Annotated in this window: 46 protein-coding genes and 2 pseudogenes (1 of these 48 running past the window's edge); 27 read left to right on the forward strand and 21 right to left on the reverse strand. The window is 73.1% G+C overall.

The window, feature by feature from the left end:
• Positions 1-132 precede the first annotated feature (132 nt).
• From trxA to ACZ58X_RS25030, 7 genes are all read right to left on the reverse strand, one after another.
• Entirely contained in the window at positions 133-459 is a 327-nt protein-coding gene (trxA, locus tag ACZ58X_RS25000) for a thioredoxin (protein ID WP_470335836.1), read from the reverse strand.
• A 134-nt stretch (positions 460-593) separates the two neighbouring features.
• Positions 594-1556, reverse strand: coding sequence for a thioredoxin-disulfide reductase (trxB, locus tag ACZ58X_RS25005; protein ID WP_470335837.1), 963 nt, complete (start codon positions 1554-1556; stop codon positions 594-596).
• Between the two features lie 194 nt (positions 1557-1750).
• The gene (locus ACZ58X_RS25010) at positions 1751-2734 is read right to left on the reverse strand and encodes a cupin domain-containing protein (RefSeq protein ID WP_470335838.1); all 984 of its coding nucleotides are present in this window, start codon (positions 2732-2734) and stop codon (positions 1751-1753) included.
• Positions 2731-3504 carry an RNA polymerase sigma factor SigM gene (gene sigM, locus ACZ58X_RS25015; protein WP_470335839.1) on the reverse strand — a complete coding sequence of 258 codons (774 nt, stop codon included), beginning with the start codon at positions 3502-3504 and terminating at the stop codon, positions 2731-2733. Before sigM ends, ACZ58X_RS25010 begins: the two co-directional genes overlap by 4 nt.
• A gap of 43 nt (positions 3505-3547) precedes the next feature.
• Positions 3548-5578 carry a protein kinase family protein gene (locus ACZ58X_RS25020; RefSeq protein ID WP_470335840.1) on the reverse strand — a complete coding sequence of 677 codons (2031 nt, stop codon included), beginning with the start codon at positions 5576-5578 and terminating at the stop codon, positions 3548-3550.
• Positions 5579-5884: 306 nt separating this feature from the next.
• On the reverse strand, positions 5885-8344 hold the full coding sequence (murJ, locus tag ACZ58X_RS25025; protein WP_470335841.1) for a murein biosynthesis integral membrane protein MurJ: 2460 nt from the start codon (positions 8342-8344) through the stop codon (positions 5885-5887).
• Positions 8345-8402: 58 nt separating this feature from the next.
• Entirely contained in the window at positions 8403-10931 is a 2529-nt protein-coding gene (locus tag ACZ58X_RS25030; RefSeq protein ID WP_470335842.1) for a DUF6049 family protein, read from the reverse strand.
• A gap of 394 nt (positions 10932-11325) precedes the next feature.
• On the opposite strand from ACZ58X_RS25030, the gene ACZ58X_RS25035 reads away from it, so the two are divergent.
• A complete protein-coding gene (locus ACZ58X_RS25035; protein WP_470335961.1) occupies positions 11326-12735 on the forward strand; it encodes a CCA tRNA nucleotidyltransferase in 1410 nt (469 codons plus the stop codon).
• Between the two features lie 216 nt (positions 12736-12951).
• On the opposite strand, the gene ACZ58X_RS25040 is transcribed toward ACZ58X_RS25035, so the two are convergent.
• The 5 genes from ACZ58X_RS25040 to ACZ58X_RS25060 form a co-directional block, all read right to left on the reverse strand.
• Entirely contained in the window at positions 12952-13965 is a 1014-nt protein-coding gene (locus tag ACZ58X_RS25040) for an LppU/SCO3897 family protein (RefSeq protein ID WP_470335843.1), read from the reverse strand.
• A 33-nt stretch (positions 13966-13998) separates the two neighbouring features.
• On the reverse strand, positions 13999-14634 hold the full coding sequence (locus ACZ58X_RS25045) for an LppU/SCO3897 family protein (RefSeq protein ID WP_470335844.1): 636 nt from the start codon (positions 14632-14634) through the stop codon (positions 13999-14001).
• 135 nt (positions 14635-14769) lie between these two features.
• A complete protein-coding gene (locus ACZ58X_RS25050; protein WP_470335845.1) occupies positions 14770-16104 on the reverse strand; it encodes an MFS transporter in 1335 nt (444 codons plus the stop codon).
• 155 nt (positions 16105-16259) lie between these two features.
• Positions 16260-17342 carry an inositol-3-phosphate synthase gene (locus ACZ58X_RS25055; RefSeq protein ID WP_470335846.1) on the reverse strand — a complete coding sequence of 361 codons (1083 nt, stop codon included), beginning with the start codon at positions 17340-17342 and terminating at the stop codon, positions 16260-16262.
• A 127-nt stretch (positions 17343-17469) separates the two neighbouring features.
• On the reverse strand, positions 17470-18186 hold the full coding sequence (locus ACZ58X_RS25060) for a PadR family transcriptional regulator (protein ID WP_470335847.1): 717 nt from the start codon (positions 18184-18186) through the stop codon (positions 17470-17472).
• Between the two features lie 516 nt (positions 18187-18702).
• Here ACZ58X_RS25060 and ACZ58X_RS25065 point away from each other — a divergent pair.
• Complete coding sequence (locus ACZ58X_RS25065; RefSeq protein WP_470335848.1) at positions 18703-21216, forward strand: transglycosylase domain-containing protein; 2514 nt, start codon at positions 18703-18705, stop codon at positions 21214-21216.
• A gap of 171 nt (positions 21217-21387) precedes the next feature.
• Entirely contained in the window at positions 21388-22974 is a 1587-nt protein-coding gene (locus ACZ58X_RS25070) for a glycosyltransferase family 87 protein (RefSeq protein ID WP_470335849.1), read from the forward strand.
• A gap of 22 nt (positions 22975-22996) precedes the next feature.
• On the opposite strand, the gene ACZ58X_RS25075 is transcribed toward ACZ58X_RS25070, so the two are convergent.
• From ACZ58X_RS25075 to ACZ58X_RS25085, 3 genes are all read right to left on the reverse strand, one after another.
• Positions 22997-24031, reverse strand: coding sequence for an alanine racemase (locus ACZ58X_RS25075; protein WP_470335850.1), 1035 nt, complete (start codon positions 24029-24031; stop codon positions 22997-22999).
• 13 nt (positions 24032-24044) lie between these two features.
• Positions 24045-25163, reverse strand: coding sequence for a lipid II:glycine glycyltransferase FemX (locus ACZ58X_RS25080; protein ID WP_470335851.1), 1119 nt, complete (start codon positions 25161-25163; stop codon positions 24045-24047).
• Between the two features lie 169 nt (positions 25164-25332).
• Positions 25333-25632 (reverse strand): hypothetical protein, encoded by a 300-nt coding sequence (locus tag ACZ58X_RS25085; protein WP_375882880.1) that lies wholly within the window; start codon positions 25630-25632, stop codon positions 25333-25335.
• Positions 25633-25950: 318 nt separating this feature from the next.
• Between ACZ58X_RS25085 and rpsF the strand changes: the two genes are divergently transcribed.
• The 4 genes from rpsF (at position 25951) to rplI (ending at position 27726) form a co-directional block, all read left to right on the forward strand.
• Entirely contained in the window at positions 25951-26241 is a 291-nt protein-coding gene (rpsF, locus tag ACZ58X_RS25090; protein WP_375882877.1) for a 30S ribosomal protein S6, read from the forward strand.
• Positions 26242-26337: 96 nt separating this feature from the next.
• Positions 26338-26946 carry a single-stranded DNA-binding protein gene (locus ACZ58X_RS25095; RefSeq protein ID WP_470335852.1) on the forward strand — a complete coding sequence of 203 codons (609 nt, stop codon included), beginning with the start codon at positions 26338-26340 and terminating at the stop codon, positions 26944-26946.
• Between the two features lie 79 nt (positions 26947-27025).
• Positions 27026-27262, forward strand: a complete 237-nt coding sequence (gene rpsR / locus ACZ58X_RS25100) for a 30S ribosomal protein S18 (protein ID WP_030059640.1) — start codon at positions 27026-27028, stop codon at positions 27260-27262.
• Positions 27263-27279: 17 nt separating this feature from the next.
• Positions 27280-27726: a 50S ribosomal protein L9 gene (gene rplI / locus ACZ58X_RS25105; RefSeq protein ID WP_360227569.1), complete on the forward strand. Its 447-nt coding sequence runs from the start codon at positions 27280-27282 to the stop codon at positions 27724-27726.
• 85 nt (positions 27727-27811) lie between these two features.
• Here the strand turns inward: rplI and ACZ58X_RS25110 are convergent, their stop codons facing one another.
• Positions 27812-29161, reverse strand: coding sequence for an MATE family efflux transporter (locus ACZ58X_RS25110; RefSeq protein WP_470335853.1), 1350 nt, complete (start codon positions 29159-29161; stop codon positions 27812-27814).
• 579 nt (positions 29162-29740) lie between these two features.
• Between ACZ58X_RS25110 and dnaB the strand changes: the two genes are divergently transcribed.
• Positions 29741-31237: a replicative DNA helicase gene (gene dnaB, locus ACZ58X_RS25115; protein ID WP_375882933.1), complete on the forward strand. Its 1497-nt coding sequence runs from the start codon at positions 29741-29743 to the stop codon at positions 31235-31237.
• A 65-nt stretch (positions 31238-31302) separates the two neighbouring features.
• Here the strand turns inward: dnaB and ACZ58X_RS25120 are convergent, their stop codons facing one another.
• Entirely contained in the window at positions 31303-32511 is a 1209-nt protein-coding gene (locus tag ACZ58X_RS25120) for a GNAT family N-acetyltransferase (protein ID WP_470335854.1), read from the reverse strand.
• 160 nt (positions 32512-32671) lie between these two features.
• Between ACZ58X_RS25120 and ACZ58X_RS25125 the strand changes: the two genes are divergently transcribed.
• Entirely contained in the window at positions 32672-34093 is a 1422-nt protein-coding gene (locus ACZ58X_RS25125; RefSeq protein WP_470335855.1) for an acyltransferase family protein, read from the forward strand.
• An 88-nt stretch (positions 34094-34181) separates the two neighbouring features.
• Here ACZ58X_RS25125 and manA read toward each other — a convergent pair whose 3' ends face one another.
• Positions 34182-35390, reverse strand: a complete 1209-nt coding sequence (manA, locus tag ACZ58X_RS25130; protein WP_470335856.1) for a mannose-6-phosphate isomerase, class I — start codon at positions 35388-35390, stop codon at positions 34182-34184.
• 340 nt (positions 35391-35730) lie between these two features.
• On the opposite strand from manA, the gene ACZ58X_RS25135 reads away from it, so the two are divergent.
• On the forward strand, positions 35731-36498 hold the full coding sequence (locus tag ACZ58X_RS25135) for a polyprenol monophosphomannose synthase (protein ID WP_470335857.1): 768 nt from the start codon (positions 35731-35733) through the stop codon (positions 36496-36498).
• A 126-nt stretch (positions 36499-36624) separates the two neighbouring features.
• Here ACZ58X_RS25135 and ACZ58X_RS25140 read toward each other — a convergent pair whose 3' ends face one another.
• A complete protein-coding gene (locus tag ACZ58X_RS25140; protein WP_470335858.1) occupies positions 36625-37035 on the reverse strand; it encodes a winged helix-turn-helix transcriptional regulator in 411 nt (136 codons plus the stop codon).
• 107 nt (positions 37036-37142) lie between these two features.
• Between ACZ58X_RS25140 and ACZ58X_RS25145 the strand changes: the two genes are divergently transcribed.
• The 11 genes and pseudogenes from ACZ58X_RS25145 (at position 37143) to ACZ58X_RS25195 (ending at position 48618) form a co-directional block, all read left to right on the forward strand.
• A complete protein-coding gene (locus ACZ58X_RS25145; RefSeq protein ID WP_470335859.1) occupies positions 37143-37790 on the forward strand; it encodes an FMN-dependent NADH-azoreductase in 648 nt (215 codons plus the stop codon).
• Positions 37791-37900: 110 nt separating this feature from the next.
• Entirely contained in the window at positions 37901-38965 is a 1065-nt protein-coding gene (locus ACZ58X_RS25150; RefSeq protein ID WP_470335860.1) for an MBL fold metallo-hydrolase, read from the forward strand.
• 17 nt (positions 38966-38982) lie between these two features.
• A pseudogene (gene mobA / locus ACZ58X_RS25155) lies at positions 38983-39555 on the forward strand (molybdenum cofactor guanylyltransferase); the annotation flags it as partial.
• Between the two features lie 113 nt (positions 39556-39668).
• Positions 39669-39950: pseudogene (locus tag ACZ58X_RS25160) on the forward strand (DUF6457 domain-containing protein); the annotation flags it as partial.
• Positions 39947-41155, forward strand: a complete 1209-nt coding sequence (locus ACZ58X_RS25165; protein WP_470335861.1) for a molybdopterin molybdotransferase MoeA — start codon at positions 39947-39949, stop codon at positions 41153-41155. The pseudogene ACZ58X_RS25160 and the gene ACZ58X_RS25165, both read left to right, overlap by 4 nt.
• Entirely contained in the window at positions 41152-42210 is a 1059-nt protein-coding gene (locus ACZ58X_RS25170) for a potassium channel family protein (protein WP_470335862.1), read from the forward strand. Before ACZ58X_RS25165 ends, ACZ58X_RS25170 begins: the two co-directional genes overlap by 4 nt.
• Positions 42211-42246: 36 nt before the next feature.
• Positions 42247-43224 (forward strand): NAD(P)H-quinone oxidoreductase, encoded by a 978-nt coding sequence (locus ACZ58X_RS25175; RefSeq protein ID WP_470335863.1) that lies wholly within the window; start codon positions 42247-42249, stop codon positions 43222-43224.
• Between the two features lie 150 nt (positions 43225-43374).
• Positions 43375-44208 carry a hypothetical protein gene (locus tag ACZ58X_RS25180; protein WP_470335864.1) on the forward strand — a complete coding sequence of 278 codons (834 nt, stop codon included), beginning with the start codon at positions 43375-43377 and terminating at the stop codon, positions 44206-44208.
• A 304-nt stretch (positions 44209-44512) separates the two neighbouring features.
• A complete protein-coding gene (locus ACZ58X_RS25185) occupies positions 44513-45127 on the forward strand; it encodes a bacterial proteasome activator family protein (RefSeq protein ID WP_470335865.1) in 615 nt (204 codons plus the stop codon).
• 255 nt (positions 45128-45382) lie between these two features.
• Positions 45383-46789, forward strand: a complete 1407-nt coding sequence (locus ACZ58X_RS25190) for a protein kinase domain-containing protein (RefSeq protein ID WP_470335866.1) — start codon at positions 45383-45385, stop codon at positions 46787-46789.
• A 266-nt stretch (positions 46790-47055) separates the two neighbouring features.
• Positions 47056-48618: a protein kinase domain-containing protein gene (locus tag ACZ58X_RS25195; protein WP_470335962.1), complete on the forward strand. Its 1563-nt coding sequence runs from the start codon at positions 47056-47058 to the stop codon at positions 48616-48618.
• A gap of 4 nt (positions 48619-48622) precedes the next feature.
• Here the strand turns inward: ACZ58X_RS25195 and ACZ58X_RS25200 are convergent, their stop codons facing one another.
• On the reverse strand, positions 48623-49726 hold the full coding sequence (locus tag ACZ58X_RS25200) for a phosphotransferase enzyme family protein (protein WP_470335867.1): 1104 nt from the start codon (positions 49724-49726) through the stop codon (positions 48623-48625).
• A gap of 64 nt (positions 49727-49790) precedes the next feature.
• Positions 49791-50450 carry a response regulator transcription factor gene (locus ACZ58X_RS25205; RefSeq protein ID WP_350506572.1) on the reverse strand — a complete coding sequence of 220 codons (660 nt, stop codon included), beginning with the start codon at positions 50448-50450 and terminating at the stop codon, positions 49791-49793.
• A gap of 427 nt (positions 50451-50877) precedes the next feature.
• On the opposite strand from ACZ58X_RS25205, the gene pdhA reads away from it, so the two are divergent.
• The 6 genes from pdhA to ACZ58X_RS25235 form a co-directional block, all read left to right on the forward strand.
• The gene (gene pdhA / locus ACZ58X_RS25210) at positions 50878-52032 is read left to right on the forward strand and encodes a pyruvate dehydrogenase (acetyl-transferring) E1 component subunit alpha (RefSeq protein ID WP_470335868.1); all 1155 of its coding nucleotides are present in this window, start codon (positions 50878-50880) and stop codon (positions 52030-52032) included.
• Complete coding sequence (locus tag ACZ58X_RS25215) at positions 52032-53003, forward strand: alpha-ketoacid dehydrogenase subunit beta (protein ID WP_470335869.1); 972 nt, start codon at positions 52032-52034, stop codon at positions 53001-53003. The genes pdhA and ACZ58X_RS25215 overlap by 1 nt, the downstream gene beginning before the upstream one ends.
• 14 nt (positions 53004-53017) lie before the next feature.
• A complete protein-coding gene (locus ACZ58X_RS25220; RefSeq protein ID WP_470335870.1) occupies positions 53018-54457 on the forward strand; it encodes a dihydrolipoamide acetyltransferase family protein in 1440 nt (479 codons plus the stop codon).
• A gap of 345 nt (positions 54458-54802) precedes the next feature.
• Entirely contained in the window at positions 54803-56032 is a 1230-nt protein-coding gene (locus tag ACZ58X_RS25225; RefSeq protein WP_470335871.1) for a benzoate/H(+) symporter BenE family transporter, read from the forward strand.
• Positions 56033-56280: 248 nt separating this feature from the next.
• The gene (locus ACZ58X_RS25230) at positions 56281-57513 is read left to right on the forward strand and encodes a M64 family metallopeptidase (RefSeq protein WP_470335872.1); all 1233 of its coding nucleotides are present in this window, start codon (positions 56281-56283) and stop codon (positions 57511-57513) included.
• A 130-nt stretch (positions 57514-57643) separates the two neighbouring features.
• Positions 57644-57671, forward strand: the 5' end (the start) of a protein-coding gene (locus ACZ58X_RS25235) for an MFS transporter (RefSeq protein WP_470335873.1). The gene runs 1322 nt beyond the window's last position; 28 of the gene's 1350 nt are visible here — the first part of the coding sequence; its start codon is at positions 57644-57646; its stop codon lies beyond the right edge, outside the window.

Genomic DNA, 57671 nt, shown 5'->3' on the forward strand with positions numbered 1-57671 from the left:
CCCCCCCCCCCCCCCCCCCCCCCCCCCCCCCCCCCCCCCCCCCCCCCCCCCCCCCCCCCCCCCCCCCCCCCCCCCCCCCCCCCCCCCCCCCCCCCGCCGTTCGGTCGGTGACCGGGAGACTGACCGGGAGGCCTAGAACAGGCCGTCCAGCTCGCGCAGCAGCGCGGCCTTCGGACGGGCACCGGTGATCTGCTTCACCGGCTGGCCGCCCTTGAAGAGGATCAGGGTCGGGATCGAGATCACGTTGTACTCGGCGGCGGTCACCTGGTTGGCGTCCACGTCGAGCTTGGCGATGGTCAGCTTGTCGCCGTGCTCGGCCGCGATGTCCTCCAGGACCGGGGCGACCTGGCGGCACGGGCCGCACCAGGTGGCCCAGAAGTCGACCAGTACGGGCTTGTCGCTCTCCAGGACGTCGGACTTGAAGGTCGTGTCGGTGACGGTGGTGGTGGCGCCGGCCACGGGGACTCCTCGGGTTAGGACGGAGGGGGCTGCTGCCAGGTGAACAACGGGCGGGCCCGTTCTGTTTCGGCCTGGCCGGGGCGGGGGTGTTTCACGTGGAACACCCCCGCGGGGTTCGGTCGGTGGCGGGGAGGTCAGACCGCGACGGCGGTCTTGTTCTCCGCGTCGTCCAGGGCGGCCAGGTAGCGCTCGGCGTCCAGCGCGGCGGAGCAGCCGGTGCCGGAGGCGGTGATGGCCTGGCGGTAGGTGTGGTCCACGACGTCGCCGGCGCCGAACACGCCCTCGACGTTGGTCCGGGTCGAGGGGGCGTCGACCTTGAGGTAGCCCTCGCCGTCGAGGTCCAGCTGGCCCTTGAACAGGTCGGTGCGCGGGTCGTGGCCGATCGCGATGAACAGGCCGGTGACGGCCAGCTCGCGGGTCTCGCCGGTGGTGGTGTCGCGCAGGGTGACCCCGGTCAGCTTCGGGTCGCCGTGGATGGCCTCGACCGCGCTGTTCCACTCGAAGCGGATCTTCGGGTCGGCGAAGGCGCGCTCCTGCATCGCCTTGGAGGCGCGCAGGCTGTCACGGCGGTGGATGATCGTGACGCTCTTGGCGAAGCGGGAGAGGAAGGTCGCCTCCTCCAGGGCCGTGTCGCCGCCGCCGACCACCGCGATGTCCTGGTCGCGGAAGAAGAAGCCGTCACAGGTCGCGCACCAGGAGACGCCGCGGCCGGAGAGCTTGTCCTCGTTGGGCAGGCCGAGCTTGCGGTGCTGGGAGCCGGTGGTGACGATCACGGCGCGGGCCTTGTGCACGTTGCCCTCGGAGTCGGTGACGGTCTTGATCTCACCGGTGAGGTCCACCGCGACGATGTCATCGGGGATCAGCTCGGCGCCGAAGCGCTCCGCCTGCGCCCGCATGTTGTCCATCAGCTCGGGGCCCATGATGCCGTCCCGGAAGCCGGGGAAGTTCTCGACCTCGGTGGTGTTCATGAGCGCACCACCGGCGGTGACGGCTCCCTCGAAGACCAGCGGCTTGAGGGAGGCACGGGCCGTGTAGAGCGCAGCCGTGTACCCGGCCGGGCCGGAACCGATGATGATCACGTTACGGACGTCGCTCACTGCTTCTCCTGGTTCGCATCGCGACCCGCGTTTGCTGCGGGGAGGGCGGTCCTGCTCCGCCGCCCGGGACAACGACTGACCAGTCTCTCGCATTCCCAGGCGGATCAGTACCAGGCGCCCGAACTCCGGAAGCGGCGTGCCGCCCTGGTCGTCGATCGCATGGGAACGGCCGTCCGGTGGCTGGGATGGGCCGGTCAGTGGCCGGGGACGGTCCGGTGCAGGACGACCGGGCCGCAGTCGGGGGAGCGCAGGAAGACGTCCACGAAGCCGGGCCGACCGGCGGCGGGGTAGACCAGGACGTCCACCGGGGAGCCCTGGTAGCTGCCCCGGTCGGTGGCCAGCGGGGTGCCCGGGGCGGGGGCGCGGCAGGCGGCGGGGGAGACCGGTGCGGTGGGCGAGGCGGGGCCGGAGAGCTCCGGTCCGGAGCCGTCGGCGGGCGCGGCGCCGGACTTGCCGGGCCCGGTGGCGCGCAGCCCGGGCTGGGAGCCGGAGCGGTCCAGCAGTTGCTGCACCTGGTCGGCGAGCCGGTCCTCCTGGTACACGGTGCCGGGGTCCGCCAGGTGCGGGGTGCGGGCGCTCTGCTCGCCGGGGGAGCCCACCGTGCCCGCCGAGGCGGCGGAGGCGGCGGTGCGGGCGGGGGAGTCGTCCTGGTGCAGCAGCAGGGCCCCGCCGAGCCCGACGGCGGCCAGCGCGGCGGCCGCCCCGAGCAGCAGGGCGAACCGGCGGCGGCGCGGGCGGGGGCGGCCGGGACCGGAGGTCGAGGCCGGGCGTGCTGGGGGCGCGGAGGGCGCGGAGGGCGCCGCGGTGGCCCGTACGGGCGCGGCGGGGAGCTCCGTCCGGCGGGCGGTCGCGGGGGCCCGCTCGGGGCGTCCGGTGGCACCGCCGGGCCCGGTGGGCTCCGCCGGGGAGGGGCGGTCGGCGCGGGCCGCCTCGGCGAGGGCGGCGTCCAGCCGGGCGGTGACGTCGGCGGGCATCGGTTCGGGCTCGACGGTGCCGAGCAGCGCCTGCACCTCGGCCAGCGCCTCGACGGTCCCGCGGCACTCGGCGCAGCCGTCCAGGTGCCGGTGCAGGGCCTCGGCGGCCCCGGCGGGCTCGACCAGGCCCTCGGCGAGGTCGGCCAGCTCGTCGACCGAGGGGTGGGCGTCGGCGGGCCCGGGGGAGGAGAGGGGGGCGTTCATCGCGTGCTCGCGTCTCCTTCCAGCATCGTGCGGCCGGTGCTCGGGCCTGTCCCTGTGACGGTGCGGGGGCCCTTCGGGTTCCCCCTGGTCCCGTTCGGCGGGGGCGGGGCGGTACCGGACGGGTCGGGGGTGGGGCGCCCCGGGGGCCGGCCGGCCGGTGTTTCACGTGAAACGTGCCGTCCGTCGCCGTCCCCGTCGCCGTCCCCGCCGTCGGTCTCGCGCAGGTGCCGGACCAGGGGGAGCAGTCGGGCCCGGCCGCGGGCGCAGCGGCTCTTCACGGTGCCCACCGGGACACCCAGCAGCTCGGCGGCCTCGGCGACCGGGTAGCCCTGCATGTCGACCAGGACCAGCGCGGCCCGCTGCTCGGGGGGCAGTTCGGCGAGCGCCGCGGTCAGCTCGCGGTGCACCTCGGCCCGGACCACCGGGGAGTCGGCCGGCTCGGCGGTGCCGACCAGGCGGTCCAGCCGCTGCGGGTCCTCGTCCAGCGGGGTGGTGCGCCGGGTGGCGCTGCGCCGGGCGCGGTCCAGGCAGGCGTTGACGACGATCCGGTGCAGCCAGGTGGTGACCGCCGAGCGGCCCTGGAAGCCGGCGGCGGCCCGGAAGGCGGAGACCAGGGCGTCCTGGAGGGCGTCCGCGGCCTCCTCGCGGTCGCCCAGGGTGCGCAGGGCGACCGCCCAGAGGCGGTCCCGGTGGCGGTTCACCAGCAGGCCGAAGGCCTCCTGGTCGCCGGCGACGTGCCGGGCGAGCAGCGTCGCGTCGTCGTCCGCCACTGTCACCCCTTGTCGCCGTCGTCCGGTCTGCGTGGGCGTGCGGTCAGCCGAAGACCTTCACCTCGTTGACCTGACCGCGGTAACCGCCGCCGCTCGTATCCTTCGGCAGGCTGGTCATCCAGATCAAGAGGTAACGCGTGTTCGTCGGGCTGCTCAGGGTGAAGTCGGTGGTGGAGCCGGTCTGCTTGTCCAGCACGTTGAAGGCCTCGGGCTGGGCGTCCTGCGGCTTCGCGGCGGCCTGGGCGTTCGGCACCCGGAGCTCGGCCGTGTGGGTGCCGGCGAACTGGACGCTCACCGAGCTGACCGACTGCACCGCGCCGAGGTCGATGAGCAGGCCGGTGCCGTCCTTGAACGGCGGCTTGGGGCCGAAGGGGTCGTTGTAGGTCTTGGTCACCCAGGAGGTGTTCGGGTCCCCGTCGAAGACCTTGGGGAGCAGCCAGAGGGACTCCGGGGAGTCGCCCCGCGGGTTGTAGGAGAAGGCTTCCTTGATCTGGATCGGCACCGGCGGGTGGGCCGTCGGGCGGGCGCTCGCGGCGGTGCTGCTGATCGAGGTCTGCGGGGTGGCGACGGCCTGGTTGTTGTTGCGCAGGCTGCCGACGAACTGCCAGGAGGCGACCCCGATCGCGCCCAGGGCGACCGTCCAGGCGGTGGCCTTGACCACCCGGCGCAGTCGGCGCTTGGTGCGCCGGGCGGCGGTGGGCCGGGAGGAGGCCGGCAGCGGGGCGACCGCCGGGTCGGCCACCCGGGTGGGGTTGGGCGCGGTCGGGAGGGCGTGGGTGTTGTGCCGGGGCGGGGTCGGGAAGGCCGGCAGCTCGGGCTCGGGCTGCCGGATCCGGGGCAGCTTCGCGATCGCCCGGACCAGCTCCTCCGGGGTGGTGATCGGCTCGGCGTGGTGCGGCGGGTGGTCGAACAGGGCGCGCGCCGCGAGCTCGGACAGGCCCTTGTGGACGCCCGCGCGGACCTGGTCCGGCGCGGCGTTCTGCAGGTCCTTCGGCAGTCCCTTGAGGTCGTAGCGGTCCTCGGGGTACGGCCAGCGGTGGGTGAGCGCGGCGAAGAGCAGCGCGCCGATGGCCCGGGTGTCGGTGCGCTGGGCGTCCTCGGTGGAGTCCTCGGCGGGCAGCCCGCGCAGGGCGGCGTCCACCGCGATGCCGTTGATCCGGTACTGGCCGCTGTCGGTGCGCAGCACGCAGCGCGGGGTGAGCCGCAGGTGCGCCTTGCCGCGGCGGTGCGCGGCGGCGACGGCGTCGGCGACCTGGCGGACCATCTGGTACGCCTCGTGCGGCTCCATCGGCCCGTCGGCGAGCAGCTTGGCGAGGTCGGAGGCGTGCGGCAGCCACTCCCGCACGACGTAGACCAGCTCGTTCTCCTGGACGGCGTCCAGCACCTGGACGAAGCGCGGGTCGCCGAGCAGGGCCGCGGACTTGGCGGCGGCCAGCACCTTGCGGGCGCGCTGGTGGCCGGAGGCCATCAGGTGGACGCCGACGGCCCGGCGCAGCTTCTCGTCGACGGCGCGCCAGCTGCTGAAGGTCTCGGTCTGGGAGATGCACTCTTCCAGCAGGTACCGGTGGCCGATCTTGTCGCCGCTGTGCCGCATCGGCGCGGGGAGGGTGCGCGGGAGGGTGGCGGTGTCGCGCGGGTCGACGGTGGGCTGGGGGTCGGTCGGGCGGCGCTTGTCGGCGGCAGGCTGCGGTGCCGGAGCGGGCTTCTTCCGGGGGGAGCCGGCCGCCAGTTCGGCGGCGATCTCGTGGACGGAGAGCGGGGCGGTGATCTCCGAGGTCTCCTCGCTCACCGCGGTCTCCGGGGCCGGACCGTCCTCGTCGTCCTTGCCGTCCCCGTCGTCCTTGCCGTCGGTCTTGTCGGGGGCCGTGTCGACGGCCTTACCGCCGGTCTTGCCGCCGGCCTTGGCGGAGTCCGCGGAGGAGTTCCCGGGGGCGTCCGTGGAGGAGGCGTCGGCGGAGCCCGCCGGGGCGGTGTTCCCGCTCCCGAGCTCGTCGATCGCCGCAGCCAGCGCGGCCTCGTCCGCCGCCGCGTCAGCTGTTGACGTGTCGACGACCGCCTTGGTGCCATCAGCCACCGTGGTCCTGCCTCCCCTTGTGTCGCCCCGGCCTGAGAGAGTCGCTGGAGCCCGCGGATTGGCCGCCCTGTGCTCCAGGACAATTGTGCCCACTCTTCACCACCGGGTACGACCGCTGAAGGGTCCGCTCGGTTGCATGCCGGTGGAGAGATGTGGTGCAGGTCCGACACCGGGCCGCCACGTGGTGGCCCGGGCGGGTCCGGTCGTGGGGGGCGGCCCGTGCTGCGGCCGGACGGGCGGGGGCGGTGTCCGCCCTGGTCGACGCCCGGTCAGGGCGCCCGCTCGTCCGGCCGGTTGTGCTCGGACTCAGCGGCCCAGTCGGCCGCGAACCATGCCCAGCATGGCGTTCATCTCCTCGATCCGCAGGCGCTTCGCGATGAACACGAACACCAGCAGCTGGAGGCCGCCGCCCAGCAGGACCGACAGCACGCTGCCCGGCCAGCCGCCGAGCACCTGCTGGACCGCCAGGCTGACGCCGAGGCCGACCACCGCGGCCGGGACGCAGGCGGTGGCCAGCCGGCTGTAGGTCTTGCCGATCCGCTTGGTGTCCAGCCCGCCGATCTTCTTCTTGAGCTTGGGCACCGCGACCGTCACTCCGACGGCGTAGGCGAGGCCGTAGCCGAAGGCCATCCCGGTCACCGTCCACTGCGAGGGCAGCGCGACCCAGCAGATCAGCGAGAAGCCGGCCTGGCAGACCGCCACCCAGACGGTGTTGGAGAACGGCGTCCGGGTGTCCTCGTAGGCGTAGAAGCCGCGCAGCATCACGTACTGGGCGGAGTACGGGATCAGCCCGAGCGCGAAGGCCGAGAGCATCAGGCCGACGTTGGTCGCGTTGTCCAGGGCCGTCCCGCCGCCGCCGACCGCGTAGATCGAGCGGCCGATCGCCGGGCCGAGCGCCAGGAAGAGGAAGGCCGCGGGGACGACCGCCACCGCGGTGGTGCGCAGCCCGTAGGACAGGTCGTCCCGGACGGCGCCGGCGTCCTCGTCGGAGGCCGCGCGGGAGAGCCGGGGGAGCACCGCGCTCATGATCGAGACGGTGATGACGGCCTGCGGGAGCTGCCAGATCAGCAGGGCGTTGGAGAAGGCCGAGAGGCCGACACCGCCGTGCCCGCCCTGTTCGGCGGCGCTGCCGGCGGCGGTCGCCAGCTGGGTGATGACCAGGTAGCCGGCCTGGTTGGCGAGCACGAAGAAGAAGGTCCACTTGGCCAGCCGGGCGGCCTTGCCCAGGCCGTGGCCGCGCCAGTCGAAGCGCGGCCGGAAGCGGAAGTCGGCGGCCCGCAGGTACGGGATCATCGCCAGCGACTGGACCACCAGGCCGAGCAGGGTGCCCAGGCCGAGCAGCCGGACGCCCTCCGGGGTGATGTTCTCCGGGGTGATCTGGGTGCCGTTGAAGCCGCCGTAGACCCAGATGTAGGCGCCGAAGGTGAAGATCACCACGATGTTGTTGAGGACCGGGGTCCACATCATCGCGCCGAACCGGCCCCGGGCGTTGAGGATCTGGCCCATCACCACGTGGACGCCCATGAAGAAGATGGTGGGCAGGCAGTAGCGGGCCAGGGCCACCGTGGTGTCGGCACGGGCCGGGTTGGTCATCATCGGATGGGCGATCAGCTGGACCAGCAGCGGCGCCCCGAGCACGGCCAGGAAGACCACGCCGCCGAGTCCGACCATCACCAGGGTGAGCAGCCGGTTGGCGTAGGCCGTCCCGCCGTCCTCGTCGTTCTTCATGCTGCGCACCAGCTGCGGCACGAAGACCGCGTTCAGCGCGCCGCCGCCGATCAGGATGTACAGCAGGGTCGGCAGGGTGTTCGCCGCGTTGTACGAGTCACCCATGACCGCGATGCCGATCGCGCCGGCGATCACCATGGTCCGCAGGAAGCCGGTGCCGCGGGAGACCAGGGTGCCGGCCGCCATGATCGCGCTGGAGCTCAGCAGGCCGGCGACCTTGCCGCCACCGCCGCCGGAGGCCGGGGCGGTCTCGGTCGCGGGCCGGGCGGCCTGCTCCTCGGCGAGGTCCGCCAGCGGCTCGACCGCCGGGGGCACCGCCACGGCGGCCACCTGCATGGTGGCCTCCTCCTCGGAGAGCGGCGGGTCGAACTCGATCGGCGGCACGAACGGCCGCTGCCCGTCGTGGCCGCCGTGCTGCGGCTGCCCCGGGTAGCCGCCCATCGGCGGGTACGGCGCGGGCGCGCCCGGCGGCACCGCCGAGGCCGGGGGCACGGGGGCGGCCTGCGGGGCGGGGGCGGGCTGGGGGACCGGCGGCTGGGCCGCGGCCTCCGCCCGGCCCCCGCCGAACAGCGCGTCCACGCCGACGTACTCGGTGGTCTCGGAGTCCCAGGCGGAGTGCGCCGGGCCCGGCTCCCACTGCGGCTGCGGCTGGCTCCACGCTCCGGGGGCCGGGGCGGAGACCGGTCCCGCCGGGGCGGCCTGCTGCGGCCAGCCGTCCTGCACCGGGGTGTCCCAGCCGGGCTGCACGGGGGGCACGGGGGGCGAGAACGGCGTCGACGGCACCGGCGTCGGGTAGCCGCCGCCCTGCGGCGGCAGGTGCGGCGGCACGTCGTACGCGGTGACCGGCGGCGGCGCCGCGGCGGGCCGTCCGGCCTGGAGGCCGTACGGATCCTGACCGTCCTGCGCCGTCCCGTACGCCTGCGCGGCGTACGGGTCCTGGGCGTAGGTGTCGGCCACGTACCAGTCGCCGGACGGCGACTCGGCGCCCGGCCGGCTCTCACCGCGGCCCGGCGGCCGCTCCTCGCTGCGCCCGGTCATGTCACCTCTTCGCTGTTGTGGGGGGAGACCGGCCCGGGGTTGCGGGGGGTCGGCGGTGTCAAGGACCAACCTTCTCATCACTGGCGGTCCGATCCCGGCCATCCGGGCTGCTGGCGCGCGGTGTCTGCGCGGGACCCCCGTCCGCGGCACCGTTCTCCGGCCGGTCAGCCGCCTGGTCCGCCGCCTGGTCCGCCGGCCGGTCCGCCGTGGTGGCGTCCGGGCCGGCTGGCTCGGCCGCGGCGGCGCCCGCCGGGTCGCCGTCCTCCGGGCCGTCCCCGACCGGCTGGTCGCCGTCCTCGTGCGGCCGGCCGCCGCGCCGCTTGCGCTGGCGGACGAAGCGCAGCGCGGCGAGCACCAGCAGCACGGCGGCGCCGGCGAAGACGTACAGCACCCCGTTGGTCACCGAGGTGACCTCGACGGTGAAGGTCTGGGCCTGGCCGTAGGGCCGGGAATCGGGGCCGGTGGTCCACAGCTGGGCGACCATGGTGACCGGGCCGTTGCTGCGGGCCTCGGCGTTGAAGCGCAGGGTGACGCTCTGCGAGGCGGGGAGGACGAGCTGCTCCGGCAGGCCGACCCGCAGTCTGTTCGGCTGGTTCGAGGTGAGCCGCAGCTGCAGGTTGGTGACCGTCTGGGTGAGGTCGTTGCGCACGCTGACCGGGAGCTGGCCGGTGTTCCCGGCCAGGGTGACCACGTTCTTCTTCGGGACCTGGACGGCGGTGGTGAGCTCGTTCAGGTAGTTGGTGACGCCGTTGCGGTAGGCGTCGCCGGACGGCGCCTGGGCGCGCCACTCGGTGGACAGCGAGCGGACCATCGCGGCGCTGAACGGGCCGCGCACCCGCTGCGGCAGGGTGAGCACCCGCATCAGGGTGTCCAGCTTCTGCTGGATCTCGTCGGTGCCGCTCAGGGCGGAGGCCGGCAGCTCGGAGGCGCGGGCCCGGGTCGGGTAGTCGGCCGGTGACGGGACGCCGGTGTTGGCCTTCGGGTCCGGCGCGGCCTGGGCCAGCACGTCCAGCTTCACCGGGGTCAGCCACTTGTCCCCGGCCGTCTGCAGGGCGCCGGCCAGCGCCTTGGCGGTGTTGGCGGTCAGCTCGCGCGGCGGCATCACCAGCAGGCCGCGCTGGTTCTGCGGCTGCTCGTGGGTGATCGCGTAGGTCTCGGCGAGGAAGCGCTGGGTCGCGTCGGTCTGGTCCTTCGGGGTGCTCAGGTCCTTCTGGAAGAGCGTGGAGACCGTGTCGTCGGCGACCACGGCGTTCTGCCCGTTGCCGATCGGGCGCACCGCGGTCGGGGTGTAGTTGACCGAGTCCGGGTCGGGCATGCTCGCGCCGTTGACCAGCACCAGGTCGCTGCCCGCCTGCCGGGCGATGCCGGCGATCTGCTGGTCGAGGTAGCCCTGGTACGGCCAGGCCACGTCGGAGCGGGTGTCCACCGAGAGCCGGCCCTCGACGGTCAGCCGGCCGGCGGTGGCGGCCTTGCTCAGGGCGGTGCCCGTGCCGCTCAGGTCGGCGCCGTTGTGCGCGATCGAGGCGAGGTCCGGGTCGGCGTACGGCAGCGCGACGACCTGGTTGCCCGACTTGGTGACGGCCGCCCGCAGCTTGTTCAGCCAGGCGTCGGCGGCGGCCGAGGCGGGGCGGCCGATGGTGTTCTCGTCCTTGGCGGACTTTCCGGAGGCCTCGTTGCCCGGCTTCTGCACCCGGTACGGCTTGGTCATCGCGAACGCGGCGTCCAGCAGGTCCGGGTCGACCATCCAGGTCAGCCCGTTCAGCTTGGCACCGGTGTCGACCAGCTCGTACAGCCGGCCGCCCGGCGCGAGGTCGGCGGCCAGGCTGTCGTCGCGCAGCACGGAGAGGGTCTGGTCGCCCTCGGCGTAGGTCTGCGCGGCCAGCACCGGCGCGTGCACCAGCGGCCAGAGGGTGGCGACCTTGGTCGGCTGGGCCTCGCTGCCGCCCTGGGAGTAGGGCAGGAAGGTGCGGGCGATGCCCAGCGCCCGGTCGCGCGGGTTGTCGGTGGTCGAGCCCCAGGCGTCCACCGCGAGCTCGTAGACGCCGCTCTCGGAGAAGCCGAGGTCGCTCACCGCGACGCTCAGGGTGTACGGCAGGCTCTGGCCCGGGTTGAGCTCCGGCAGGGCGTACTGCGGGCTGTCCAGTTCCGTCCCGTCGTCGCCCCGCGGGCTGGTCCGGGTGGCCACGCCCTGGAGCTCGCTGCGCCGCTGCAGGGGCTTGCTGGAGACCGGCTTGCGGACCGCGGCGTGGGCGCCCTTGAGGGCGGACTTGCCGGAGTTGGTGACGTGACCGGTGATGGACACGGTGCCGTTCTGGACGGCCAGCTGCGGGGTGACCGTCTCGATGGTCAGCACCACCGGGTACTCCGCGGTGGCCGTCGAGTCGACGGTCGGGCGGACGTTGCCGCCGGCCTGCAGGGCCGCGGCGGGGGCGGCCGCGACCAGTGCCAGGACCGCACCGCAGGCGGCGGCGAAGCGGCGCGCGCGGCCGCCGGTGCGCCGTTCCCCGGTGCGGGGTTCGGTCGGGCCCTCGGCCCGTCCAGGTCGTCGGTGCGCCCCCAGGCCCGAGTGCCGTGCCGGCTCACTCACTCGTTTCGCCCTCGCCGTTCTGTTCGCTCGCTCGCTGCTGATGCTGTCCGTCCGGCGCGGTCGCCCGACGTTCCCCGCTCGACGTTCCTCGCTCGACGTTCTTCGCTCGACGACGTACGCCACCCCGCTGCCGCGGAAGGATCCGTCGGCACGGCGGCACGCGACACCGCATCCCCGGTTCCGGTGTCCGCGCTTCGTCCACCGGCATGGTAACGATCCAGCCTGGCGTGCAGTGTTGCGGGCTGTGGGGTGAGACGCCCAGAACGCGCGGGCGGTTGACCTTCCGGGGCACGTACCCTTGTGAGCCGTGTCCACTGCCAATGAGCCCACCGCGCGCACCGACCGTTCCAGCACCGCCGTCCAGGTCGTCCCAGGCCTGAGCGAGGCCCAGACGATGGGGCTGCAAGAGCTGCTGCGGGTGTCGCCGGTCGCCGACGAGATCGCCCGCCGCTTCCAGGCGGCCGGGTACCGGCTGGCCCTGGTCGGCGGCTCGGTGCGGGACGCGCTGCTCGGCCGGCTCGGCAACGACCTGGACTTCACCACCGACGCCCGGCCGCAGCAGGTGCTCAAGCTGGTCAAGGGCTGGGCGGACGCGGTCTGGGACGTCGGCATCGCCTTCGGCACCGTCGGCGCCCGCAAGGATACCCCCGAGGGCTCCTTCCTGATCGAGATCACCACCTACCGCTCCGAGGCGTACGACCGCACCTCCCGCAAGCCCGAGGTGACCTACGGCGACACCATCGAGCAGGACCTGGTCCGCCGTGACTTCACGGTCAACGCGATGGCCGTCGACCTGCCCGACCGCGGCTTCGTCGACCCGCACCACGGCCTGGAGGACCTGGAGGCCCGGGTGCTGCGCACCCCGGCCACCCCCGAGGAGTCCTTCTCCGACGACCCGCTGCGGATGATGCGGGCCGCCCGCTTCGCCGCCCAGCTGGACTTCGACCCGGCGCCCGAGGTGATCGCCGCGATGACCGCGATGGCCGAGCGGATCACCATCGTCTCGGCGGAGCGGGTCCAGGCCGAGCTGAACAAGCTGCTGCTGGCCGCGCACCCGGTGAAGGGCCTGCGGCTGCTGGTCGACACCGGCCTGGCCGGGCACGTGCTGCCGGAGCTGCCCGCGCTGCAGCTGGAGAGCGACGAGCACCACCGGCACAAGGACGTCTACGAGCACTCGCTGACCGTCCTGGAGCAGGCCATCGACCTGGAGCAGGACGGCCCGGACCTCACCCTGCGGCTGGCCGCGCTGCTGCACGACATCGGCAAGCCGCGCACCCGCCGCTTCGAGTCGGACGGCCGGGTCTCCTTCCACCACCACGAGGTGGTCGGCGCCAAGATGACCCGCAAGCGGATGCGGGAGCTCAAGTACTCCAAGGAGCTCACCGAGGACGTCTCGCGCCTGGTCGAGCTGCACCTGCGCTTCCACGGTTACGGCGGCGGTGAGTGGACCGACTCCGCGGTGCGCCGCTACGTCACCGACGCCGGGCCGCTGCTGGAGCGCCTGCACAAGCTGACCCGCTCCGACTGCACCACCCGCAACAGGAAGAAGGCGGCCGCGCTGTCGCGCACCTACGACGGCCTGGAGGAGCGGATCTCCGAACTGCAGGCCAAGGAGGAGCTGGACGCCATCCGCCCGGCCCTGGACGGCAACCAGATCATGGAGCTGCTCGGGCTGGGGCCGGGCCCGCAGGTCGGCAAGGCGTACAAGCACATGCTCGAACTGCGGCTGGAGCACGGCCCGATGGAGCCCGACGAGGCGGTCGCGGCGCTGCGGGCCTGGTGGGCCGAGCAGCAGCAGGGCTGACCCGGGCGAGGCCCGGACGCACCGCGGGGGGGGGGGGGGGGGGTGGGGGGGGGGGGGGGGGGGGGGGGGTGGGGGGGGGGGGGGGGTGGGACCCCTCCCCCCCCCCCCCCCCCCCCCCCCCCCCCCCCCCCCCCCCCCCCCCCCCCCACCCCCCCCCCCCCCCCCCACCCCCCCCCCCCCCCCACCCCCCCCCCCCCCCCCCGCGCTCGCGTCCGGTCAGCCGTTGACGTGCTTGAGGCAGAGCACGTAGTCCAGCGAGGGGAGCTTGGTGTAGGTGCGGGTGTAGGAGCTGTCGGACTTCGGCTGCTTCTCGCAGACCTTCTCGTCCGAGGTGGCGAAGTACTTGTAGACCACCTTGTACTGGGCCTTGGGGTCGGTGCAGGGCAGCACGGTGATCTTCGGGTGGTCGTCCGCGGTCGCGTTGCTGGAGTTCTCGTTGCGCAGGCAGTCGCCGATGCCGGCGCTGTCGACGTCGTCCTTGGTCGCGGGCGGCGGCAGGGTGATGCTCGGCATGGAGAAGGTGGGCACCGGGAGCGGCGGCGGCGGGGTGTAGCTGAACGTGGGCGAGGGCCGCGGCGACGGCGAGAAGGTGACCGTGTCGGTCGGCGTCGGCCCCGCGACGGAGCCGGAGTCCTGCTTCGGGCCGATCACGCCGGTGGCCAGCAGGACCCCGGTGACCAGCAGCGAGACCGGCACCAGCAGCATGGCGACGTGCGGACGGCTGCCCAGCGGGGCGCCCGGGTCCAGCTGCGGGCCGTGGGTGCCCGGCATGGGCGGCGGCAGCCGCTTGATCCGGTTGTGGGCGCCGAGGTTCATCAGCAGGGTGATCACGGTCAGGATCGGCGAGACCCAGCTCCACCAGCCCTGGACCAGCGTCCTGGCGGACATGTCGCGCACGGTGGCCGTGCCGCAGGTGCGGCAGAACGGGCCGTGCATCCGCAGCATCCGGAACGCGATCAGCAGGCCCTGGTGGCCGCGGACGGTGGCGCGCACGGCCGGGAAGCCGCCGCAGAAGCGGCAGTGCTCCCCGTCCGTCGGGGCCGGCGGCGGATAGCCGTAGCCGTAGCCGGGCGGCTGGGCGCCGTACGGCTGCTCCGGCGGCGGCGGGGCGCTCGGGTAGCCGTACCCCGGCGGGGGCGGCGGCGGGGCGCCGTACGGGCCGCCGGCGTACGGGTTGCCGTCACCGGGTGGCGGGCCGTAGGGCGGCTGGGGCGGAGGCGGAGCGGACAAGGGATCCCCCGGAACAAGGACGTGGTGGAAGGTTCAGGACTTCTTCACCGGCGGGTAGCCGGTGGTGGTGGGGGTCAGGGGGCCGAGGCAGAGCACGTACCGCGTCTTGTTCCAGCGGCGGCCGCTCTTGCCCGAGACGGCGCTGGTGGTCTGCGGGGTCTGCCGGCAGCGGGTCACGTCGGTGGTGCCGGTGAACTTCGACAGCACCTTGTAATTCGCTTTGGAATCAGTGCACTTGACGATCTCGACGTCACGGGAGCCGCTCACCCGGACACAGTCCCCGGGCTTGGCGCTGCTGACGTTCGGGCCGCTGAAGAAGTACGCGCCCGCGAGCACCACGCAGCCGCCGACCGCCCCGGCGATCCGCAGCTTGGCACGGGCACCGCGCTTGGCGGGCGGTGCCGTGGGGGCCGCACCGGGCTGCGGGTAGCCGTACGGCCCGGCGGGCGGCGGCGGCCCGTACGGGGCCTGGCCGTGCGGCGGCGGGGGGTACGGGGCCTGGCCGTACGGGGGTTGGGGTCCCGGCGGCGGGCCGCCGTACGGGCCCGGGGCGTACGGCTGCTGGGCGGGTGGCCCGCCGTACGGCGCCTGGGCGTAGCCGGGTGGGGGCGGACCGAAGCCCGGCGCCGCGGGTGGCGGCGGCCCGTACGGACCGGTCGGTGTGCTCATCAGTTCGTCCCCCGAGACAGAGTGCTGTCTTTCCGACAGGTTTACGTACCTTAGCGACTGGGTCGGACGCAATCGGTCCGGTGGCAGCAACCGGATTCCGGGACGAAGTGGTGTCGATTCCGGTACCGCGCGGTGTCAGTGGGCCTCGCCGGGCAGCGGACCGGACCGCCGGGCGGCCCGCAGGTAGCACGCGGCAGTCAGCCCGTACACCACCGCCACCCCGACCACCACCGTGACCGAGCGGCCGGACAGCGGCAGCACCAGCGCCGTCACCAGGGCGGCGGCCACGAAGGCGACGTTGAACAGCACGTCGTAGATGGCGAACACCCGGCCGCGGAACTCGTCCTCGACCGACTCCTGCACCACGGTGTCGGCGCAGATCTTGGTGCCCTGGGTGACCACCCCGAGCAGCAGCGCGGCGGCCAGGGTGGGCACCGGGGCGAAGAACAGGCCCAGCGCGGGGACGAAGACCACCGGGGCGAGCAGGCAGAGCGTCATCCAGCCGGCCAGGCCGAGCCGACGGGTGCACCAGGGGCTGACCACCGCGGCGACGAAGAACCCGGCGGCGGACAGCCCGACGGCCTGGCCGAGGGTGGCCAGCCCGGCCGCGCTGTCGGTCGGGGCGTTGAAGGTGTAGCGGGCGAGCATCACCACGACCACGATCAGCACGCCGTAGCAGAACCGGGCCGCCGTGACGGCGGCCAGCGCGTGCACGGCCGGGCGGCAGTCCCGCACCAGGTGGCGGACGGCGGAGCCGAGCCCGACGGCGGCCCGCACCAGGGCCTGGCCGAGCGGGGGGCGCTCGCCGTGCTGGTCCGGGCCGAGCAGGTCGCGGTCCATCCGGCGGGCGGCCAGCGCGGCCGAGAGGTAGAGCAGCGAGGCGACGGTGACCAGCGCGGCGTCCGCCTTCGGCCCGGGGGCCATCAGCTGGTGCAGCAGGAAGCCGATGCCACCGCCCGAGGCGGCGGCGACCGTCCCGAGGGTGGGGGAGAGGGCGTTGGCGGTGACCAGCCGGTCCTGTTCGACCACCCGGGGCAGCGCGGCCGACAGCCCGGCCAGGATGAACCGGTTGAGCGCGGTGACCAGCAGCGCCGAGGCGAAGAACAGCCAGGTCGGTGCCTCGACCAGGAGCAGCGCACCGGTGCCCAGGCCCAGCCCGAAGCGGGCCAGGTTGCCGAAGTAGAGCACCTGGCGCCGGCGCCAGCGGTCCAGCAGCACCCCGGCGAACGGGCCGATCACCGAGAACGGCAGCAGCATCACGGCCAGCACCGAGGCGATGTCGGCGGGGGAGGACTGCTTCTCGGGGGAGAAGACCACGTAGGCGGCGAGCGAGACCTGGAAGACGCCGTCCGAGAGCTGGGAGAGCACCCGGGCGGTGAGCAGTCGGCGGAAGTCCCGGCCGCGGAGCAGACCGAGGAGCGTGGCGCGGTGCGCGGACTGGTGGGTGCTGCCGTTCTCGGTGATCGCCACCCGCCCAGGGTGCCACGGAACCGGGCGCCGTTTCACGTGAAACATTCGCTGCGCGAACGTGAAGGGCTCACGACCGGGTGGTCGTGAGCCCTTCCGGCGCGTTACGAGCGGTCAGCTCGGCGCGCGGTGTCCGACGGTCGCGAACCGAGCTGTGCTCAGCGCTCGACCTCGCCGCGGATGAACTTCTCGACGTTCTCCTTGGCCTCGTCGTCGAAGTACTGGACCGGCGGGGACTTCATGAAGTACGAGGAGGCCGACAGGATCGGGCCACCGATGCCGCGGTCCTTGGCGATCTTCGCGGCGCGGACGGCGTCGATGATGACACCGGCCGAGTTCGGGGAGTCCCAGACCTCGAGCTTGTACTCCAGGTTCAGCGGGACGTCGCCGAAGGCGCGACCCTCCAGGCGGACGTAGGCCCACTTGCGGTCGTCCAGCCAGGCCACGTAGTCCGAGGGACCGATGTGGACGTTCTTGGCGCCCAGCTCGCGGTCGCGGATCTGCGAGGTGACGGCCTGGGTCTTGGAGATCTTCTTGGACTCCAGGCGCTCGCGCTCGAGCATGTTCTTGAAGTCCATGTTGCCGCCGACGTTCAGCTGCATGGTGCGCTCGAGGATGACACCGCGGTCCTCGAACAGCTTGGCCATCACGCGGTGCGTGATGGTGGCGCCGACCTGGGACTTGATGTCGTCACCGACGATCGGCACGCCGGCCTCGGTGAACTTGTCCGCCCACTCCTTGGTGCCCGCGATGAACACCGGCAGGGCGTTCACGAAGGCGACCTTGGCGTCGATGGCGCACTGGGCGTAGAACTTGGCGGCCTTCTCGGACCCGACGGGCAGGTAGCAGACCAGGACGTCGACCTGCTGGTCCTTGAGGACCTGGACGACGTCGACCGGGGCCTCGTCCGACTCCTCGATGGTCTCCAGGTAGTACTTGCCCAGACCGTCGAGGGTGTGGCCGCGCTGGACGGTCACGCCGGTCGGCGGGACGTCGCAGATCTTGATGGTGTTGTTCTCGCTGCTGCCGATGGCGTCGGCCAGGTCGAAGCCGACCTTCTTGGCGTCGACGTCGAAGGCGGCGACGAACTCCACGTCACGGACGTGGTAGTCACCGAACTGGACGTGCATCAGCCCGGGGACCTTGCCGGCCGGGTCGGCGTCCTTGTAGTACTCGACACCCTGCACCAGCGACGCGGCGCAGTTGCCCACGCCCACGATGGCTACGCGAACCGAACCCATTCCGGTTGCTCCCTCTGATCTCATGAGGGCCGTCGGAATAGACGGCACTCGTCCTGCTTCTTCGAATGACTGCTTGTACGGGCGCGAGGCGCCCACTCCTGCCGCGTGGCACGGGGCTGACGCGGTGTCAGCGCTCCTGGGCGGAGCGCCCCGGGCGGTCGTACGGTGGCCCGGACGGGTCGGGGGACCCGGTCTCCTGGCCACGGCCGTCCGAAGTCGTGTGGGGTACGGCGGTGGTTCCGGCGGTCCCGGTGGGGGCGCCGGCGGCGGGCCCGGTCCGGCCGGTGCGGTTGGCCCGCTCGGTCTCGATCAGCTCGTTGAGCCACCGGACCTCGCGCTCCACCGATTCCAGGCCGTGCCGCTGGAGTTCGACGGTGTAGTCGTCGAACCGTTCGCGGGCGCGGGCCAGCGAGTTGCGCATCCGCTCCAGGCGCTCCTCCAGCCGGCTGCGGCGGCCTTCCAGGACGCGCATCCGGACGGCTCGGTCGGTCTGACCGAAGAAGGCGAAGTGGACGCCGAAGCGCTCGTCCTCCCAGGCCTCCGGGCCGGAGTCGGCGAGCAGCTCCTCGAAGCGCTGCTTGCCCTCGGCGGAGAGCCGGTAGACGATCTTCGACCGCTTGCCGTTGAGCGCGGTGGCCGGGACGTACTCGACGTCCGGGTTGTCCTCGACCAGGAAACCCTGGGCGACCAGGCTCTTCAAGCACGGGTAGAGCGTTCCGTAGGAGAGCGCCCGCAGTGCCCCGAGCAGGATGTTGAGCCGTTTGCGCAGTTCGTAGCCGTGCATCGGGGCGTCATGGAGCAGCCCGAGAACAGCGAACTCCAGCACTCCTGAGCGCCTGCCCACTGCCGTCGTCCTCCTCCCTCTCGACCCTCGCTCCGGCCGCTGCATCGGCGGTATGCCGCTTCGATGTATCGGCTCGATATATCGAGAACAGTAAACCCGACCCCCGGAACGAGCAAGGGGGGCACGCGTGAATGTGATCACAAGCCGACGCGCGGGTGGGGTTGGCAACGGGCGTGTAATGATCTGCTGCCCTTTTGCGGGCATTGGCACCTGATGCCCGATTAGGAGGGATTTCCCGCTGCGTACGCTGTCGCGTGTGCACGAGGACCAACCTCCGGGGTTAGGGCGGTCCGGGCATCGGACAGGAACCCTGCCTTCAGGCCGAACCGGGCCTGGCGAGGAGCGGCTGGAAACATGAGCGAGCGACGGCGAAGGACGCCCAATTCGGGCGGTGACGGGCAGCAGCCGCCGGGAGGCGGCGGCCGTCGGGGCGGCCCCGGTCCCGACGAACTGGGCTCGGAAGGGATCGGCCGTCGACGCCCGCCCGGTGTCCGGGAGACCGCCCAGCAACCCCGGATGGGCCGTGCCGAGATGCGCAAGGCCGCCCAGAAGAAGGGCAAGGGCGGTGGCCGGCGCGGTGCCGCCGCCGCCTCCGCCGCTGCCGCGGCCGGCCCCGGCAAGAAGCGCTTCATCGACTACCCGCGGTTCGGCAAGACCGGCTTCCGGCGCTGGCTGCCGTCCTGGAAGCTGGTCTCCAGCGTCTTCCTGGTGGGCTTCGCCGCCTGCGTGGGCCTCGTGTTCTACCTGTACCAGACCACGACGGTGCCCCAGCTCAAGGACCTGGTGAACAACCAGAACACCATCTACTACTGGGCCGACGGTTCGGAGATGACCCGCAAGGGCGACACCAACCGTCAGATCGTCGAGCTCAACGACATCAACCCCACCCTCCAGAACGCCGTCATCTCGGCGGAGAACGAGACCTTCCGCACCGACAGCGGCATCGACCCCAAGGGCATGCTGCGCGCCGTCTACAACATGGCGAAGGGCGGCGAGACCCAGGGCGCCTCGACGATCACCCAGCAGTACGTCAAGAACGCCTACCTGAGCCAGGAACAGACCATCAGCCGCAAGATGAAGGAGTTCTTCATCACGCTCAAGATCAACCAGCAGATGGGCAAGGAGGAGATCCTCAAGGGGTACCTCAACACCAGCTGGTTCGGTCGCAACGCCAACGGCGCCCAGGCTGCGGCGCAGGCGTACTACGGGGTCAACGCCAAGGACCTGAACCTCTGCCAGAGCGCCATGCTGGCCGGACTGTTGAAGGGGGCCAACTACTACGACCCCTCCAAGCCGGCCAACCACGACCGCGCGGTGGAGCGCTGGAAGTGGATCCTGGACCGGATGGTGACCACCCACAACGCCACTCCGGAGGAGCGGGCGAAGTGCACCACCTTCCCCGAGCCGATCGCGTTGAAGCCCAGCTCCAACATGAACGGTGAGATCAGCTACCTGGTCGACACCGCCAACCAGTACGTGATGACCACCGACAAGTCGGTCACCCAGCAGATGATCGACAAGGGTGGCCTGAAGATCTACACCACCTTCGAGAAGGACAAGGTCGACGCCCTCAAGAAGGCCGTCGACGACGTCAAGGGCGAGAACCTCGACCCGCAGAAGCGGCCCAACAACGACACCTTCGTCCAGTTCGGCGCCGCCAGCATCAAGCCCGGTGACGGGGCGATGGTCGCCATCTACGGCGGCGACGGCGTGGAGAACGGCCACTTCGACAACAACGCCAACGCCGGCGGTGTCCAGGTCGGCTCGACCTTCAAGCCCTTCGTGCTGGCCACCGCGATGCAGACCGGTGTGCAGACCGCGAAGGACACGGACGGCAAGCCGAAGCGGATCAACGCCGACAGCCGCTACCTCGCCGACGACATGTCCGAGATCCGCAAGCCGGACGGCTCGCTGGTGATCGGCGACGACGGCAAGCCCTACCGGCAGAAGAACGAGGACGCCGGCAAGCGCGGCTACGTCTCGCTGCGGCAGGCCATGCAGTGGTCGTACAACGTGCCCTTCGTCCAGCTCAACCAGGACGTCGGCGGCCCCGCGGTGGCCGACATGGCCGTGCAGATGGGCATCAAGCGGGAGAGCCTGGCCGACCCGAAGACCGCGACCTTCCCGCTCGGCACCTCGACCATCAGCCCGATCCGGATGGCCACCGGCTACGGCACCCTGGCCGCCAGCGGCAAGGAGGCCGAGCCCTACTCGGTCACCAAGGTCGAGGTGGACGGCAAGGAGCGCCCGGGCTTCGGCAAGAAGGACGTCAAGGTGGCGCTGGAGCCGGCCGTCGCGGACAACGTCACCGACGTGCTGGTGAACGTGGCCAAGAACGGTACCGGTACCAAGACCAACAGCCTGGGCCGCCCGGTGGCCGGCAAGACCGGTACCACCGACCAGAACAAGTCGGCCTGGTGGGTCGGCTACACCCCGCAGCTGGTGACCAGCGTCGCGATGTGGCGCGAGGACCCGAACAAGCACGACCGGGAGTCCCTCAACGGCACCGGCGGCAAGGAGTCCATCCACGGTGGTGACATCCCCACCGACATCTTCACCCGGTACATGAAGGCCGCCCTGGCCAACGAGAAGAAGGTGGACTTCCCGACCCCGCAGCCGGTCGGCACCGAGGTGGACTCCTCCGGCGCGCCGTCCACGGCCACCGCGACGGCCACCCAGAGCCCGAGCTCCACGCCGACCACGGTGGAGACCCAGCAGCCGACCCAGCAGCCCAACCAGCCGCAGCCCCCGCAGCCCACCCAGGGCAGCGGCTGCGTGCCGACCGTCGACTGCCCGCCGACCCAGCCGCCGACGAGCCCCACCCACAGGCCGAGGCCGACGGACACCCCCTGCATCCCGCTCGTCAACTGCCCGTCGACGCCACCGCCCGGTGGCAACGGCGGTGCCGGTAACGGCGGTGCCGGCAACGGTGGCACCGGCGGCAAGCCGACCCCGAGCAGCACCAGCGGCGCCGGCGGCGCCGGCGGGGGCGGCGGCCTCCAGGGCGGCGGCGGAGCGGCCGGGCAATAGCCAGGTCAGACCGGTCCGACCGGTGAGACGCTGAGAACGGCGGTGGCGGTCCTCCTCGGAGGGCCGCCACCGCCGTTTCGTCACGATTCGCCGCACGGGGCCCGTCCGCACCACCGGACCACCGCGGGGTCCTCCTCGTCCCGGCGGATCCGGTGCGGCAGGATGTCCGGCATGACGTCGAGCGATCGTGACGAAACCGGCGGCCCGGACGGGCCCGGCGCCGCCGCAGGGACCACCCCGGCAGCCGTCGCCACGGCCGCGCCACCGGCCAACACCGTGGTCGTCCCGGCCGACGAGGACCGGGTGGCGGCGGCCGGCAGCGAGGTGTTCGGCGGCCCGCCCGGCCGCCGGGCGCTGCTCGGCGTCTCCTGGTGGGTCCCGGTGCGGGTGCTGGCCCTGGTGGTGATCGTGGTCTCCGCGCTCGGCATGGTGCACAACCTGCCCTGCTACGAGCAGGCCTGGTTCCAGCCGGGCTCGCCGCAGTACATCCACGCCTGCTACAGCGACGTCCCGCACCTGTTCTCCGGTCGCGGTTTCGCGGCCGGGCTGCACCCGTACGTGGACCGCATCCCCGGCACCACGGGGGACCTCCAGTACCTGGAGTACCCGGTGCTGACCGGCCTGTTCATGCAGGTCGCGGCCTGGCTGACGCCCGGCGGCGGCACCGGGCAGGCCCAGGAGCAGTGGTTCTGGGCGATCAACGCCGGGCTGCTGATGGCCTGCGCGGTGGTCGCCGCGGTCGCGCTCTCGCGCACCCACCGACGCCGCCCCTGGGACGCGATGCTGTTCGCGCTCTCGCCGGTCCTGCTGCTCAACGGCACGATCAACTGGGACCTGCTCGCGGTCGCCCTGGCCGCCGTGGCGATGGCCTGGTGGTCCGGCTCCCGGCCGGGCTGGGCCGGGGTCTTCATCGGCCTGGCCACCGCGGCCAAGCTCTACCCGCTGCTGCTGATCGGCCCGCTGCTGGTGCTCTGCTGGCGGGCCGGCAAGTGGCGTGAGTTCCGGGTGATGCTCGGCGGCGCGGTGGGCGCCTGGCTGGTGGTCAACCTGCCGATCATGCTGGCCAACTGGCAGGGCTGGTCGACCTTCTACGTGTTCAGCAAGCACCGCGGCGAGGACTACGGCTCGTTCTGGCTGATCCTGATGCAGCAGCGCGGCGTGGGCCTGGCCGACCTCGACCTCTACATCGGCGTGCTGATGGTGCTGGGCTGCGCGGCCATAGCGTGGCTCGGCCTCTCGGCGCCGCGCCGGCCGCGGTTCGCCCAGCTGGCCTTCCTGGTGGTGGCGCTGTTCGTGCTGGTCAACAAGGTGTACTCGCCGCAGTACGCGCTCTGGCTGCTGCCGCTCGCGGCGCTGGCCCGGCCGCGCTGGCGCGACCTGCTGATCTGGCAGGCCTGCGAGGTGCTGTACACCCTGGGCATCTGGTCCCACCTGGGCTTCGTCACCGGGCCCAAGCAGCACGGCATCGGCGAGCCCTGGTACCACTTCGCGATCGCGCTGCACCTGCTCGGCACGCTCTACCTGGTCGTGCTGGTGGTCCGGGACGCCCTGTACCCGGACCGCGACCCGGTCCGCTGGGACGGCACCGACGACCCCTCCGGCGGGGTGCTGGACGGCGCGCCGGACGCGTTCGCGCTGGGCACCGCCCGGCGGCTGGAGGAGGAGCGCAGCTACGCCGGACACGCGCCGGCCGGCTCCATCGAGCAGTGGCTGGACGAGCCACGGCTGTCGGAGCCGGCCGAGGAGAAGCAGCGGTAGGGCCCGCGGGCCGCCGGAGGACCTAGCGGTCCACCACCCGGTCGAAGTGGGTGGTGGTGTGCCGGACCTGGAGGCCCAGCTCCTCGCCGATCGCGGGGGGCGCGGTCTCCCCGTCCAGGAACAGCAGCGAGACCTGCATGTGCGGCGGCTCGGCGAACCAGAGCTGCTTGCCCGCCCAGTGGAACGGCGACTTGGTCTTGTTGACCGTCGCCAGACCGGCCCGGGCGATGCCCTTGGCGCGTGCGCCCATGCTGGCCACGTACTTGGGGGCCTCCAGGCCGATGCCGTGCGCGGTGCCGCCGGCGACCACCAGGATGTGGCCGTCGGTGGGCGCCGGGTGCTGGCGGTAGCCGTAGCGCTCGCCCTTCTTGAGCGGGGTGACGTCCAGGACCGTGGCCCGGACCTCCAGCGCGCCGTGGTCGCCCAGCCAGAGCCGGGTGCCGATCCGGGCCCGGAACACGGTGCCCGGGTAGCGCTGGGCCAGCTGTTCCATGCCGGCCGCGCCCAGGTGGCTGACGAAGACGGTGTGCACCGGGATGCCGGCCGCCAGCGCGGTGTCCACCCAGTGGACGACCTCCTCGACCGGGCTGGAGCCGTCCGGCCGGTCCATCGGCAGGTGCAGGGCGAGGCCCTCGAAGGAGACGCCGTCCAGCTCGGCGGCGACGGTGCGCAGGTCGGCGGCGCTCACGCCGTGCCGGCGCATGGTGGTCATGCACTCCAGCACCACCCGGGCGCCGTGCAGCGAGCGCAGCGCGTCCACGCTGGCCACCGTGCGGATCACCCGGGCGTGCGGCAGCGGGAGCACCTCCTCGCCGACCCGGTAGGGGGTGAGCACCAGCAGCTCGCCGCCGTACCACTCGGCCGCGTCGGCCGCCTCGTACGCGGTGCCGACGGCCAGCACACCGGTGCCGAGCAGCGTCGCCTCCTCGGCCAGCCGGTGGTTGCCCAGGCCGTAGCCGTTCCCCTTGGCGACGGGCACCAGGCCGGGGAACTCGGCCAGGACGGAGCGCTGGTGGGCGCGCCAGCGTTCGGTGTCGAGGTAGAGCGACAGCGTCATCGGGGCAGCCTCCTCAGCGGCGGGACATGTAGAGGTCGAGGGCCTTGTGCAGCAGCTTGTTCAGCGGGAAGTCCCACTCGCCGAGGTACTCGGCCGCCTGGCCGCCGGTGCCGACCTTGAACTGGATCAGGCCGAACAGGTGGTCGTTCTCGTCCAGGGTGTCGCTGATGCCGCGCAGGTCGTACACGCCGCCGCCGAGGGCGTAGGCGTCGCGCATCATCCGCCACTGGATCGCGTTGGACGGCTTGACCTCGCGCTTGTGGTTGGCCGAGGCGCCGTAGGAGTACCAGACGTGCTCGCCGACCACCAGCATCGTGGTCGCGGCCAGCGGCTCGCCCTCGTGGTAGGCGATGTAGAGCCGCATCCGGTTCTGGTCCTCGGCGGTGAGGGCCTGCCACATCCGCTGGAAGTAGGACAGCGGGCGCGGGGTGAACTTGTCGCGCTCGGCGGTGACCAGGTAGAGCTGGTGGAAGATCGGCAGCTCGTCGTAGCCGCCCTGGTACACCTCGACGCCGCTCTTCTCGGCCTTCTTGATGTTGCGGCGCCAGAGCTGGTTGAAGTTCTTGTGGATGTCGTCCAGCGAGCGGTTGGCCAGCGGCACCTGGAAGACGTAGCGCGGCTGGACGTCGCCGAAGCCGGCGCCGCCGTCCTCGCCCTGCAGCCAGCCGGCCTTGCGCAGCCGGTCGGCCACCTCGAAGGCGCGGGCCTCGTACCAGTCGGCCTCGACGTCGCGCAGGCGCTTGGCCTGCTTGGCGGCGATGGCCTCCTTGATGGTGGGGGCGTTCCAGCGGCGGATGACGATCGGCGGGCCCATCTTCACCGAGAACGCGCCCTGCGACTTCAGGTGGGCGAGCATCGGGGAGAGCCAGCGGTCGAGGTCCCGGTCGAACCAGTCGATGACCGGGCCCTCGGGCAGGTAGGCGAGGTAGCGCTTGACCTTGGGCAGCTGGCGGTAGAGCACCAGTCCCGCGCCGACCAGCTGGTCGGCGTCGTCGAACCAGCCGATCGACTCCGAGCGCCACTCGGCCTTCACGTCGCCCCAGGACGGCACCTGCATGTGGCTGGCCGAGGCGCGGCTCCTGATGAAGGCGAGGTGCTCCTCGCGGGTGATCGTCCTCAGGCGCAGGCTCATTGCTCGGTGCTCCTCGTCGGTCGGGCTGCGGTGGCCCCAGGTTCTCGGGCTCGACCCTATCGTCCGGGGCCCGGCGGCCCGGCGCTGCGGGCACGACGGCGCCCCCGGAGGGTACCTGTCTGATGCAGATACGCCACGGGGGCGCCGAGGGTTCCTGGAGCCGGGTGGATCAGCCCCAGAGACCGCCGCGGGCGATGCCGAGGTAGAAGCCGATCGCGGAGGCGCCGAGCGCGATCATCAGGACGAAGCGCTCGGCGGTGGTGACCGAGACGAACATGCCCCACAGGCCCGTGACGATCCCGGCCAGGCCGGTCCACGAGGTCAGCAGGTGCAGGTTGTAGAAGAACGAGGTGGTGAAGGCGATCACGCCCAGTACGGCCGTCAGGGCCACCAGGGTGTTCTCGCGGGGGTGCGGGTGGCCGTCGGTGTTCAGCGTGAGGGCGGGCATGCGGTGGACGGACTGGGCCATGTGTCCCACCTCCTGGCGTGGAGACGAACGGGCAGGAATCCCGTTCCGTCCAGATTGCGGCGGTTGGGTCCGTCCCACAACCCCTGTGCGTTTTGTTCGGCCGTCCGGGTGCAGGTAGGCTGTGCCGTCTGCACTGGTGTAGTTGTGCCCCCTTGCGCCCTCTTCCGGGTGACACCCCCTGCGGGTGTACGGGGCCCGACTGTCCGACCCGGCCGCTACCGTGGGCCGGAGTCGTCACCGCACCGGTGCCGACGCTACGCACAACCCTCCTGCCACGGAGAGACCGTGGCCGCTGAGTCCAAAGGAGGTGGGTTACTCATGCGTCACTACGAGCTGATGGTCATCCTCGACCCGTCGGTCGAGGAGCGCGCTGTCTCCCCCCTGATCGAGTCCTTCCTGGCCGTCGTCCGCAACGCCGGCGGCAAGGTGGAGAAGGTCGACACCTGGGGTCGTCGCCGTCTGGCTTACGAGATCAACAAGCAGTCCGAGGGCATCTACTCGGTCATCGACCTCAAGGCCACGCCTGAGGTCGTCAAGGAGCTCGACCGCCAGATGGGCCTGAGCGAGTCGGTTCTGCGGACCAAGGTCCTGCGCCCGGACACCCACTGAGCCACCTCTGAGGCCTTCGGGTCTCGGGTAGCTCGCGTCCGCTGTTTCACGTGAAACAGCGGTGAACGGACATCTTCCCGAGAGGTCATCACCACCATGGCAGGCGAGACCGTCATCACCCTCGTCGGCAATCTCGTCGACGACCCCGAGCTGCGCTTCACCCCGTCGGGTGCGGCGGTCGCGAAGTTCCGCATCGCGTCCACCCCCCGCACCTTCGACCGTCAGACGAACGAGTGGAAGGACGGCGAGAGCCTCTTCCTCACGTGCAACGTCTGGCGGCAGCCGGCGGAGAACGTGGCCGAGTCGCTGCAGCGCGGCATGCGCGTCATCGTGCAGGGCCGACTGCGCCAGCGGTCTTACGAGACCAAGGAAGGCGAGAAGCGGACGGTCTTCGAGGTCGAGGTCGACGAGGTCGGTCCGAGCCTGCGCTCGGCGACCGCGAAGGTCACCCGGGCCAACCGGTCCGGCGCTCCCGGCGGCGGCTTCGGCGGCCAGCAGGGCGGCGGCCAGGGCGGTAACTGGGGCGGTGGCAACGGTGGCGGCCAGCAGGGCGGCGGCAGCTGGGGTGGAAACTCCGGCGGCGGCCAGTCCGGCCCCTCCGACGACCCGTGGGCGTCCAGCGCCCCGTCCGGTGGAAACCAGGGCGGCGGCGGCTGGGGCGGCGCCCCGTCCGGTGGCGGCTACTCGGAAGAGCCCCCGTTCTAAGAGCTGACAGATTTCGTGCGGCCCGGCCGCAGGCGTCCTCGGACGCCGGCCGGGCCGTGAACCCCAAATGGAGCACACCATGGCGAAGCCGCCTGCTCGCAAGCCGAAGAAGAAGGTTTGCGTCTTCTGCAAGGACAAGGTCAACTACGTTGACTACAAGGACACGAACCTGCTGCGGAAGTACATCTCCGACCGCGGAAAGATCCGTGCCCGCCGTGTCACCGGCAACTGCACCCAGCACCAGCGTGACGTCGCCACGGCCGTGAAGAACAGCCGTGAGATGGCGCTGCTGCCCTACACCAGCACCGCGCGCTAAGAGAGGGTGACCGAGTAATGAAGATCATCCTCACGCACGAGGTTCCGGGTCTCGGCTCCGCCGGCGAGGTCGTCGAGGTCAAGGACGGCTACGCCCGCAACTTCCTGGTCCCGCGTGGCTTCGCCATCCGCTGGACCAAGGGCGGCCAGAAGGACGTCGACGCGATCCGTCGCGCCCGCAAGATCCACGCGATCCAGACCCTGGACGCGGCCAACGAGGTCAAGGGCAAGCTCGAGGGCGTCCAGGTCAAGCTGGCCGTTCGCTCGGGCGACGCCGGCCGTCTGTTCGGCTCGGTGACCCAGGCCGACGTCGTCGAGGCCATCAAGGCCGCCGGCGGCCCGGCCGTGGACAAGCGCGCCGTCGCGATCGCCTCGCCGATCAAGACCGTGGGCACCCACAAGGTCTCGGTCAAGCTGCACTCGGACGTCGTGGCCAACCTCGACGTCGCCGTCGTGGCTGCCTGAGTTCCGTAGCACCGGCTGAGGGCCGGACTCCCCCCGGGGAGTCCGGCCCTCAGCCGTTCCCGGGCCCTCCCGGCCGTCGGGCCCCTCAGTCGCGCACGGCCCCGGTGACCAGCCAGCGGCCGCCGCGGGCGCGGGCCACCAGGAAGACCGCGCGGACCAGCATGAACAGGTTCATCGCCCACCACAGCCCGGCCAGTCCGGTGCCGGTGGCCGGCACCAGGAACGCCGCCGGGGCGAACACCGCCAGGGTGACGAGCGCCGCCCCGGCCAGGTAGGGGCCGTCCCCGGCGCCCATCAGCACGCCGTCCAGCACGAAGACCAGGCCCGCCACCGGCTGGCTGAGCGCGAGCAGCAGCAGGGCCGTGTGCAGCTGCCCCTGGACCACCGGGTCGGGGGTGAACAGCGGGACGTACAGCGGGCGGGCGAGCACCACCAGCAGGCCCAGCACCACCCCGGATCCCAGGCCCCACTCGACCATCCGCCGGGTCGCCGCGCGGGCGCCAGGGACGTCCGAGGCGCCCAGGTAGCGGCCGATGATGGCCTGGCCGGCGATCGCGATGGCGTCCAGCGCGAAGGCCAGGAAGCTGAACAGCGTCATGGCGATCTGGTGCGCGGCGACCTGCTCGTCGCCGAGCCGGGCGGCCACCGCGGTGGCGATCATCAGCACCGCGCGCAGGCTGACCGTGCGGACCAGCAGCGGCCCGCCGGCCCTGGCCCCGGCCCGGATGCCCGCCGCGTCCGGCCGCAGCGAGGCCCGCTCCCGGCGGGCGCCGCGCACCACCACGACCAGGTAGACCGCGGCCATCCCGGTCTGGGTCAGCACGGTGCCCCAGGCCGAGCCGGCCACCCCGAGCCCGGCGCCGTACACCAGGCCCGCGTTCAGCCCGATGTTGGCGGTGAAGCCGCCGACGGCCACCAGCAGCGGCGTACGGGTGTCCTGGAGGCCGCGCAGCACGCCGGTGGCGGCCAGCACCAGCAGCATCGCCGGGATCCCCAGCGAGCTGATCCGCAGGTACGTCACGGCGTACGGCGCCGCGGTCGGCGAGGCGCCCAGCAGTTCGGCCGTCCGGGGGGCCAGCAGCAGGGTGAGCAGGACCACCGGGACGGCCAGGCCGACGGCGAGCCAGAGGCCGTCGACGCCCTGCTGGACGGCGCCCCGGCGGTCCCCGGCGCCGATCCGGCGGGCCACCGCGGCGGTGGTGGCGTAGGCGAGGAAGACGAACACCCCGGTGGCGGTGGTGAGGGCGGCGGAGGCGACGCCGACCCCGGCGAGCTGGGGGGTGCCGAGGTGGCCGACGATCGCGGAGTCGGCCATCAGGAACAGCGGTTCGGCGACCAGGGCGCCGAAGGCGGGCACCGCCAGGGCGAGGATCTCGCGGTCGTGGCCGCGTGCCTCGCGGCTGCGTCTGGAGGGTTCGGCGGGGGCGGTGCTCATGCGCTCCAGGGTACTCATCCACAGGTAAGAGGCCAATGGCTTGTTCGGCCATTACTCGAAACTGTGAGCGGCGCGCTCCGCCCGGTCCGCGCCCACGGCCGTTCGGCGCCGTGTGAAGAATTTCTCATGCACAGGCCCCGGAAGAGGTAATCGCAGGTCAACAGGTTGACGACGGATCGATCGTCCGGTTATCCACAGGAGCTTCCACAGGGGTGTCCACAGCTTTGCGGCAGTTCTCCACAGCCCGGGGCCACTCGTCCACACCCCCTGTGGATAACCGCCTTGGCGCCAGGGCGTCCGGCGCCTTAGCGTGGGCCCTCCACCCGACACTCCCACCGGCCCCGGCGTCCGATTTGTCGGTGCCGTGGCGTACAAAGAGGAGCGGCTCCGCTCCACCCAGCCACCGGCAAGGCCCGCTCCAACTTCGCACCACTCGCTGATCGGGGAACACGCGTGACCGGCCCCCAGTACGACGACCACGACGCCCCGCCGCCGGAGGAGGACTGGCAGACCGCCGAGGACCCCTTCCCGGCCGCCGCCTTCGACGACGCCCCCTTCCCGGACGGTCCCGGCGACCGGCTGCCGGTCTCCCGCAACCGCGGCGGCCAGGGTGGTGGCGGCGGTCAGGGCGGCAACCGGGGCGAGGGCTTCCGCAAGGGCGGCGGCGACTTCAACGGCAGGGGCGGCAAGAACGGCAAGGGCGGCGGCCGGGACGACCGCCGGGACGACGAGGGCCACGGCGGCGTCGACGGCTTCGAACGCGTCCCCCCGCAGGACCTCGCCGCCGAGCAGTCCGTGCTGGGCGGCATGCTGCTCTCCAAGGACGCCATCGCCGACGTGGTCGAGGTGCTCAAGCCGGCCGACTACTACCGGCCCGCGCACGAGATGGTGCACGGCGCGATCCTCGACCTGTACGCCCGCGGCGAGCCGGCCGACCCGATCACCGTGGCCGGCGAGCTCACCAAGCGCGGTGAGCTGCAGCGCGTCGGCGGCGCCGCCTACCTGCACACCCTGGTCAACTCCGTCCCGACCGCGGCCAACGCTGAGTACTACGCCCAGATCGTCGCCGAGCGCGGGGTGCTGCGCCGGCTGGTCGAGGCCGGCACCCGGATCGCCGGCATGGGCTACGCCGCCGAGGGCGACGTGGACGAGATCGTCAACGCCGCCCAGGCGGAGATCTACGCCGTCACCGAGCAGCGCACCAACGAGGACTACGCGCCGCTCGCCGACATCATGGAGGGCGCCCTCGACGAGATCGAGGCGATCGGCTCCCGCAACGGCCAGATGTCCGGCGTGCCGACCGGCTTCGCCGACTTCGACGCGCTCACCAACGGACTGCACCCCGGCCAGATGATCGTCATCGCGGCCCGCCCCGCGATGGGCAAGTCCACCCTGGCGCTGGACTTCGCCCGGGCCTGCTCGATCCACCACAAGCTGCCGAGCGTGATCTTCTCGCTCGAAATGGGCCGCAACGAGATCGCCATGCGCCTGCTCTCCGCCGAGGCCAGGGTCGCGCTGCACCACATGCGCTCCGGGAACATGACGGACGACGACTGGACGCGGGTCGCCCGCCGGATGCCGGACGTCAGCGAGGCGCCGCTGTTCATCGACGACTCGCCGAACCTGTCGATGATGGAGATCCGGGCCAAGTGCCGCCGGCTCAAGCAGCGCAACGACATCAAGCTGATCGTCATCGACTACCTCCAGCTGATGCAGTCCGGCGGCTCCCGCCGGGCCGAGAACCGTCAGCAGGAGGTCTCGGACATGTCCCGTAACCTCAAGCTGCTGGCCAAGGAGCTGGAAGTGCCGGTCATCGCGCTGTCCCAGCTGAACCGTGGTCCCGAACAGCGCACCGACAAGCGCCCGATGGTCTCCGACCTGCGCGAGTCCGGCTCGATCGAGCAGGACGCCGACATGGTCATCCTGCTGCACCGCGAGGACGCCTACGAGAAGGAGTCCCCGCGCGCGGGCGAGGCCGACCTGATCGTCGCCAAGCACCGTAACGGTCCGACCGCGACCATCACCGTCGCCTTCCAGGGCCACTACTCGCGCTTCGTCGACATGACCCGGGACTGACCTCCGGCCCGCTGCCCGCTGCCCGCTCCGGAACCGGCAGCGGGCAGCGGGCAGCAGGAGGCCGGTCAGAACCAGGACAGGCAGTGCGGCGGGCGCTCGGTGCGGAACATGGCGTCGGCGAGGGCGACCGCCTCCGGGCGGTGGGCCCGGACGTGCCCGGCCCGCACCAGCGTGCCGACGGGGGTGCCGCCGAGGTAGACCGCGCCCAGGTCCCGCACGTCCAGCGAGAGGTCGGGCTCCCGGTCGGTCGGAACGCACACGGCCTCGCCGCCCCGGACGGTCAGCAGGTGGCGGGCGCGCTCGCCGAGGAACGGGTCGTCCACGTCGAGGACGAGCTCGCCGTCGGCGGACCAGCCGCGCGCGGTCAGCGCCCGGGGGACGTCCAGCAGCCGGACCCAGAGCCACTCGGTGCTGTTGCCCACCTGGGCGGCGCCGAAGTCCGCGAGCTGCCAGCGCAGCGGGTGCTCGGCCGGGAAGTGCTTGAAGACGACCTGCTCGACCAGGTCGTGCCCGAGCAGGAACCGGGCCAGGGCCGAGGTGACGGCGTCGTCGACGGCGATGGTCTCGTCCACCGTCAGGGTGTCCCCGTCCAGCGAGTAGCTGGCGTAGCCGTCCGGGGCGCCGTCGGCGTCCCGGTGGACGGCGATGTAGCGCGGCGCCGCGGAGACCGGGGGCTGCCCGGCGGCCATGGCCCACCAGCGGTGCGGCCGGGACAGCGAGCCGGGCCGGGCGCGGCGGTAGCGGTCGTAGACCTCCTCCAGCAGGTCCCGGCATTCGGCCCGCCGCACCACCTCGACCGAGCCGGTGTCGGTGCCGCCGGCCCGCGGGGTGGCGAGGGCGGCCCGGCGGCGCGGCACCGTCAGCCGCCCGGTGTACGTCGCCGGGCCGTACCCGAAGCGGCCGTAGATCACGGCCTCGGAGGCCAGCAGCACGGAGAGGAACTCCCCCCGGGCCCGCAGGTCGGCGAGCTGGCGCCGCATCAGCGCGGTCAGCACGCCCCGGCGGCGGTGGGTGGGCAGGACGCCGACGAAGCTCACCCCGGAGACCGGGGTGTGCGCCCCGCCGGGCAGGGTGAGCTCGAAGGAGTACGCGGCGGCGGTGCCGACCGGACGCCCCTCGTCCGTCACCGCGAGCAGTCCGCGCTCCGGTTCGATCGCCGACCACCAGACCCCGCTGCCGTCCTCGGCCGGGGTCTCCGGGAAGCGGCCGAACGCGGCGTGGACGGTGTCGACGAAGACGTCGAGGTCCTTCTCGGTCGTGGAACGGATCTCCATCGGTGCTGCGCCCTCCCCTGGGTACGGCCCACGGTTCGCGGGCCGCCGACAGTCCAGCGGAGGGCCGGAAGGGGGTCAACCGAATATGGTCCGCCGAGGCGGCCGGGCCCGTACGGCGCCGGGGGACGGGGCGGCGGCGCGATGGACTACTGTCCCTGCCGTGAAGACGATACGACAGCTGTCCGCCCGCAAGGCTGGGGGAAGCGCGCAGGCCAAGGCGGGTGGGGCAGCCGCCCGGCTGGGCTGGCTCGACGCGCTGCGCGGCGTGGCCGCCCTCGTGGTCGCCCTGCACCACTTCGATGTCCTGAAGCTGCTGCCGGACCGCCTGGCCGCCTTCATCTGGTGGCACGGGGACCTCGGCCTCTACGGCGTGATGCTGTTCTTCCTGGTCAGCGGCTACATCATCCCGGCCTCGCTGGAGCGCCGTGGGAACGTGCGGGCGTTCTGGATCGGGCGCTTCTTCCGGCTCTGGCCGCCGGTGATCATCGGCATCGCGGTGGCGCTGGCCATCATCCCGAAGGGTGACGGCTCGGTCGCGCTCTTCGCCACCGGCCACAACTACGTGGCCGTGGCCGCCAACGCGACCATGCTGCAGGACTTCATGGGCGTCTGGAACGGCCTGGGCGTGATGTGGACGCTCAGCTACGAGATGGCGTTCTACTACATGGTGACCGCGCTCTTCGCGGTCGGTCAGCACCGTCGCAGCGGACCGGTCGCGGTGGCCTTCGCCGCCGTGGCGCTGATCTTCGGCACCTCGATCGCCTCCCACACCATGACCGTCGACGCGGCCTCGACCCACAACCTGGTCTGGGGCGTCGTGCTGATCGTGCTCTTCGCCTTCGGCTGCGTGCTGAGCGGCCGGGCGAACCTGACCCGGATCGGGGCGGTCACGCTCGGCGTGCTGGCCTTCGTGCTGATGTACAACAACAGCCGGGCACCGATGTTCGAGACCCTGATGATCTTCGCGACGATGTTCGCCGGCACCGTGATCTACCGCGCCGAGAGGGGCCAGATCGACCGGCTCCAGGCCGTCCTGTGCTGCGGTTTCGTGATCGCCGCGGGCGTGGCCGTCGGCTTCTTCTACAACCACAGTGGCATGGAGAACAACACCTGGACCGCGGGACCGCGGGCCTGGGTCGGCTCCTACCTCGGTGCCTGGATCACCTTCGGGATCGGCTTCGCGCTGCGCAAGCGCCGCTTCCCGAAGCCGCTGACCTGGCTCGGCGGGATCAGCTTCTCGCTCTACCTGCTGCACGTACCGGTGCTGCACACCCTGCACGACCTGCTGAACGTGCCCAAGGTGCCCCCGACGACCGGCGGCAAGGTGCTCTGGACGGTCGAGTACCTCGCGGTGATCATGGTCGTGAGCTGGCTGATGTACAAGCTGGTGGAGCTCCCGGTGCAGAAGCTGGGCCGCAAGGTGGGCAAGTGGGCCGACCGCCGCTGGCCGGGCGGCGATCTGCCGCCGCTGGCCTTCGGGGCGCCGGCCGGACCGGCGGCGACCGGCGTGACCGTTGGCGCTCAGGCCCGGGCCGAGGAGTCGGTGCCGGTCGAGGTCGGTGCGGGGTCGTCCGGCCGCTGACCTGCTGAGCACGACGAAGGGCTCGCCCCACCGGGGGCGGGCCCTTCGTCGTGCCGACCCCTCGTACCGGGGGCCGGGCGGGGGTGGATCAGACGGTGACGGTGGCCCGGAAGAGGGTGCCGGCGGTGCCGGAGAGCCGGGTCGGGGTGCCGGTGGCGGGCAGGAAGGCGGACTGGCCGCGGGCGAGGTCCAGCACGGCGCCGTCGGCGGCGGTGAGCCGGACGGCACCTTCGGTGCAGAGCAGGATCTGCGGGGTGCGGCCGTCGATCTCCCGTTGCGCGCCGTCCAGTTGGAAGCGGGACAGCCGGAACTCGTCGATCGGGACGGGGTAGAGCTGCTCGCCGGGGGTGCCCTGGACCGGGACGGGGTGCACCACCTCGGGGGCGCCGGGCTCGAAGAGCACGACCTTCAACAGCTCCGGGACGTCGATGTGCTTGGGGGTGAGGCCGGCCCGCAGCACGTTGTCCGAGTTGGCCTGGAGCTCCACGCAGACGCCGGACAGGTAGGCGTGCGGCACCCCGGCGCCCAGGTAGAGCGCCTCGCCGGCGCGCAGCCGGACGTGGTTGAGCAGCAGGCCGGCGATCACGCCGCGGTCGTCCGGGAAGTCCTTGGCGATCCGGGCGTACGGGGCGTGCGGGCCGTCCGGGTCGGTGCCGGCCAGCGCGGCGACGACCGCCCGGACGGTCCGCCCGGCGGTCTCGTCGTCCATGGTGAGCAGGGTGGCCAGGGTGCGGCGCAGCGCCTCGGCCTCGGCCTCGGCGCCGCCGTCCTCGTCGACCGCCAGCAGCGCGATCAGCGGGTCCAGCCCGGGCACCCCGAGGCCGGCCATCAGCGCGGCCGCCCCGGCGGGCCGGCGGAAGCCGCACAGGCCCTCGAACTCGCCCAGCGCGCACACCATTTCGGGCTTGTGGTTGTCGTCGCGGTAGCTCCGCTCCGGGGCGTCCGGCGCGATGCCGAGGGCGTTCTCGGCGGCGAAGCCGGCCCGGGCCTGCTCCGGCGTGGGGTGGGCCTGGATGGACAGCGGGATGCCGGCGGCGAGCACCTTGAACAGGAACGGCAGGCTCGGCCCGAACCGGGCCACGCTCGCCGCGCCGAGCTCGCGCTCCGGGTCGGCCGCGATCAGCTCGTCCAGCCGGCGCGGCCCCTCGCCGCGGTCGGCCCGGGACGGGTCGCCGGGGTGGGCGCCCATCCACAGTTCGGCCTGCGGTTCGCCGGTCGGCTCCTGGCCGAGCAGCTCGGGCAGGGCCGTGAGCGACCCCCAGGCGTACGGGCGGACGGTGTTGACGAGCCTGTCCATGCGCGCGGTCCTACTCCTTCGCTGACGGGGCTGCCCCGGACGTCCCGGGTCCGGGTCGGCGGTGCGGGTACGGCGGCGCGGGCGGTCCGGGCCCGGGCAAGGGCATCGACCCTAGCTGACCTGGGTCGCCCGCGGGGAAACGGTGGGCATCAGGTGGGAGTGCCGTGGTCCGACCGGCGGTTCCCGGGCGCGGTAGTAGAATGCCAGGACGCAGTAGTATCCGCCCCCCGCAGCATTCTCCACCGCGGTCATCCCGTCGGCGGGCTGTCGGCGGGGCCGCGTTCCAGAGTGCGGGCGACGGTGTTCTGACACTCCCCGCCATCGGCCGAGAGGTTTGTACGTGACCGTGAACCAGCAGAGTTTTGCTGATCTCGGCAGGGTCCTGGTGATCATCCCGACCTACAACGAGGCGGAGAACGTCGAGCGGATCGTCGGCCGGGTCCGTGCCGCGGTGCCCGAGGCCCACGTGCTGGTCGCCGACGACAACAGCCCCGACGGCACCGGCGAGCTGGCCGACAAGCTGGCCGCCGAGGACGACAACGTCCACGTCATGCACCGCAAGGGCAAGGAGGGCCTGGGCGCCGCCTACCTCGCGGGCTTCCGCTGGGGCATCGACAACGGCTACGACGTCCTGGTCGAGATGGACGCGGACGGCTCGCACCAGCCCGAGGAGCTGGACCGGCTGCTGAGCGCGCTGCGCGGCGCCGACCTGGTGCTCGGCTCGCGCTGGGTGCCGGGCGGCCGGGTGGTGAACTGGCCGAAGTCGCGCCTGCTGCTCTCCCGCGGCGGCTCGACCTACTCGCGGCTGATGCTGGGCGTGCCGATCCGGGACGTCACCGGCGGCTACCGGGCCTTCCGCAAGGAGACCCTGCTGGGCCTGGGCATGGACGAGGTGGCCTCGGCCGGCTACTGCTTCCAGGTCGACCTGGCCTGGCGCACGGTGAAGGCCGGCTTCAAGGTCGCCGAGGTGCCGATCACCTTCGTCGAGCGCGAGCTCGGCGCCTCCAAGATGAGCCGCAGCATCGTGGTCGAGGCGCTCTGGCGGGTGACCTCCTGGGGTGTCGCCGACCGGGTGTCCCGGGCGCGCGGCGGTGCCGCGCAGGGCTGAGCCGCCCGCTGATCGTGTGAAGGGCCCGTCCGCCGGGATACGGCGGACGGGCCCTTCGTCGTACCCGGGGCGGCCCGCCGGTGAGCGGTCGGGGTCCGGCCGGTCGGCAGCCGGGGGACCGGTCGGTCAGCAGCCGCCCCGGAGGGCGCTCTCCGGCAGGTAGCGGTCGGCCCAGACGGCGAGTTCGTTGAGGGCCGGTTTCAGCGCGACGCCGCCCTCGGTGAGCCGGTAGCTGACCCGCAGCGGCGGGCCGGGGTCGACCTCGCGGACGACCAGTCCGGCCTCGGTCAGTTCGGTCAGCCGGTCGGAGAGCATCCGCTCGCTGATGCCCGGCACGGCGCGGCGCAGCTCGGAGAAGTAGGCCGGGCCGCCGTTGTTGAGCACGCCCAGCAGCATGCCGGTCCAGCGCTTGCCGAGCAGGGTGAACACCCGGTTGAGGGCCAGGTCGACCTTGGCGCAGCCGCCGCGCGCGGCAGGGGCGGCGCACGCGTCGACCGCGGTCGGTACTGCGTCGGTCACTACCTCGGGCTCGGCCATGGATCCAGCGTACTCGACCCGGCACTAGTGACTGCAGAAAAGTAAGCTGCTACCGTACTTGCAGCTGCGAGGGAAAAGGCAGCTACTAAATTCTCTGGAGGTCCGGCATGCCCACGCTTCTGCACATCGACTCCTCGGCGCTCACCGACGGCTCCGTCTCCCGCGAGGTCACGGCCGCCTTCCGGGCCGCCTGGGAGGCCGAGCACCCCGGTGGCACGGTGGTCCACCACGACCTCGCCGCCGACCCGCTGCCGCACCTGGACGCCGCCGGCATCACCGCCGGATACCTCCCGGCCGAGGCGCGCACCGCCGAGCAGGCCGCCGCCTTCGCGGTGCGCGAGCGGCTGATGGTCGAGCTGGAGACCGCCGACGCGGTGCTGATCGGTGCCCCGATGTACAACTTCACGATCCCGTCGACCCTCAAGGCCTGGCTGGACCAGGTGATCCTGATGGGCCGCACCGCCGGCGAGCAGCCCTCCGCCAAGGGCACCCCGGTCACCGTCGTCGCCTCCCGCGGCGGCTCGTACGGCCCGGGCGCCCCGCGCGAGCCGTACGAGTTCGTCACCACCTACCTGGAGAAGGTGCTGGCCGGCGGACTCGGGCTGGAGGTCGACTTCATCGTCCCGGAGTTCACCATGGCGGCGAGCGTCCCGGCGCTGGCCGAGTTCGTCCCGGCGGCCGCCGAGTCCAAGGCCAAGGCCCTGGAGCTGGCCGCCGCCCGGGGCAAGGAGTCGGCCGCCCGGGCCACGGTGTGACGTGCGCCGGAAGGCGTGCCCCACCGGGCGCGCCTTCCGCGCAATCGGCCGCCGGTGCTCCCATGCTGTAGGGCGCAGGAATTCCGACCGCCGACCAGAGGGAGCAGCCCGTGACGTCGTCCCCGCCCGAGGAGAGCGCCGGCGCGGAACGGGTGGACGCCGAGCCCGTCGCGGCCGGACTCCCCGACGACACCGAGCGGACCGCCCGGCCGCTGGAGGTCGCCGTCTTCACCGGGCCCGAGTCGGCCTTCTTCGCCACCTCCACGCTGATCCTCGGCGAGCACACCGCGATCCTCGTCGACGCCCAGCTCACCCGCAGCGCCGGGCGCGAACTGGCCGAATGGGTCGCCGGCAAGGGCCGCCGGCTGCTCGCCATCGTGGTCACCCACCAGCACCCGGACCACTACTTCGGGGCCGAGGAGGTGCTGAGGCTCTTCCCGGACGCCCAGCTGCTGGCCGCCCCGGCGGTGGTCGAGGGCATCCGGCGCACCGTCGCGGCCAAGGTCGCCCAGTGGAAGCCGGTCTACGGCGACGACATCCCGGACCACCCGCTGGTGCCCGCCCCGCTGCTGCCGCAGCCGCTGATGCTCGACCGCCAGGTCATCCCGGTGCTGCTGGTCGGCCAGGCCGACTGCGGGGAGTCCACGGTCGTCCACGTGCCGAGCATCCGGACCGTGATCGCCGGGGACTTCGTCTGCAACGGCACCCACGTGTGGACCGCCGACACCACCCCGGCCCAGCGCACCACCTGGGGCCACAACCTCGGGCGGATCGCCGACCTCGGCGTGGACCGGGTGATCGCCGGGCACCGCGCCCCCGAGCAGGGCGACGACGCGGCCCGGGTGCTCGCCTTCACCGGGGAGTACCTGCGGGACTTCGACCGGCTGCTCGCCGAGCACCCGGACGACCCGGAGGCGCTGGTCACGGCGATGAACGAGCGGTACGGGGAGCTGACCCTGCCGTCCTTCCTGGACCTGGGGGCGGCCGCCAACACCGCCCGGGCCGCCGCGGCTCCGGCGGTCGAGTCGGCCGACTCGGTCGACTCTGCCGCCGGGGCCGAGACCGGGGCCGAGGGTGAGGACGAGACGGCCGAGACCGCCGAGACCGCCGAGACGGCCGAGACGGCCGGGGCCGGGGCCGAGGGCGGGACGGACCGGGACGGGGACGGCCGGTAGGGCGGGATACTGGCCGCATGACGACGCCGTACGACGTGATCGTTCCGGCGGGCGGCGCGGCCCGGCGGCTGGGCGGCGTCGACAAACCCGCCCTGACCGTCGGCGAGACCACCCTGTTGGACCGGGTGCTCGCCGCCTGCACCGGCGCCCGGACCACCGTGGTGGTCGGTCCCGCCCGGCCCACCGCGCGCCCGGGCGTCCGCTGGACCAGGGAGCAGCCGCCCGGCGGCGGGCCGGTCGCCGCCGTCGCGGCCGGGCTCGACCTGGTCACCGCGGACACCGTGCTGCTGCTCGCCGCCGACCTGCCCTTCCTGGACCGCCGCACCGTGGACCGGCTGGCCGCCGCCCTCGACCGGGCCGGACCGCACGCCGACGCCGCCGTACTGGTCGACGCGGGCGGCCGCGACCAGCCGCTCGCCGCCGCCTACCGCACCGCCCCGCTGCGCGCCGCGCTCGCCGGGCTCGGCGACCCGGCCGGGCAGCCGCTGCGCCGCCTGGTCGGCGGGCTGACCGGGCTGCGGCTCGCCGACACCGACAACGTCGCGTACGACTGCGACACCTGGGAGGACCTGGAGCGGGCCCGGGAACGGGAGAAGTCCTGACCGGGGCGCCGGCGGTGAGCGGGCCTCACCGGGCCGGGTCGTCGGTCGTGAGGGAACCGACGCGCGCCGCACACGGGGAGAACACCTCGGGGAAACCGCCGATCGGGCAGCATGGGCGCATGGAGCGCACGCTGGAAGACTGGATCGCCGAGGTCAAGGCCGACCTGGGCATCGACCTGGACGTGGACGTCCGGGGACTGCTCGACCTGGCCCGGGTGGTCGCGCACGGGGTGGCCCGGCCCGCGGCGCCGCTGACCGCCTTCCTGATCGGCTACGCGGCCGCGCAGCGGGGCGGCGGGGCGGAGGCCGTGGCCGAGGCGTCCCGGCGGACCGCGGCGCTCGCCGAGCGGTGGAGCCCGGCCGACGGCCCGGGGGAGCCGTGAGCGAGGTCGGACGGACCACCGTGACCGTCCCCGCCACCGGCCCCGGCGTGCTGAGCTGGTCGCGCGCCCGGGAGGCCGCGCGCCGGGCCGGGCTGCGGCCGCTGCCGGTGATCGGGCTGCCGCTGGCCGAGGCGCTCGGGCACGTCCTCGCCGAACCGCTCGGCGCGCTCACCGACCTGCCCGCCTTCGACACCTCCGCGATGGACGGCTGGGCGGTCGCCGGGCCGGGGCCCTGGCGGGTCACCGGCCGGGTGCTGGCCGGCCGTACCGAGGTGGCGCCGCTGGCCGACGGCCACGCCGTCGAGATCGCCACCGGCGCCCAACTGCCCTCCGGCGCCACCGCCGTACTGCGGCGCGAACACGGCCGGGCGGAGGGCACACTGCTGCGCGACAGCGGCCCGCAGCAGCTGACCACCGGCCAGGACGTCCGTCCGCGCGGCCAGGAGTGCCGCCGGGGCGAGGAGTTGCTGCCCGCGGGGACGGTGATCGGGCCGGCCGTGCTCGGCCTGGCCGCCGCCTGCGGCCACGACCGGCTCGCCGTGCGCCGCCGTCCGGTGGTCCAACTGCTGGTGCTCGGTGACGAGTTGCTCGACACCGGGATCCCCGGGCCGGGACTGGTCCGGGACGCGCTCGGCCCGCTGCTGCCGCCCTGGCTGCGGGCGGCCGGCGCCGAAGTGGCCGAAGTCCGTTGCGTCCAGGACGACTTCGGGCTGCTGCGGGACGCCCTGCGGCACTCCACCGCCGACGTCGTGGTCACCACCGGCGGGACGGCCGCCGGTCCGGTGGACTTCCTGCACCGGGCGCTCGCCGAGGCCGGCGCCCGACTGCTGGTGGACGGCGTGGCCGTCCGGCCCGGACACCCCATGCTGCTGGCCGAACTCACCGGCGGGCGCCACCTGGTGGGCCTGCCGGGCAACCCGCTCGCCGCCGTCGCCGGCATGGTCACCCTGGCCCTGCCGCTGCTGCACGGCCGGGGCGGCCGGGCGGCCGGCGCGCCCGCGCTCGCCCCGGCGGCCGTCCTGCTGCCCGGGCACCCGGTGGACACCCGGCTGCAACCGGTGCGGCGCACCGCCGGGGGCGTGGTGCCGCTCGCCTTCGACGGGCCCGCGATGCTGCGCGGCCTCGCCCGGGCCGAGGCCCTGGCTGTCGTCCCGCCCGGCGGGGCGGCCGCGGGGGAGACCGTCGAACTGGTGGAGGCCCCATGAGCAGGTTGCGGCGCATCTCGGCGCCGGGGACGGAACCGTGGGCGGACGCCGGGATCGTGCTGCCCGCGCGCCGCACCGCGCCCGCCCTCCGGCAGGTCGGCTCGCGGCTGCTGCTCGCGCTGTTCGTGCTGGTCGCCACCTCGGTGATCGTCTACCTCGACCGGGCCGGCTACCACGACAACGCGGGCGGCGAACTCAGCTTCCTGGACGCGGCGTACTACGCCACCGTGACGCTCTCCACCACCGGCTACGGCGACATCACCCCGTACAGCGACGGCGCGCGGCTCGCCAACATCTTCGTGATCACCCCGCTGCGGGTGGTGTTCCTGATCATCCTGGTCGGCACCACGCTGGAGGTGCTCACCGAACGGACCCGCCTGCAATGGCGGTTGAACCGCTGGAGGTCCACCGTGCGCGAGCACACCGTCGTCATCGGCTTCGGGACGAAGGGGCGCAGCGCCGTCGACACCCTGCTCGGGCAGGGGGTCAAGGCGGAGGAGATCGTCGTCGTCGACCCCCAGCGCAAGGTGATCGAGCACGCCTCGCAGCACGGCCTGGTCGGGGTGGTCGGCGACGCGACCCGGACCGACACCCTGGTGCGGGCCGCCGTCCCCGCCGCGGCCCGGATCGTGGTCGCCCCGGAACGGGACGACACGGCGGTGCTGATCACCCTGACGGCGAGGCAGCTGAACAAGGGCGCCACCGTGGTCGCGGCCGTCCGGGAGGACGAGAACGCACCCCTGCTGCGGCAGAGCGGCGCCGACGTCGTGGTCACCAGCTCCAGTTCGGCCGGGCGGCTGCTCGGGCTGTCCATGCTCAGCCCGCACGCCGGGGCGGTGATGGAGGACCTGCTGACGTACGGGAACGGGCTGGACGTGGTCGAGCGTCCGGTCACCCGGGCCGAGGCGGGGCACAGCCCGCGCGAGTGCGAGGAACTGGTGGTCGCGGTGGTGCGGGGCCGACGGGTGCTCAACTACACCGAGCCGGAGGCCGCCGTGCTGCAGCTCACCGACCGGGTGATCGTCATCAAGTCGGCCGCGCAGGGCGGGGCCTGAGCCCCGGAGCGCCGTGCGCCGCAGTAGGTTCGGGGCATGCATGCGATGACGATTCCCGTACCCGGCGGCCCCGAGGCACTGGTGTGGGCCGAGGTCCCCGACCCGGTGCCCGGCGAGGGCGAGGTCCTGGTCGAGGTGGCGGCCACCGCCGTCAACCGCGCCGACCTGCTCCAGCGGCAGGGCTTCTACAACCCGCCGCCCGGCGCCTCCCCCTACCCCGGGCTGGAGTGCGCCGGGCGGATCGTCGCGCTCGGCCCGGGCGTGGCCGGCTGGGCCGTCGGCGACGAGGTGTGCGCGCTGCTGGCCGGCGGGGGCTACGCCCAGCGGGTCGCGGTGCCGAGCGGGCAGCTGCTGCCGCTGCCGAAGGGGCTGAGCCCGGAGCAGGCCGCGGCCCTGCCGGAGGTGGCCTGCACCGTGTGGTCCAACGTCTTCCTCACCGCGCACCTGCGGCCGGGCGAGACGGTGCTGCTGCACGGCGGCGCGAGCGGGATCGGCACGATGGCGATCCAGCTGGCCAAGGCGGTCGGCGCCCGGGTCGCGGTGACGGCCGGCAGCGCGGCGAAGCTGGCCCGGTGCACCGAGCTGGGCGCGGACATCGCGATCGACTACCGCGAGCAGGACTTCGTCGAGGTGCTCCGGGAGGCCACCGACGGGGCCGGGGCGGACGTGATCCTGGACATCATGGGGGCCAAGTACCTGCAGCGGAACGTGGAGGCGCTGGCCGTCAACGGACGGCTGGTGATCATCGGGCTGCAGGGCGGGGTGAAGGGCGAACTCGACCTCAACGCGCTGCTGCGCAAGCGGGCGGCGGTGATCGCCACCAACCTGCGCGGGCGGCCGCTGGCCGAGAAGGCGGCGATCGTGGCGGCGGTGCGGGAGCACGTGTGGCCGCTGGTGGAGTCCGGGGTGGTGAAGCCGGTGGTGGACCGGGTGCTGCCGTTGACCGCGGTCGCCGACGCGCACCGGGTGCTGGAGGCGGGGGAGCAGGTCGGGAAGGTCGTCCTGACGGTCTGAGCGGCGGGGCGGCGGGGCGGGGGCGACGGGGGCGGACGCTGCCGCGGTGTCCGAAATGCCGCGATTGTCGGACTGTGTGAGGCTGGTGCGGAGCTGTCCCGCTGCCGAACCCGCCTCCGGGCGAGGTCGGCCGTCGGAAGGACTCCGACCGTGGCCGCACCCCCGCACGTCGTCCTCGGGCCGCTGCCCGCCGTGCTCCACCACCGTCCCGACCACTGTGCCCGCCGTCCCCGCCGCGCCCGCCCGACCGGTCGGGCCCGGCGGCTGGTCGCGGCGGCCGCGCTGGGGCTGACGCTCCCGCTGGCCGTCGCGACCGCCGCGGTGGCGGCCCCCGTGCCGGGTGCCTCGGCGCCGGCGGGCGCGCGGGCGGACGCCCCGGTGCCGGACGCCCCGGTGCCGGACGCCCCGGTGCCGGACGCCCCGGTACCGGGCGGCGAGGAGCAGCAGTCCGATCAGTCCGATCAGTCCGATCAGGCGGACCAGTCCGACCAGGCGGACGGGGTGGACGGCGCCGACCGGGCCTGGTTCGCACCGAAGGCCGCCCCGCCGCAGTACGGGGTGCCCGACCGGTCGCGCCCGGACCTCGCCGAGCTCAGGGCCCACCGCCACCACCCGGCCGCCGCCCTGGAGCGGCCCGACCAGGCCGTCGAGCAGGTGCCCGACCAGGCGCCGGACCGGGCTCCCGCGCAGGCCCCGGACCAGGCCGTCGAGCAGCCCCCCGCGCAGGCCCCCGAGCAGGCCCCGGACCAGGGCGCCCAGGCCGACCGGCCGGACCCGGCCGCGGACACCCCGGACGCCCAGGACCCCGCCGCCGACCAGGACACCGTCACGACGGCCGCCCAGCCGGTGGCGGCCACGGCCGTCACGGCGGTGCTCCCCGCCCGCTGGCAGGACCCCTCCACCCTCCAGCTGCCGCTGGGCGTGGGCCTGGGGCTGATCGGCTGCGGCCTGGGACTGGTCGGGCTGCGGCTGCGGAAGGGCTGAGCGGGCGGTGCCGCGGAAGGCCCGGGCGGGGCGGTGGCGTGGAGGTTCGGTGCGGGTTCGCGGGGGACGGGCCCGCGGCGAGGGGTGGGTTTCGCGGGGTGGTCGGGGAGGTGCTGTGTGCGACCGGGGTGGCGCGCGGGACGGCGTACGCGCGGGCGCGGACGGTCGGGGCGGGGCGGGAACTGAGTATCCGTACGGATACCCGGGCGGGCCGCGGGGGCGTACCGTCGTCACGGGTGGCGCAGGACGGCGGGACGCACGGGGGCTTCCGCCCGACCAACCCCAGTGAGAGAGAATGTTGTTCATGACGAATCCGATGAACGAGCGCTCGTCGCAGGAGCCCTTCCGGGCCGCCGGCGGGCAGTCGCAGGACGGCCAGAAGGTGCTGATCGTCGGACCGGACGGGCTGCCCGTGGGACCGGGGTTCGCCGGGGCGCCGATCGAGGGGGACGAGGACGCGGACATGCCGCGCGAGCTCCCGGTGACCGAGATGGTCGAGCAGCCCGCCAAGGTCATGCGCATCGGCAGCATGATCAAGCAGCTGCTGGAGGAGGTCCGGGCGGCGCCCCTCGACGAGGCCAGCCGGGTCCGGTTGAAGGACATCCATGCCAGCTCGATCAAGGAGCTGGAGCTCGGGCTGGCCCCGGAGCTGGTCGCCGAGCTGGAGCGGCTCTCGCTGCCGTTCACCGACGACACCATCCCGACCGAGGCCGAGCTGCGGATCGCCCAGGCCCAGCTGGTGGGGTGGCTGGAGGGCCTGTTCCACGGCATCCAGACCGCCCTGTTCGCGCAGCAGATGGCCGCGCGGGCGCAGCTGGAGCAGATGCGGCGCGCGCTGCCGCCCGGGCTGCACGGCGGCGAGCCGGACGAGGAGGAGCCGGGCCAGGGCCGCGGCATCCGCTCCGGCCCGTACCTGTAGCCGGCCCCGGGGCCGGACGTACCGCGACGATCCGCCCCGGAGCGGGGCACGGGGACGGGGCGCCGACGGTCCGGGGGCGGGAGCGCCCCTGGACCGATCACCGTCGGCGGGAGCCGATACCCTGACCCCTGTCGCAGGCCGGTGGAGCCGCCGCGACAGGGGTTCGCCGGGCCGGCGGGCCGGGCCACCACGCACGGACGAGACCGAACGTCACGGTTGCGGCAGGACCACCGCGCCGAGGGGGAGCAGAGGACCATGAGCGAGCACGGCAACGCGGCGGCCGGGGGCTTCTCCCTGGGCAACGGCCGCTATGTGCTGCAGCGGCTGCTGGGCGAGGGCGGCATGGCCTCCGTGCACCTCGCGTACGACAGCGTGCTGGACCGGCAGGTCGCGTTGAAGAGCATGCACAGCGAGCTGGGCCGGGACGACTCGTTCAAGGAGCGCTTCCGCCGCGAGGCCCAGGCGGTGGCCCGGCTGGAGCACCCGAACATCGTCACGGTGTACGACAGCGGCGAGGACGTCGCCCCGGACGGCTCCAGCACGCCGTACATCGTCATGCAGCTGATCGACGGCAAGGGGCTGCGCGAGGCGATCAACGAGGCGGTCGCCCAGTACGGCGCGATGCCGGCCGACGAGGCCCTGAAGGTCATCGTCGGCGTGCTGAACGCGCTGGAGGCCTCGCACGACATGGGCCTGGTGCACCGCGACATCAAGCCCGGCAACGTCATGTTCGACCGCAAGGGCAACGTCAAGGTCATGGACTTCGGCATCGCCCGGGCACTGGAGTCCGGCGTCACGTCGATGACCCAGACCGGCATGGTGGTCGGCACCCCGCAGTACCTGTCGCCCGAGCAGGCCCTCGGCAAGCCGGTGGACGCCCGCTCCGACCTGTACTCGGTCGGCGTGATGCTCTTCGAGATGCTCACCGGCCAGCTGGTCTTCGACGGCGACTCGGCCTTCTCGATCGCCTACAAGCACGTCCAGGAGGAGCCGCCGGCGGCCTCCAGCCTCAACCGGTCGATCACCCCGGTGGTGGACGCCTTCGTGGCGCAGGCACTGCGCAAGGACCCGGCGCACCGGTTCCAGAGCGCGGCCGCGATGCGGGACGAGGCCGAGCGGCTGATCGCCGAGTTGAAGGGCGGCGGAGCCGGGCACGCGCTGCAGGCCAGCTCCCCGCTGGTGATCAAGGAGGGGCCGCGCTCGGTGCACGCCACCCCGCAGGCGCCGCAGACCCCGCACCCGTTCCCGCAGCAGCCGCCGCAGCCGCAGTACCGGACCCCGCCGCCCGCCTACCAGACGCCGCACCCGCAGTACCTCCAGCAGGGCGCGCCGCAGGCCCAGCCGCAGTACCGGACCCCGCCGCCCGCGTACCAGACCCCGGTCCCGCAGGCCCCGCACACCCCGCAGCCCTTCCAGCGGCCGATGCACACCCCGGGCCCGCAGCCGATGCCGCCGTACCAGCAGCCGAAGCCCAGCGGCGGCGGCTGCTCCACGGCCTTCGTGGTGATCGCGATCATCGTCGGTGTGCTGGTGCTGGCCGGCATCATCATCGCGATCGTGGTCAACAAGGCGCAGAACAACACCAACGGCAAGTTCCACTCCGAGCGCCCGGCCGCGGTCGTGGTGGTGGACCCGCAGGCCGACCGGGGCGGTCTGCTCTGACGGATTCCCGCTCCTCCGCGCGTGTCACGGGTGCGCGCCGGAAGCGGTAGCGTTCGGGGACACGTAAGCGACAGGGCACCGCGAATCCGAGCGAACGCCCGGGGCGAGGAGCGATGGCACAGACGCAGCAGCCGGACGACGAGACGGGTGCCCGAGCGAACGGCCGGACCGGCGGCACGCCGAGGATCCCCGAGCCGGGCAGCGAATCAGCGACCTCCGCGCTGCCGCCGTTCGGCGGTTCGCAGACGCCGGGCCGCGGGGTGCCGATGGGCACGGTCGGCGACGGCCGCTACCGGCTGACCCACCGGCTCGGCCGCGGCGGCATGGCCGAGGTGTTCGCCGCCGAGGACGTCCGGCTGGGCCGCACCGTCGCGGTCAAGCTGCTGCGCGGCGAGCTGGCCCAGGACGACATCGCCCGGGTGCGCTTCACCCGCGAGGCGCACGCCGTCGCGGCGCTCAACCACCACTCGATCGTCTCGGTCTACGACACCGGCGAGGAGTACGTCGGGGACGAGTCCACGCCGTACATCGTGATGGAGCTGGTCGAGGGCCGGACCGTCCGCGAGCTGCTGGCGGACGAGGAGGCGCCGCCGGTCGACCAGGCGCTGATCATCATCGCCGGGGTGCTGGAGGCGCTGGCCTACAGCCACCGCAACGGCATCGTGCACCGCGACATCAAGCCCGCCAACGTGATCATCACCAACGCCGGCGCGGTCAAGGTGATGGACTTCGGCATCGCCCGGGCGCTGACCGGCGGGGCCACCACGATGACCCAGACCGGCATGGTCATGGGCACCCCGCAGTACCTGTCGCCCGAGCAGGCGCTCGGCAAGCCGGTCGACCACCGGTCCGACCTGTACGCGGCCGGCTGCATGCTCTTCGAACTGCTCACGCTGCGCCCGCCGTTCACCGGCGACACCCCGCTCTCGGTGGTCTACCAGCACGTCCAGGACCCGCCGATGCCGCCCTCGCAGGCCAACAGCCGGGTGCCGGTCGGCCTGGACCCGCTGGTGCTGCGCTCGCTCGCCAAGAACCCGGACGACCGCTTCCAGGACGCCGACGAGTTCCGCGCCCACCTCCAGCACGCGCTGCGCGAGATGCACGGCGCGGGCGGGGCCGGCTGGGTCGGCGCTGGCACCGGGCTGCCCGGGGACACCGGGGCCACCCAGGTGCTCCGGCCGGACCAGGCGGGCGCCACCCAGGCCTTCGGCGCGGTCGGCGCCGGGGACCAGACCTCGGTGCTGCCGTACTCCACGGGCGGCCCGCACACCCCCTCCCCGTACCAGGGCGGCGGCTCGTACGGCGGTGGCGGCGAGGACGACCACGGCGACCACGGCGGCCGGCGGCGCGGGCCCTGGGGCTGGGTGGCCGGCGGGATCGCCGTGCTGGTCGCGGCCGGGGCCGGGATCGCCTTCGCGCTCAGCGGCGGCGACGCGAAGACGCCCGTCGTGCCCAACACGCCGGAGCCGGCGGTCAGCACCGTCGAGTCGACCACGCCGACCCAGAGCGGCCAGCTGACCCCGCCGCCGTCGACCTCCGGCAGCCGGCGGCCGCAGCTGCCGAGCGACCCGGGGACGTACGGCGGGAGCGGCGGCGGGGGCGGCAACAACAACATGTCGCCGTCGCCGACGGGGAAGCACACCCCGACCCCGACGCCTTCGGCCACCCACACGCCGACCGCCTCCGCGACGGCGACCGGTGGGGCGAGCTCCACGGCGTCGGTGCCGGCCGGCGACGGCTCGACGCCCTCGAAGTCGGCTCCGCCGACGAAGCCGTCCGGCGGCGGGGGCGTGGGCGGGGCCACGCTGCCGCCCCCCGCCAACCCCTGACGGATCAGTTGGCGAAGGCGTCCAGGACCTGCTCGTACTCCTGGCACCACCACGCCAACTGGCCCGCCGAGGCGGGGTAGAGCGGGTCGGCCCGGTGGTCGGCCCGCTGGTAGCGCCACTGCAGCATCCAGAAGTCGTTCAGCCGCTCCCACCAGACCCGGTGGACGGCGGCGGCCAGGTGCTCGGCGGTGGCCGCGCCGGAGGCCCGGTAGGCCTGGGAGTAGCGGCGGACCCGGACCAGGTCGAGGGTGCCGGTGGTGCGGTCGTTGAAGAGCAGGGTGGCGGCCCGGACGGCCTCCTCGGCGCGTGGCTGCGGGCCGAGCTTGTCCCAGTCGAGTACGGCGGTGACCCGCTCGCCGCCGTCCGGGCCCGCGGTGTGGATCAGGTTGAGGCCGTGGAAGTCGCCGTGGGTCCAGCCGGTGGGCGGGGCGGCGAGCGGGTCGGGCCGTCGGTGGGCGTGCTCGGCGAGCAGTTCCAGCCGTTCGTCGAGCCGTCGGACGACGAGGGCGTCCAGGTCGCCGTTCGGGCGGTGCTCGCGGGCGTGGCGCCGCAGGTCGCGGGCCAGTTCGGCACTGTCGAGGGGGTCGGCGCTGCGGTAGCCGTCGGGCTGGTCGAGGGGGGCGCAGACGTCGTCGAGCGCGCCGTGCAGTCGGCCGAGCAGCGCGCCGAGGGCGTCGCACTGCGGCGGTTCCAGCTCCGTACCGTGCCGGTGTCGGCCATCGGTCCAGGGGAACAGGGCGAACAGGCGGCCGTTCAGGCCGGCCACCGTCGCGCCGCGGTCGGAGCAGCTCAGCGGGGGTGCCACCGGCAGGCCGAGGGCGTGCAGGTCGGTCATGGCGCGGTGGTGGGCGAGGATCTTCGGGCGGTTGGCGGTGGCGGCGTCGACGTAGCACTTCAGGAAGTACGCGCCGGCTTCGGTGGTGACCCGGTAACCCCGGTTGAGCAGGCCTTCGGCGACCGGTTCGGCGGTGAGCAGCCGCCCCACCCGGAAGCGGGCCAGGACCTCGGCGAGTGCGCTGCGCGGTACCGGTGGGCTGAGGGTCCCTATCGGCGGTGCGGAGAGGTCGGGGCGGGCCGGGGCGCAGGCGAGGGTCTGGCTGAAAGTCACGTGCAGAGGTTATGGCCCCCTGGTGGGGGCCCTTGACAAACCGTCACATGTGTGAAGGACCGTATCAGTACTGATGATCGGCCTGGTGCCGCGCCACGTACGCCGCCGCCTGGGTGCGTCGCTCCATGCCCATCTTGGCGAGCAGACTGGAGACGTAGTTCTTCACCGTCTTCTCGGCCAGGTGCAACTCGTTGCCGATCTGACGATTGGTCATCCCCTCGCCGATCAGATCGAGGATCCGCCGCTCCTGCTTGGTGAGTTGGGCCAGCCGCTCGTCCTCCTTCTCGCCGCCGTCGCGCAGCCGGGCGAGCACCCGGCTGGTGGCGACCGGGTCGAGCAGGGAGCGGCCGGCCGCGACGTCCCGGACGGCGGTGATCAGGTCGGTGCCGCGGATCGCCTTCAGGACGTAGCCGGAGGCGCCGGCCATGATCGAGTCGAACAGCGCCTCGTCGTCGGAGAACGAGGTCAGCATCAGGCACTTGATCTCGGGCAGCCGGGACCGGATCTCGCGGCAGACCTCGACCCCGTTGCCGTCCGGCAGCCGGACATCGAGCACCGCGACGTCGGGGTGGACCGCGGGGATCCGGGTGAGCGCCTCGGCGGCCGTGCCGGCCTCGCCGACGATCTCGATGTCGTCCTCGACCGACAGCAGGTCGTGCACGCCCCGTCGGACGACTTCGTGGTCGTCGAGCAGGAACACCCTGATTTGTCCGTTATCAGTCACGCCCAAAGCCTCCCATACCACCGTACAAAAGGCCTATCGTCCCCAGTGCCGTAAAGGCGTGATCCAGCCACACCCGACCGAAACCGATACCGAGAACCCCCTTACGTACGGGCTTCCGCCCGGATAACGTGCGCTGGTGTCCTGAAGGCGCTCGAATTGAGAGCTGCGTCACGCCGACCGTCACCCCCACCCTTCCGACGGCGAGCCGGGCGCGGCACCCTCGGGGTTTGTAGGCCCTGAACAAGTAGGACGTCCTAGCGCAAGCGCGCCAAGGGCGGACGCTGGGTAACGTTCTCGTGAGGGACGCCGTCGGAACAGGATCACCACCTGCCACGCAGTAGGTGCGCACACCCACGCGCGCCCCGCGAGGCGGTGACCGGACCGGTCACCGGCGACCCCGGGCGGCCGGACAGACCGAGGAGTGAACGTGACCGTCAAAAGCACGGCGAGGACCCGCAAGAAGGCGGCCCCCGCTGTTCCTGACACCCTCCGCGCCACGGGGACGGACGTCCAGCCGGAGCTCGTCCAACTGCTCACGCCGGAAGGCGAGCGGGTCGAGCACCCGGACTACCCCCTCACCACCACTCCCGAGGAGCTGCGCTCCCTCTACCGCGACCTGGTGCTGGTGCGCCGGTTCGACGCCGAGGCGACCTCGCTCCAGCGCCAGGGCGAGCTGGGCCTGTGGGCCTCGCTGCTCGGCCAGGAGGCTGCCCAGGTCGGTTCCGGCCGGGCCATGCGCCCCGGCGACTACGCCTTCCCGACCTACCGCGAGCACGGCGTCGCCTGGTGCCGCGACGTCGACCCGCTGAACCTGCTCGGCATGTTCCGCGGCGTGAACCACGGCGGCTGGGACCCGAACGAGAAGAACTTCCACCTCTACACCATCGTGATCGGCGCGCAGACCCTGCACGCCACCGGCTACGCGATGGGCATCACCAAGGACGGCACCGACGACGCGGTGATCGCGTACTTCGGCGACGGCGCGTCCAGCCAGGGCGACGTCAACGAGGCCTTCACCTTCGCCTCGGTCTACAACTCGCCCGTGGTGTTCTTCTGCCAGAACAACCAGTGGGCGATCTCCGAGCCCACCACCACCCAGACCAGGATCCCCCTGTACCGCCGCGCCTCCGGCTTCGGCTTCCCCGGCGTCCGGGTCGACGGCAACGACGTGCTGGCCTGCCTCGCGGTCACCCGCTGGGCGCTCGACCACGCCCGCAGCGGCAACGGCCCGGTGCTGATCGAGGCCTTCACCTACCGGATGGGCGCGCACACCACCTCCGACGACCCCACCCGCTACCGGGCCACCGAGGAGACCGAGGCCTGGAAGGCCAAGGACCCGATCCTGCGGCTGCGCACCCTCCTGGAGAAGGAGGGCCTGGCGGACGAGGAGTTCTTCGCCTCCGTCGACGCCGAGAGCGAGCAGCTGGGGCTGCGGGTGCGCGAGGGCGTGCGCAGCATGCCGGACCCGGACCCGACGCTGATCTTCGACCACGTGTACAGCGAGCCGCACGCGCTGGTCGATCAGGAACGGGCCGAATACGTCGAGTACGCGGCCTCCTTCGAGGCGGGGGAGAACCACTGATGGCCGGTCAGAGCATCGCCAAGGCGCTCAACGACGCGCTGCGCAAGTCGCTGGAGAACGACCCGAAGACCGTCCTGATGGGCGAGGACATCGGCAAGCTCGGCGGCGTCTTCCGGATCACCGACGGCCTGCAGAAGGACTTCGGCGAGGACCGGGTGATCGACACCCCGCTGGCCGAGTCCGGCATCATGGGCACCGCGATCGGCCTCGCGCTGCGCGGCTACCGCCCCGTCGTGGAGATCCAGTTCGACGGTTTCGTCTACCCGGCCTTCGACCAGATCGTCTCCCAGCTGGCGAAGATGCACGCCCGCGCGCTCGGGCACGTCAAGATGCCGGTCACCGTCCGCATCCCCTACGCGGGTGGTATCGGCGCGGTCGAGCACCACAGCGAGTCGCACGAGGCGTACTTCGCGCACACCGCCGGTCTGCGGGTGGTCACCCCGTCCAACGCGCACGACGCGCACTGGATGCTGCGGCAGGCCATCGAGTCCGACGACCCGGTCATCTTCCTGGAGCCCAAGCGGCGTTACTGGGACAAGGGCGAGGTCGGCGCCGCCGCCGACCTGGGGCTGCACGAGGCCCGGATCGTCCGCCCCGGCACCGACGCGACGCTGATCGCGTACGGCCCGATGGTCAAGGTCTGCCTGGAGGCCGCTGCGGCCGCCGAGGAGGACGGCCGCCGGCTGGAGGTCGTCGACCTGCGCTCGCTCTCCCCGGTGGACTTCGCCGCCCTGGAGGAGTCGGTCAAGCGCACCGGGCGGGCCGTCGTGGTGCACGAGGCCCCGGTCTTCCTGGGCATGGGCGCCGAGCTGGCCGCCCGGCTCACCGAGCGGTGCTTCTACCACCTGGAGGCACCGGTCCTGCGGGTCGGCGGCTACTACGCGCCGTACCCGCCGTCCCGCGTCGAGGAGGCGTTCCTCCCCGACCTGGACCGCGTGCTCGACGCCGTCGACCGCGCGCTCGCGTACTGATACCGGGGAGCGAAATGACCACCGAAGTTCGCTCGCTCCGCGAGTTCAAGATGCCCGACGTGGGCGAGGGCCTCACCGAGGCCGAGATCCTCAGCTGGTACGTCAAGCCCGGTGACACCGTCACCGACGGGCAGGTCGTGTGCGAGGTGGAGACCGCCAAGGCGGCGGTGGAGCTGCCGATCCCGTTCAACGGGGTCGTCGAGCAGCTCTTCTTCCCCGAGGGCGCGACGGTCGACGTCGGCACCGCGATCATCTCGGTGGCGGTCGCCGGGGAGGCGGGGGCCGCTCCGGCCGCCGTGCCCGCGCCGGCGCCCGCTGTCGCCGCGGCTCCGGCCGCCGAGGCCGAGCCGGAGCGGCGGGAGGTGCTGGTCGGGTACGGCCCGCGCACCGGCACCGCCCAGCGCCGGGCCCGGCGGACCACCACGGCCACCGCCACGGCGAAGGCCGCGGCTCCGGTCGTTCCGGCCGCTGCCCCGGCCCCGGTCGCTGCGCCGGCTCCGGCCGTTCCGGCCGCGCCCGCCGAACTGCCTGCCGGTGAGCGGCCGTTGGCGAAGCCGCCGGTGCGCAAACTGGCCAAGGACCTGGGCATCGACCTGCGGTCCGTCACCCCGACCGGTGCGGGCGGGGTGATCACCCGCGAGGACCTGCACGCCCACGCCGCGGCCCAGGCCGCTCCGGTCGTCGAGCCGGTCGTGGCCGAGGCCGTCGAGGTCGTCGAGGCCGTGGCGGCTCCGGTGCCGGTGTCCGGTTCGGGCGACGTCCGGGTGCCGATCAAGGGCGTCCGCAAGGCGACCGCGCAGGCGATGGTGGCCTCGGCCTTCACCGCCCCGCACGTCACCGAGTTCGTCCAGGTCGACGTGACCCGCACGATGAAGTTCGTCCGCAAGCTCAAGGAGAGCGGCGAACTGGGCCGGGACGTCCGGGTCAGCCCGCTGCTGCTGGTTGCCAAGGCGCTGCTGGTGGCGATCAAGCGGCACCCGGAGATCAACGCCCAGTGGGACGAGGCGGCCCAGGAGATCGTGGTCAAGGGCCAGGTGAACCTCGGCATCGCCGCGGCCACCCCGCGCGGCCTGATCGTCCCGAACATCAAGGACGCCGGGTCCAAGACCCTTTCGGGCCTGGCGACTTCGCTCGGCGAGCTGGTCGAGACCGCCCGCCAGGGCAAGACCTCGCCGGCCGACATGCAGGGCGGCACGGTCACCATCACCAACGTCGGCGTCTTCGGCGTCGACACCGGCACCCCGATCCTCAACCCGGGCGAGGCGGCCATCCTCGCCTTCGGCGCGGTCCGGGAACTGCCGTGGGTGCACAAGGGCAAGGTCGTCCCGCGCCAGGTGACCACGCTCGCGCTCTCCTTCGACCACCGCCTGGTGGACGGGGAGTTGGGATCCCGGGTGCTGGCCGACGTGGCCGGGCTGCTGGAGTTCCCGAAGCGCCTGATCACCTGGGGCTGACGCTCCCGGAGCCGTGACGAAGGGGCCCTGCTCCGCACCGCCGTGCGGAGCAGGGCCCCTTCGGGTATCCGCCGGTCGACCGACGGATACGACTAGGCCCAGCCGGTGTCAGCGGTGCGGGCGTTCTTTGCATAACGGGTTATAACGGACATGCGCATGACGTGACTCCCCAGGGCCGGGTGACGGGCGGTGTGTCGGGCGGGGACGACCGCCCCCGCTTCCGCCGGGCGGAGGCGCCCCCGGCTCCGCGCCTTCATTCGTACAGACGCGCATCCCCCGCGGGGGTTGCAGGTGAGTTGGAAGGTTTCCCGGGAGTCTCCGGTAGGGCTTCGGGATACTGCCGGAATGACGGATGAACTGACGATCAGCCCGGAGACGGTGGCGGCCGGGGACGGCGAACGCCGGTCGCTGCGGCGGGACGTGTCGGTGCCGGCGTTGCTGGCGGGGCTGGTCTGCGTCGCGGTGTCGTTCTCCGGGCCGCTGGTGGTGGTGCTCGCGGCGGCCGCCGCCGGGCGGCTGGACCCGGCGCACACCTCCTCCTGGATCTGGGGGGTGGCGATCGGCAGCGGGGTGAGCGGCTTCGCGCTCAGCTGGTGGACCAGGACGCCGGTGATCACCGCCTGGTCCACGCCGGGGGCGGCGCTGCTGGTGACCAGCCTGGGCCACTACCCGTACCGGGAGGCGATCGGGGCGTTCCTGGTGAGCGCGGCCGTGGTGGCGCTGTTCGGGGTGACCGGGTGGTTCGGCCGGCTGATCGCGGCGGTGCCGGTGGGGATCGTCAACGCGATGCTCGCGGGCATCCTGTTCTCCTTCGGCGCCGGGATCTTCGGTGCCGTGCACGGCGCTCCGGTGCTGGTGGTGGGCAGCTTCGCGGCCTTCCTGCTGGCCAAGCGGTTCGCGCCGCGGTACGCCGTGCTGATCGCGCTGGTGGTCGGCGGGGCGCTGGCGGCGCTGACCGTCGGACTGCCGCTGCACCTGGGCTCGGGCGGGCCGACCGTGCCGGTGCTGACCGTGCCGGCCTTCTCCTGGTCGGCCCTGGTGGGGCTGGCGCTGCCGCTCACCATCGTCACCCTCGCCTCGCAGAACGCGCCCGGACTCGGGGTGATGCGGGCCTTCGGCTACCGGACCGACGACCGGCTGCTGATCGGTGCGACCGGGGCGATGTCGGTGCTGGTGGCACCGTTCGGCTCGCCGGGGGTGAACCTGGCGGCCATCACGGCGGCGATCTGCTCCGGCCCGGAGGCCCACCCGGACCCGCGCCGCCGCTACGTCGCGGGGATGGCCTCGGGCGTGCTGTACGTGCTGGTGGGCAGCTTCGGCGGGGTGCTGGTGAGCCTGTTCACCGGGCTGCCGAAGGAGCTGATCGCGGTGATCGCCGGGGTCGCGCTGCTGGCCTCGCTGCAGGGCAGCCTGGCGGCGGCGGTCGCGGCGGAGCGCGGGCGGGACGCGGCGGTGGTGACCTTCCTGGCGAGCGCCTCGGGGATGAGCCTGTTCGGCATCGGCTCGGCCTTCTGGGGGCTGCTCTTCGGGCTCGGGACGCACCTGGTGCTGGAGCTGGGGAGGCGCGCCCGGTGAGCCCTGGGGTGAGCCCTGGGGTGAGCGTCGGGGTGAGCCTCGTGGGGGAGTCTCGTGGGGGAGTCTCGTGGGGGAGTCTCGCCGGGAGGGAGCCCGGAAATTGATTGGTATGACAGGTAGAACGGGAATCGTTCGGCCAGGTCGGTGACATTTTCTGCGGCCGGTGGGGGCGACACGCCGGTGCGGGTACGTCTCCGCTCCACCACCCGGGCGACACCGGGTGACCGGAGCCCCGAGGACGCACCCGTATGCCTGCTGGCAACCCTGGCCGTCTCGTCCGGAGTCTGGCCGCCCTCGTACTGGTGTCCACCGCCGTACTCCCGGCCGCCCTGGAACTCGTCGGCCCCTCGCCCTTCGGCGTGATCGGGGCGGGCGCCCCCGTCGACCGGGCGGTGCCCCCGCACACCGCCCTCCGCGCCGACCAGCGGATGCCCGCCGCCGCCCCGACCTTCGACATACGCCGCACCGGGGACCCGACCAACCGGGTCACCCTGGTCCTGCTCGGCGACGGCTACACGGCGGACGAGCAGGAGGCGTTCCGGCAGCAGGCCGACAAGGCCTGGCACGCGCTGATGGACATCGAGCCGTTCCGCACCTACCAGGGGTTCTTCAACATACGGCGGGTCGAAGTGGTCTCCCCGACCTCCGGGATAGCCGAGACCGAGAGCCGCGGCCGCCACCCCGCCACCCCGCTGGGCATGCACTTCTGGTGCGAGGGCACCGCCCGGCTGCTCTGCGCCGACGAGGGCGCCACCGCCCGCTACGCCGGGGACAGCGCCGGCCCGCAGTACCTGATCGCGCTGGCCAACTCGGTCGAGTACGGCGGCGCCGGGGGCACCGGGGTGACCACCCTCGCCGGGGGCAGCCCGGACGCCGGGCGGATCATCCAGCACGAGATCGGCCACACCGTGGGAGACCTCGGCGACGAGTACGACAGCGCCCCGGACGACGCCGACTACCCGAACCTCTCCACCCTCAACGCCGAGGACATGCTCAAGAAGCAGACCAAGTGGTGGCGCTGGCTGGGCGCCGTCTCGCCGGACGGCGCCGGCATCGTCGGGGCGTACCGCAGCGCCAACGGCCTCTACCGGCCCACCCCCGACTCCGTGATGCGCACCCTGGGCAGTGCCTACAACCTGCCCTCCCGCGAGGCGATCGTCGAGGAGCTGTACCGCAAGGTCCGGCCGACCGACACCCCGTCGCCGCCGCCCGGCGAGGTCGCCGGGCTCCCCCGGCTGGACGTCCGGCCGCTGCCGCTGACCGGCGCCCGGCAACTGACGGTGGACTGGAAGGTGGACGGCGCCCCGGCCGCCCCGCAGGCCGTGGACGGGGGCCGCCTGGACACCGCACAGCTGGACCTCGCCCCGGGCCGGACGGCGACCGTGACGGCGACCGTCCGGGACACCACGGACTGGGTGCGGGACGAGGCCTTCCGGGACCGCTACATGACCCGGTCGGTGTCCTGGACGGTCACCGGCTGAGAGCCGGACGGGCGCCGGCGGGGGCCGTCCGGGCGCCGGACGGGCGCCGGACGAGGGCCGGGCGGGGTTCGCGAGCTCACACCGCGGGGACCTGGGCGTCCAATCATGGGATGACTAGTCTGGACGGACTATGACCGTGGAGCCCGCTCGTTCAGCCG

The organism is Kitasatospora sp. NPDC040550, assembly GCF_055594965.1.

Excerpts from the sequence above, each read along its gene's own strand:
- ACZ58X_RS25045 (WP_470335844.1), bottom strand. The coding sequence starts at position 14,634 with ATGAGCACACCGACCGGTCCGTACGGGCCGCCGCCACCCGCGGCGCCG.
- ACZ58X_RS25070 (WP_470335849.1), top strand. The coding sequence starts at position 21,388 with ATGACGTCGAGCGATCGTGACGAAACCGGCGGCCCGGACGGGCCCGGC.
- ACZ58X_RS25120 (WP_470335854.1), bottom strand. The coding sequence starts at position 32,511 with ATGGAGATCCGTTCCACGACCGAGAAGGACCTCGACGTCTTCGTCGAC.
- ACZ58X_RS25170 (WP_470335862.1), top strand. The coding sequence starts at position 41,152 with ATGAGCAGGTTGCGGCGCATCTCGGCGCCGGGGACGGAACCGTGGGCG.
- ACZ58X_RS25075 (WP_470335850.1), bottom strand. The coding sequence starts at position 24,031 with ATGACGCTGTCGCTCTACCTCGACACCGAACGCTGGCGCGCCCACCAG.
- ACZ58X_RS25095 (WP_470335852.1), top strand. The coding sequence starts at position 26,338 with ATGGCAGGCGAGACCGTCATCACCCTCGTCGGCAATCTCGTCGACGAC.
- manA (WP_470335856.1), bottom strand. The coding sequence starts at position 35,390 with ATGGACAGGCTCGTCAACACCGTCCGCCCGTACGCCTGGGGGTCGCTC.
- ACZ58X_RS25145 (WP_470335859.1), top strand. The coding sequence starts at position 37,143 with ATGCCCACGCTTCTGCACATCGACTCCTCGGCGCTCACCGACGGCTCC.
- ACZ58X_RS25185 (WP_470335865.1), top strand. The coding sequence starts at position 44,513 with ATGACGAATCCGATGAACGAGCGCTCGTCGCAGGAGCCCTTCCGGGCC.
- ACZ58X_RS25225 (WP_470335871.1), top strand. The coding sequence starts at position 54,803 with ATGACGGATGAACTGACGATCAGCCCGGAGACGGTGGCGGCCGGGGAC.
- ACZ58X_RS25230 (WP_470335872.1), top strand. The coding sequence starts at position 56,281 with ATGCCTGCTGGCAACCCTGGCCGTCTCGTCCGGAGTCTGGCCGCCCTC.
- ACZ58X_RS25190 (WP_470335866.1), top strand. The coding sequence starts at position 45,383 with ATGAGCGAGCACGGCAACGCGGCGGCCGGGGGCTTCTCCCTGGGCAAC.
- ACZ58X_RS25055 (WP_470335846.1), bottom strand. The coding sequence starts at position 17,342 with ATGGGTTCGGTTCGCGTAGCCATCGTGGGCGTGGGCAACTGCGCCGCG.
- ACZ58X_RS25220 (WP_470335870.1), top strand. The coding sequence starts at position 53,018 with ATGACCACCGAAGTTCGCTCGCTCCGCGAGTTCAAGATGCCCGACGTG.
- ACZ58X_RS25080 (WP_470335851.1), bottom strand. The coding sequence starts at position 25,163 with ATGAGCCTGCGCCTGAGGACGATCACCCGCGAGGAGCACCTCGCCTTC.
- ACZ58X_RS25010 (WP_470335838.1), bottom strand. The coding sequence starts at position 2,734 with ATGAACGCCCCCCTCTCCTCCCCCGGGCCCGCCGACGCCCACCCCTCG.
- rpsF (WP_375882877.1), top strand. The coding sequence starts at position 25,951 with ATGCGTCACTACGAGCTGATGGTCATCCTCGACCCGTCGGTCGAGGAG.
- ACZ58X_RS25215 (WP_470335869.1), top strand. The coding sequence starts at position 52,032 with ATGGCCGGTCAGAGCATCGCCAAGGCGCTCAACGACGCGCTGCGCAAG.
- ACZ58X_RS25195 (WP_470335962.1), top strand. The coding sequence starts at position 47,056 with ATGGGCACGGTCGGCGACGGCCGCTACCGGCTGACCCACCGGCTCGGC.
- ACZ58X_RS25065 (WP_470335848.1), top strand. The coding sequence starts at position 18,703 with ATGGGCCGTGCCGAGATGCGCAAGGCCGCCCAGAAGAAGGGCAAGGGC.
- rpsR (WP_030059640.1), top strand. The coding sequence starts at position 27,026 with ATGGCGAAGCCGCCTGCTCGCAAGCCGAAGAAGAAGGTTTGCGTCTTC.
- murJ (WP_470335841.1), bottom strand. The coding sequence starts at position 8,344 with ATGACCGGGCGCAGCGAGGAGCGGCCGCCGGGCCGCGGTGAGAGCCGG.
- ACZ58X_RS25110 (WP_470335853.1), bottom strand. The coding sequence starts at position 29,161 with ATGAGCACCGCCCCCGCCGAACCCTCCAGACGCAGCCGCGAGGCACGC.
- ACZ58X_RS25175 (WP_470335863.1), top strand. The coding sequence starts at position 42,247 with ATGCATGCGATGACGATTCCCGTACCCGGCGGCCCCGAGGCACTGGTG.
- ACZ58X_RS25085 (WP_375882880.1), bottom strand. The coding sequence starts at position 25,632 with ATGGCCCAGTCCGTCCACCGCATGCCCGCCCTCACGCTGAACACCGAC.
- ACZ58X_RS25035 (WP_470335961.1), top strand. The coding sequence starts at position 11,326 with ATGGGGCTGCAAGAGCTGCTGCGGGTGTCGCCGGTCGCCGACGAGATC.
- rplI (WP_360227569.1), top strand. The coding sequence starts at position 27,280 with ATGAAGATCATCCTCACGCACGAGGTTCCGGGTCTCGGCTCCGCCGGC.
- ACZ58X_RS25140 (WP_470335858.1), bottom strand. The coding sequence starts at position 37,035 with ATGGCCGAGCCCGAGGTAGTGACCGACGCAGTACCGACCGCGGTCGAC.